The sequence below is a fragment of the Pontibacter mangrovi genome, assembly GCF_006385705.1.
GTDB classification, from domain to species: Bacteria; Bacteroidota; Bacteroidia; order Cytophagales; family Hymenobacteraceae; genus Pontibacter; species Pontibacter mangrovi.
Window position 1 is genome coordinate 288358 of the sequence record NZ_VFRQ01000007.1, and the last position, 54019, is coordinate 342376.

Consider the following 54019-nt stretch of genomic DNA (forward strand, 5'->3'; position numbering starts at 1 on the left):
GGCATGCCTTTGGCCACGGTGTCGGCCAACACTTGTTTCTTGCGTGTTTTGGTGTTCCAGTAGTTCAGGCCAAAGTAGCGGATGTCGGCCTCTGCGGTATCAGCGGTAGCCACATAAGCCAGTTGGTTGCCGCTTTTATCCGCGCTGATGCCTTTGTAGGTTACCAGACCGGTGTCGATGGGCATTTCCTTCAAATCCGAGGTGCTGAAAGCGAACACACCGGCGTGGTGCAGCGAGTCCAGCTCATCCTTCACAAAGTATAGCATGTTGCCCTGCTCCGAGAAGATGTAATCCACCACGCGCGAAAAGCGGTGCTCCTGCCCCGTGTTCAGGTTGCGCAGCACCAGTTCCGTGCCTTTGGCGTCTTTGTTTTTCTTAGGAGTAGATTTTTTGGACTCGGCCTTTTGCTCTCCTACTGCAGCTGTGTCCTTTGGGGCCTCTTTCTTCTCCGGCAGCGGCTTCTCCAGTTGGTAGGCCAGCCAGTCGCTTCCCTCTTTCGGCAGCTTATACGACTGCACACGCGGAACCTTCACCACGCTCATATCCGCCAGCTTCACAATGGCCAGCGAATCTTTCGGCAGGTCGTCGCCTTTCTTCTTCTTTAGCTTCAGGGCGCGTACCTTCTGGTGCTCCGGTTTTATCTGGAAAACGGCAAACTTGCTGTCGTTGCTGAAGCTGGCTTTGGCGCCGCGGCTATACTTGGCCGTAGCATTGCGCACCATGCTGCGGATATACAGCTCGCCGTCGCCTTCCTGCGGATCGATGTTGTAGAGTACGTACTGGCCGTTGTTCGAAATTCTGTCTCCGCTCAGGCCTTTCCAGCTGTCGTACACTTCATGGGAAAGCGGTTTCTTGGCTGTTTGCTGCTGCGCCTGCGCCTGAAGAAGGCCGGTGCCGCACAGGGCAGCCACGAGTAAAAGTTTTTTCATTACGGGTGAAAAAGATTGGTTAGAAGGAATTGTATTGCGACTAAAGTTAAGCATAAACCGCCACACTGCAGCCACTGTTGATTTAGACGCCTAGGGCAATGGGAGGTTTAAATAGACAGAATGGCGGGCAGGTGTTTTTTCCAGTTGGACAGTCGGGCTCAATTATCAGCTGCCCCTCTCCCGAAGCAAGTCCGGGATTATGGACTTGGCGAAGGAGGGAGTTTTACCTCACCCCCGCCCTGTCCAACCACCCCTAGCCTCTCCGAGGAGGGGAATCATACTTACTGCTCTCACTGTCATCTCGAGCAGCGCGAGAGATCTATCGAGAACCTTAAAAAGATCTCTCCCAAAGGTCGAGATGACAGATAAGCCAAAGCTATCGAAAGCTGATCCCAATCTTTCCGTTGAGCGCCTTTGCTACCCTCCGGTGCCCTGCAAGGGCATTGCGACCGGAGGGTAGCAAAGGAAGGGAACACAGCGCGATGCGGGAAGATGAGGCCTCCCGGCCTCGGAGGGCACCAAAGCCAGAGGTGAAACGATAGGTTCGTAAGGCTGAGGAGCAGCAGCAGCTAGTGAGGATAGCTTGCCTCAAGCTGCAGAAAGCGGCGGCTAAATGAGGCACAGAAAGGCAGAAGCTAAAGCGAGGCACAAGCCAACGCCCCGAAATGCTCCGGGATCCTCGACTTGCGCCAGAGAAGAAACAGCAGCGGCATCACCTAACATCAACACAACCTACCTAGGCTAACGCTCGTTTGGTTTTGAGCGTAAATCCCTGTAACTTCACAACGAAACCCAATAACTAACATCAAAACTATGCAAGTCAAAGAAGTATATATTGTTTCAGCGGTACGTACCCCTATTGGTTCTTTCGGCGGCTCCCTGGCCAGCCTTTCGGCCACACAGTTGGGCGCGGCTGCCATAGAGGGTGCCCTGGAAAAAGCGGGCGTAGATAAAAAAGAAGTGCAGGAAGTGATCATGGGCAATGTACTGTCTGCTAATCTGGGTCAGGCACCTGCGCGCCAAGCGGCCATTTTTGCCGGTCTGGGCCACGAGGTGGAATGCACGACCATCAACAAAGTATGCGCTTCGGGCTCTAAGGCCATTATGTTTGCCGCCCAAACCATTATGCTGGGCCACAAGGATGTAATTGTGGCGGGCGGCATGGAAAGTATGAGCAATGTGCCGTACTACCTCGACAAAGCCCGTTTCGGCGCCAAACTGGGCCACGGCCAGATGACGGACGGCCTGCTAAAAGATGGCCTGTGGGACGTGTACAACGACTTCCACATGGGCAACGCTGCCGAAAACACTGCCCGTGAGATGAAGATCACGCGCGAGATGCAGGACGAGTACGCCATCAACTCCTATAAAAAAGTAGCGGAGGCCTCTAAAGCTGGCCTTCTGAAAGACGAGATTGTGCCGGTGGAAATTCCGCAGCGCGGCAAAGACCCGATCACGGTTTCAGAGGATGAGGAGTTCAGTAAGGTGAATTTTGAGAAGATCCCGGGCCTGCGCCCTGTTTTTGATAAAGCAGGAACGGTAACGGCCGCCAACGCCTCTACCCTGAACGACGGTGCCGCAGCCCTGGTGCTGATGAGCAAAGAAAAGGCTGAGGAGCTGGGCGTGAAGCCGATCGCGAAGATACGTGGCTTTGCTGATGCGGAGCAGGACCCGATCTGGTTTACCACTACTCCATCGCTGGCTATCCCTAAGGCACTGAAAAACGCGGGTGTTTCTCCGGAGGAAGTGGATTTCTACGAGATCAACGAGGCCTTCTCGGTCGTGTCTATTGCCAATAACCAGAAGCTGGGTTTGGAAGGCGGCAACGTGAACGTGTTCGGCGGCGCTGTTTCGCTGGGTCACCCGCTGGGAGCCTCCGGTGCCCGTATCGTGACTACGCTTTGCAACGTGCTGGATAAGAAAGGCGGCAAGATCGGCGTATCCGGCATCTGTAACGGCGGCGGCGGCGCCTCTGCCATCGTGATCGAGAAAGTATAACTTGCCCTTGGGCATATAATTTGCAGGAAGCCTTACGTTTAGCGCGTAAGGCTTCCTTTTTTAGATCAGGATTTACCGGCTCTTAGAGAACCAGAGTGGATAAAGTATGCTTAGGGAAGTATAAAGTATAGTCTTTTAGGAAACGACAGCCATATTTGATTACCTCCTTAAAACCTGATAGTGAGCAGGATTGGAATGATTGAAGCATAAATCCTGTTTTTCCTTACGTATCCCGTAAACCCTGATTCTGACAACGTATACATTCACGTTATTAATATGCGAAAACTCCTGGCACTCCTGCTTCCGTTAGGCCTGATGCAAACTATGGCCCTGGCACAGCAGCAAGTGGTTACCTACCACGACGAAGCATTCACACAAGTGAAGGAAGAATACCACATCACTCCCGACTCAGCCATTGTAGGGTACTACCACCGCTACTACCCCACCGGCGAGCCTGAGGCGCTGGTAAAGTTTGTGGAGGGCAAAAAAGACAGCGTCTATACTGAGTTTTATCAGAACGGACAGCCCAAACTACAGGTAACTTACCAGCTCGATGTAAAGCAAGGCCCTTTTAAGGCATACCGGCCCGACGGAAAGCTGCTGCAGGAAGGCTTCTTTGAAAATGACCAGCAGAGCAGGCTTTTCAAAATCTATTACCCGGACGGCACCCTGCAAAAGGAAACGGAGTTCGTGAACGGCTCTCCTGAAGGCGTCATGCGGGCGTATTACCAATCGGGCAAGCTGAAGTCTGAGATCACCTACCATGACAGCAAGCAGAACGGACCGGCCAAAACATACTACCCCAACGGCCAACCCGAAACTGAGGCGAGCTATAGCAACGGCATGCTTCAGGGCTCCTACAAAACATTTTACGATAACGGGCAGGTAGAGACGGAAGTGCAGAACGAAGCCGGTGAGAAGCAGGGCACGTTTAAGAGCTACTACCGCAGCGGGCAACTCAGCACCCAAGGGCAGTTCGTTGCCGGTAAGATGCACGGACCGGCCAAATCATACTTTGAGAGCGGCAAGCCTCGCAGCGTTGTCACCTATAAAAACGGGGAAATAAGCGCTGGCCAGTATTTCTACGAAAACGGCAAGCTGAAAGAAGAAACCAACTCCAGCGGCTCCGGCACCAAAACCCTACGGTATTACCCCAGCGGAAACCTGGAGGCCGAGGAGCAGCTGAAGGACAAGCAAAAGCACGGCACCTGGAACGTATACTACGACGCACCCGGAAAAGCACTGAAGCTGCGCGAGGAGTATAAAGACGGAAAGCTCACCAGAGAGCAACTGAGCTACTATGAAAACGGACAGGTGCAGGAGAAACTTTCCTATGAAAACGGCAAGATCGTGGGCATGAGCTATACCTACTATCCATCCGGCAAGCTCAAATCAGAAACCAACCATAAGGACGGGCTGCGCTTCGGGCCTTACAAGGCATACTTTGAGGATGGCAAAACCCAGGTGCAGGGGCAGTTCCGAAATAACCGCGAAACCGGGACCTGGAAGTACTATAGCCCGGAAGGCAAAGTGATAAAAACGCGCGCCTACCGCAACGGGCAGGTGCTGGAGGAAAAAGAGAATTGATGTGAAACAGAGCGGGCAGCCACCTTAGGCTGCCCGCTCTGTTTCACATCAGTTTATACTTACTGCGTGACAGGCACTTTTTTCAGCTCCTCCTGAAACGCTTGCAGCTGCTTGTCAATCTGCTTTTTATCGCCTACCACTACCAACGTCATGTCTTGCGGGCGCAAATACTTTTTAGCGGTTTGCTGCACCTGCTCCGGTGTAATGGCGTGTATGTTCTCCACCTGGTTTTCCAGAAAGGAGTCCGGCAGGTCGTGCAGCTCCAGAAAGTTCAGCTGCCCAATAATGCCTCCCGGCGTGGAGTTGCGCAGCACAAAAAGCCCGGCCTCATAGTTCTGGATGCCCTTCAGCTCCTCCTCCGTCGGTGGCTCCTTGCGCAGCCGCTCTATCTCATACACGATCTCCTTCAACGAGTTGCCGGTGTGCTCGGTCGTCACATCCGCCTGCTCCGACCAATCGCCCACTTTATACCTGGCCACCAGTGCGCTGGACGGCGAGTAAGTATAGCCTTTGTCTTCGCGGATGTTGCGGGTGATGCGCGATCCGAAAGAGCCGCCCAAGAGGGAGTTGGTCACGCGCAAAGCCATGTAATCCGGGTGCGAGGGCGGCACAACGGGCAAGCCGAAAATGATGGTTGACTGCGGCGCCCCCGGGCGGTCCACCACGATCATCTCGCCTTTGGTAATAGGTTTGGCCACCGGAATAGCAGGTTCCGGCCCTTCTGCCCAATCTGCTAAAGCCGATGTGATGGCCTCTTTCATTGCGCCTGCGTTAAATTCTCCGGCCACATACACGTTGGTGCGCTTTGCCCCAAACTGCCGCTGGTAAAAATCCTTTACCTCCTCCAGGCTGTAGCCATCAATCTCCTCATCTGTGGGGATGCCGCTGCCATAAGGATGGTCGCCGTAAAGGGCCTTATTGAATTTAGTTTGGGCTTGCATGCCGGGCTGCGCGCGCGCCAGATTCATACTTCGCTTAAAGTCCTTTTTCACGCGGTCCAGCTCCTCCTCCGGAAAAGAAGGCTCCTCGAGCACCTCCGCCATCAGGTTAACCAGGTCAGGGCCGTACTCCGACAGCACAGAGCCGCTCAAGGTCGTCTGGTCGCGCCCCACGTTGATGTAGAGTTGCCCGCCCATGCGCGCCACATCTTCCGCAATCTGTTTGGCCGTGCGGTTAGCGGTGCCCTCCATCAACAGCTGCCCGGTAATGTCGGCCAATCCGTTTTCCTGAGGGCTCTCATGCACGTTCCCCACCTGCGCCACCATCACCACCGTTACCTTGGGCACCTGCCCAAAAGGCACCATGGTGGCCTCCAGTCCGTTTGGCAGTTCAAACTCCTGCTTTGCCGGCAGGTTAAAGTTCTTGGGCTGCCCCCCCTCCGGCGGTGTTTGTTTCTGTGCCTGGGCAGTGCCAGCGCCTAAAGCCAGCACCATTGCCCATACGATATAGAGTTTCTTTTTCATAATTGATGTCTTAAATCTGTGCCTGAGGGTTGATGATGAGGATGGTGCGGTTGGTTGGCCGCAGGTATTTCTCCACGGTCTGCTGCATGAGCGCAGGCGTTACCTTGGAGAACTCCTCCTCCAGCCGGTTAATGCGCTCGGGGTCGTTGTCGAAGAGGGCAAACGTAGCCAGCAGGTCCGCCTTGCCGAAGCCATACATCTGGCTTACCTGGTCGTAAAGCGAGGAGCGCATCTTCACCATTGCCAAATCAAGCTGCTCCTGCGACACGCCGTTTTGCCGCAGCTTCTCAATTTCACCGTCTATCACACTGAGAATGGAGTCTGCTGAAACGGTTTTGTCATACACCAGATCGCCCATCCAAAGCATGGGGCCGTTGTAGTTAAACATGTTGCCCAGGTAGTTGATGCCGCCGCTCACCGAGCCGGTATAGCCTTTGTCCTGCACCAGTGCCTGGTACAGGCGGCTGTCATCGCCCTCCAGCAAAATCTGGTTCAGCAGGCCCATGGCATAGTATTCTGGGGTGTTCCGCTCCGGCATGTGGTAGGCAAAGGCCAGGGCCGGCTTGTTTGCCAGCTTGTCATCTTTTGTAAAGCGCTGCTCCTTTTCTTGGGGCGGCTCCGTCAGGTTCACCTTCTCGGGAATGGTGGCCGAAGGGATATCGCTGAAATACTGCTTTACCCACGCTTTGGCCTGGTCAGGCTCAAAATCGCCTACCACCACCAGCGCCGCGTTGTTAGGCGCATAGTATGTCTTAAAGAACGACTGCACATCCTCCAGCGTGGCAGCGTCCAGGTCATCCAGGTCGCCGTAGAAGTTATGGGCGTTGTACCAGTTCTTGTTCGCATACTGCGGCATGTCGAGCCACGGGAAACCGCCGTAGGGCTGGTTCAGCACGTTCACCTTCACCTCATTCTTTACCACCCCCTGCTGGTTTGTCAGGTTATCCTGTGTAATGTTCAGGCCCTTCATGCGGTCGGCTTCCGCCCACAGCATGGTTTGCAGCTTGTGCGCCGGCACTATCTCAAAGTAGTTCGTAAAGTCGAAGCGCGTGCTCCCGTTCAGGATGCCGCCGTTTTTCTGCACCAGCTGGATAAACTCCATTTTGCCCAGGTTGTCAGATCCCTGGAACATCATGTGCTCAAACAGGTGGGCAAAGCCAGTGCGGTCTTTGGGCTCTATACGGAAGCCGATGTTGTAGTAAGCCGCCACTGTAACAATGGGAGCGGTTTTATCCGGCGACAGGATGACTTTTAGGCCGTTATCGAGGGTAAAGTACTCCACGGGCACCTTAAAGGCCGGGGCAGCGCCGATGGCCGCCACTGCGGTATCGGGTGTGGCTGCCGAAGTGTTCGAGGCGGTTGGCGCCGTCGCTTTCTGGCTGCAGGAAGCCAGCATCACCCCAACACCGAGCACGGCCAGGAGCCTCCGCAAGCTGTTCTGCGGTTTCTTTGTTTTAACAAGCATAGGAACAATGGATTAGGTGAAAAACGTATACTTTACAAAATATTAAGAAGATACGATTTTTAAACACTTTAATCCAATAATATACCAGAATATTTGTAGAACCTAGACCAACAGCGCATTTGCCTCTACCAAACGAACTCCATAAAAAGCTCCATAGCTCCCCCTGTAAAGCAAAAGGCCTCCCCTTTTAAGAGGGAGGCCCGAATACACAAAGCAGTTTCATTTATCGTACCCAGTTTTTACGCTCGCTAAAGTGATTGCAGCCAAAGCCTGCCCCTGTTATCATTTCAAAGCGCTTGGGTTTAGTGTCCTGAGGCCCTTCGTGCACGAGGGGCAAAACATAAGACGGTTCCAGGGCATGCTGGCCTGTAAGTTCGTCGCATACGCCGAACTCCTTACTTTGTAGTTGTACCTTGCCTGGGTCCTGTGCCCAGTGGGTGCAGTGGTTACATGTTGCTTCCATAACTTTTTGGTTTTGATGGTATCTTGTATACCTGCAAGGGTAAAGGAAGGGTTGCTTCAGGCATAGGTTTTCTGGTAAACAGCCAACGCTTCAAGCATACTTTTAGCAAAAGGCATTTAGACAAACCGGTTTTGCTGCAAGCATTTTAGGCCATACCTTTGCCAACTAAGCATGTACCCTGTAACTATACTTAACTATACACTTCAAACCTATGACACCTTACGAACAGCTTTTTGAAAATAACCGCAAGTGGATAGAGCAGAAGACCGGCTCTAATAAGGACTTCTTTAAGCAGCTTGCGCTGGACCAAAACCCGGAGTTCCTGTACATCGGGTGCAGCGACAGCCGCGTGACTGCCGAGGAAATGATGGGTGTTGGGCCCGGCGAACTGTTTGTGCACCGCAACATCGCCAACCTGGTTACCAGCATTGACCTGAACGTGATGTCGGTCATAAACTATGCTATCCGGGCGCTAAAGGTAAAGCACATTATCGTGTGCGGCCACTACGACTGCGGCGGCATTAAAGCGGCCATGACCCCGCAAGACCTGGGCCTGCTCAACCCATGGCTGCGCAACATCCGGGATGTATACAGGTACCACAAAGACGAATTGAAAGCCATCACCGACGAGCGCCAGCGCTACGACCGGCTGGTGGAACTGAACGTGATTGAGCAGTGCACCAACGTGATCAAAACGGCGGCTCTGCAGCTCAGCTACCAGGCCGAAGGCTTTCCGCAGGTGCACGGTTGGGTGTTCGATATCAAGACCGGCCGCATCAAAGACCTGAACATCGATTTCGAGCATATCCTGCACGACATCAAAGACATTTACGACCTCACAAAAGGGGCGTAAGTACGTTAGACAGCCAGTCCTTTTAGGTAAAAAATAAAGCTGCTGTTCTCCGCTTCATATTAAAAAAGGACCTGCGCGTGATGGCGTTCAGGTCCTTTTTTAATGTGCGGCAAGTATAAATGAGTTTAAAAGTCGAACTTAAACGTGGCCCTTACCCCTAGGTCCGACACGTTTGGGTGGTTCAGGTAGGTCAGGCGCTTTACCAGGTCCACCCGGAAGAAGTTAAGAATATTGCCTACGCCTACACTCGTTTCGATGTAAGGCTTGCGCGCCAAGGTATAGGTTGCCTGCTGACCGTCGGCAAAAACCGGGAAGTGCAGCACGTTCGGGTTTGCCGACGGCTGGTTCTCCTCCCGTACTTTCCCGTAAAGAGCCTTTAGCGTGATAAATTCCCGGAACTTGGTTTTCTTCAGCAAAGGTATTTTATTGAATATAAACCCGTTGAACGTGTGGTCGATGTGCAGGCTGGCATACTGGTCGCTCACAAACTCCAGGAAGTTCATCAGGTTATAAGCCTGCAGTTGATAGGCATAAGACTGGTTGGCGCGATGGATCGTGAGGAGCGGGAACGGCACCTGCCCGAAAATATAACCGCCCTCTGCTACCACATCAGAGTACCCTAGTTGCGACAGGTAAAAGCGCTTGTACATGTTCAAAGCCACCTTCTGGTAGGCATACTGGCTGTCCATGGCTCCTTTCAGGCCGGCAGCGGCGCGCAAGGTAACCACCGGGTTGCGGCCGGAAACCGGGGTGCGGTAAAGCTTGCCCTGCAGAAACTGCTCGTTCGGCGCCCAGCGCAGCTCCAGCGTTGCCTCCGAAGTTGTCAGGTTACTCAGCATGGCCGGTTCCTGGTCGTCACCTGCCTCCCCTGCCCTCACGAACTGCAAGGAACCCGCCGGGCTTTGCTGCCAATTCCTGAAGCCCAGCTTATACGAAAAGTGGTTCTCGAATTCGTGCAGGTACTCCAGGTTGTATGTCTCGTTGTACAGCAGCTTATCGTTCTCCCCACGCTTAAAGGACAGTAGAATGTTATCTTCCTGCACAAACTGCAGGTCCTGCCCCGGAATTCTGGTGTCTTTCAGGTAGCTGACCCGCAGGGCCTTTACCGGGAAAGACCACACGGAGCGGCCCGTCAGGGAGTAGCTGCCCCCTACATAGTATTTCCATTTCTCGTCTTTAAACCCGTAGGCAGTATAAGCATCCAGCATCACTTTCTTGCTGAAATTATCCGTGGTGCGCCCACCGAGCCGCAACCTGAAGCCCTCTACCGGGTTAAAGCTGTAGAAAGCGTTTATCGGGCCAATCTCCACGTCCGGCCCCAGCCGCTTATAGCCGGCAATCAGGGCAGTGGCCCAGTCCATGGTGCGGTTGTATGACTTCATCTGCACCAGGCTATCCAAAGTAGTATAAGTATTCGCCTCCGCGGCAGAGAGCGAATCCTGGCGTACGCTTTCCCAGTATGCCTCGCTTTGCTGCTCCGTGTGCTGGGATAGCACCAGCGCCGGCCCATCATAAAACGCATCAGGCTGCGGCTCATGCAGCTTATAATCCTGGTAAGAAACCACGCGCTCCCCGTAAAAGCCCATGTCGCTGTGCTGGCTCATCCCGAAGTCCACCTTTAGCTGGCTCTTGCTTAACTGGTAGCGCCCATCCTGGCCACGCTCAAAATCCTGGCTCACTTTCAGGTCCCGCACCCAGTTAATACTTACCCCTTTGCTCACGGCCATGTCCACGCGCTGCACGGCATAGGCGCCATCCAGGGTAACATACAGCTCTCCGGTAAACATAAAAGCAGTGGGGTTGCGCGGCTCAAAGAGGAGCTTTGCCAGCTTCTGCCCCGTTTCGGCAGTAACCGTGTCCTTCAGGTAAAACTTATAGAATGCAGGGGCCATGTCGGCGATAGGGCTCAGGAACTGGTTGGTGAGAATGGGGATGTTGTTCTCATAAATATCGATGTCCTGGTACATGTGCTTCATGTAGGCCATCACGCCTTTATTGTCGATGTACTCACCGAAATTGACTTTCTTCTCTGCCTCCACCAGCTTTTTCCTGCTCTCCGGCTCTTTGCGGAAGAAGTGTTGCGCTACCTCCTCCTGCACATAAAACGGAAGTATGGCTTTGCCGGGCAGCACGGTGGTATCCAGGTTCTCAAGTATAAAATCATACTTGCGCAGGAAGATGTTCCGTCGCAGCTTTGCGGGCGTATTCACCAGCGACATCTGCGTTTTCTCATACTGCACGTACTGCAGGTAATCGTAGCGTTCGGGCCTGTTTTTATACTTATTATCCACGATGAGGCGGATCAGGTCTACGGCCGGATTGTCCTTGTTGCTATACTTTACCTTCCGCTTCTTGCCCACCACTTGCACTTCGCTCAGCTGCCTGGCGTCCGGCTGCAGGCGCACATCCAGGGTCTGGTCTTTGCCGGGGCTAACGGGCAGCGCAACCGGGCCATAGCCCAGGTAAGAAAACTGCACCTTGCTGACGGCCTGGTTGGTGCGCAGCTGGTAATTTCCTTCATAGTCGGTGCTGGTGCCCAGGCTGGTGCCAGGCACAAAAACCGAAACCCCGATCAGGCGCTCGTTGGTAACGGCATCCGTAACATTTCCTTTGATAGTGGTAATGCTTGGCTGTGCTGCCGCAGGGCCAGCTGCTAAGCCGGTAAAAACAAGCAGCAACAGGCAGAAAAGGCGTACGCAGGGCCTTCTGTTTAAAAAGCTGATGAAGCACATAGCTTATTGGATTATCATAATGAATGTATAGCAGGCAGATGAGGGCAGATAGGAGGCGACACTTCCTTTCTCCTCCTATCGGCCCCGTCACCGAAGTTTTTGATTTGGGAAATCAAGCCCGGCAGTACGTTTTGCTGAAGTAGAATATTGCCGTGATTGCAAAGAAAAAAGGGAGCGTCTCCTGAGATGAGCACCTGCGTGATTGTCCTACAGGGATCTTCCTTCCTCAACGCCCGGCCTTTTTCGGGCGCAAAAGTAACAGGTTAAAGTTTTAACTTGTATGCAGTGGCTCTGAAATTTTATAGTGCCGCAGGTTCCACAAGCCCTGCCACCGCCGAACCTAAAAGGATTTAAGCGCATCCCGGCTGCACTTTGTCCGGTAAAAACGGCCCTTCGTCTTATAAACCCGAGCCGAGGTCGCTTCCGAGATATATAATCCCTACTTTTGCCCACCATTGTCGCTACAAATGATGTAGCTACTATCACCATTAACCCTAGCGTTTAACTTTGAGCACAAAAAATCAGCTGTTGGCCCTTGCGCTTTACCAAATCATTGGCGGCCTGCTCGGTATAGCCCTTACGGTGTGGGTAATGTTTGGCCAGGATACTACCGTTACCCTGCCGGCCCTGCGCCTGAGCTTGGTGGCCGGGGGGCTTTACCTGTTCTCCATACTTTGCGGGCGCCTTCTGCTCCGGCAGCCGGGGCGCGGCCTGCGCTTTTCGCTGCTCAACCAGGTACTGCAGGTGCTCCTCTTCTCCTTCGGCACTTACGGGTATCAGTATGTGGCGGGCCTGCGCCTGAGTGTAGGCGTGGACATGGTTGGCGGCTGGGTTTTCAAATTCAGGATGGCCCTCTCCTCCTTCCACTTCAGCCTGGACAGTGATTTAGGCCAGAAGTATATCGGGCTCAACCTGGTGGCGCTTTTCCTGATTTTCTGGATGGAACGCCTGCTGGAAAAGGTGCGGACATAGTATTGTTTAGCACCGGGTGTTCGTCACGCAAAGTATAACTTTATACAGTGCTTTAGCAGAAACAGCAAAAGGAGCCTAAACAATTTAGCCTCACAGCGCTTTATTAAACATTCCAGCCAGAAAAAGGAAACATCTTCGCCCTTGGCTATTCATAAGATGGTTTTATCTTTGCAGCCGAATGAACATTCAATAGACAGAAGGTATGGAGCCGATAGCTGATAAAAAGAAAGCCATTTTTGAGAGTACACTGGAGCTGGTGAAGGAAAAAGGCTTCCATGGTACACCCATGAGCCTGGTAGCCAAACGGGCTGGCGTGGCGGCAGGCACCATTTACCATTACTTTGAGAGCAAGGAAGAGCTAATTCAGGAGCTTTACCAGTACATCAAGAGGCAGGTTATTGAGGTGGTGCAGCGGGAGGACGCAACTGATAAGCCCTATCGCCAATGTTTCTTTAACCTTTGGTATGGGCTTTACCATTACTATCGGCATAACGCCAATGTGCTGATGTTCTTTGAGCAGTTCGTTACCTCGCCTTACAATATTTACAAAGACGAGTTGGGCAAAGATGAGTTCTTCCGGTTGTTGTTCGGCTTCTTTGAGCGGGGCATCGCAGAAGGCCATCTAAAGCAGGTAAGCCCCAAAATAATGGGCACGCTGGCACACAGCAACGTGATCGCTACCGTCAAAATTCAGGCCTCTGGCCGGCTCGACCTGCAGGAGGGCGACCTGGAGGAGATACCCCGCATTTTGTGGGATGGCATGCGCAAACAATAGCATAAAGTATACTTTAACTGAAGCATTACCCGAAACACATATTATACAACTATGAGAAAAAAATGAATAACACCGTACGCCGCAACTTCAGAACCCATTATCAGAAAATTTACAACACCTAGTATACAGAACAACTACATGAAAGTAATGAGACGTTTAAGGCAAATGCTCCTTTGCGTGTTGATTTGCCCTGCGCTGGCACTGGCGCAAGAGGGCACGCCGCAGGCAGCCAAAAGCCTTACACTGGAACAGTGCGTGGACTATGCGCTGGAGAACAGGGCGGCTGTGGAGCAGGTCCTGCTCGACCAGGCCATCGGGGAGCGCGAGATAAAAGCCGACCTCTCAGGCTGGTTTCCCCAGATTAACGCCAGTTTTAACGGAAGCAACAACATTAAGCTGCAGCAGACTGTCTTCGGCGACCAAGTGGTAACGCTTGGCCAGAAGTATAACTCTAACCTGTTGCTGGAGGCCAACCAGACCATCTACAGCAGCGAGTTGCTATTGGCTTCCAAAGCCGCGCGCTTTACCCGCCAGCAGCTCGACCAGCAGATCATCGACACAAAAATCAATACCGTGGTGGCGGTGAGCAAGGCATTTTATGATGTGCTGCTTACGCAGGAGCAATTCCGCATCCTGCAAGTAAACCTGGCCCGCCAGGAGAAGCAGTACAACGATGCCCGCAGCAGGTATGAGGTAGGCCTGGTAGACAAAACCGACTATCAGCGGGCCGCCATAACGCTGGCCAATATCCGCAGCGACATCAAGCGCGCACAGGAAGGCATCAAAGCAAAAGTAGCTTACCTCAAGCAGCTGATGGGCTACCCGATCGAGTCGGACCTGGACCTGGTGTATGATTATAGCCAAATGGAGCAGGCCGTGCTGGTGGATACGACCGAAATAGTGGACTTTGCCAGAAGGATTGAGCTGCAGCGGCTGCAGACACAGCGCCAACTGGTAGGGTTGAACACCGCCTACCGCAAGTGGAGCTTTTTGCCTACTGTGTCGGCTTTCGGCAACTACAACTGGCTATACTTTAACGACCGCTTTTCTGAGCTCTACAACACGGCCTACCCCACTTCCGCTGTGGGGCTGCGCGTTTCCGTGCCTATTTTCCAGGGTACCAGAAGATGGCAGAATGTGCGTATCGCCCAATTGCAGGAAGACCGCCTGGACCTGGAGATCGAAGATACCCGCAAGGCCATCAATACCGAATACCAGACAGCGCTTGCCAACTACAAAGGCGACTACACCGAATGGCGCACACTGCAGCAGAACCTGGAGCTGGCCCAGGAGGTGTACGACATCATTAAACTACAGTACGACGAAGGCGTGAAAGCCTACGTGGACCTGGTGGTGGCCGAGAGCGAGCTGCGCGCCACCCAGATAAACTATTACAACGCCCTTTACAACCTGCTGGCCAGCAAACTGGACTACCAGCGTGCCTTGGGTAACATAGACATCAACCAATAATCATTGAAAAAGAGCATGAAGAGCAGATATATGTGGCTGGCAGCAGCCATCGTTAGCCCCACTATACTTATGTCCTGCGGTGGTGATGAGGCCGGGCAACAGCAGATGAACCCGGCAGCCATGGCCGTTCCGGTTACCACTTATAAGGTATCGGAGCAAAGCGTAACTGGAAAAGACTCCTACCCCGGCACCGTGGTAGCGCTACAAGAGGTAGAGCTGCGCCCGCAAGTGGCAGGTTACATTACCAATATTTATGTGCAGGACGGCCAGCGCGTGACCATGGGGCAGAAACTCTACGAAATAGACCGCAGCAAGTACCAGGCCTCCTACCAGCAGGCGCAGGCCAACCTGGCTAGCGCAAAAGCCAACCTGGCAAAGGTGCAGAAGGACATGGAGCGCTATGAAAGACTGGCCGAAAAGGATGCTATAGCCAGCCAGCAGGTGGATTATGCCCGCACCGCCGTGCAAACGGCCCAGGCGCAGGTAGCCGCCGCACAGGCGCAGGTGCAGAGCGCCTCCACTGATTTGGGCTACGCTGTCATCAACGCGCCTTTCTCCGGCATCATCGGCATCTCACAGGTACGCGTGGGCGCGCAGGTTTCGCCGGGCCAGCCCTTGCTGAACACCATCTCTACGACAGACCCGATGGCCGTAGACTTTGCCATAAATGAGCAGGAGATCAGCCGTTTCGGCAGAATGCAGCAGGGCAACCAACCCGACTCGCTTTTTACGCTTACGCTGAACAATGAAGAGCAGTACCCGCAAACAGGCAAACTGGTGGCCATAGACAGGGCCATCGGCCGCCAGTCGGGCACCACCACCGTTCGGGTACAGTTCCCGAACCCGAATGGTGCGCTCATACCGGGCATGACCGTTGGCGTGAACGTGCTGAACCAGGACATCGGCGAGCAGCTGGTAATCCCTTACAAGGCCGTATCGGAGCAGTTGGGTGAGTTTTACGTGTATGTGGTGCAGGGCGACTCGGCTGTGCAGCAGAACGTGCAACTAGGCACTCGCTTTGGCGGCAACATCGTGATACGGGAGGGGCTGAAAGACGGCCAGCAGGTAGTGACGGAAGGCATTCAGCGGCTACGCCAGGGAGCGAAAGTACAAGTTGGCGCGCCGCAGCAGCAATCAGAAGCTAAAAAGTAATTTCTACACTCTTTGCATAAAGAACTTATACTACCTATAGAAAGATGATTTCAGATGTTTTTATAAGAAGGCCCGTCACCTCCATCGTGATCTCCATTGTGATCGTGCTGGTGGGGGTGCTGGCTATGATGAACCTGCCCGTAACGCAGTACCCGGACATCTCCCCTCCTACGGTTTCTGTTTCTGCCAACTATACCGGCGCTGACGCGCAGACGGTGGAGCAGACGGTGGCTACGCCTGTGGAAACGCAGATCAACGGAACGCCGGGCATGGCCTATATCACCTCTACCAACACCAGTACCGGGCAGATGAACATGTCGGTTACCTTTGAGATCGGCACCGACATCGATATTGCCACGCTGGACGTGCAGAACAGGGCCAGTATTGCTGAGCCAAGCCTGCCCGAGGAAGTAAGGCGCCTGGGCGTGACCGTGCGGAAGCGTAACCCAAGCATCATGATGGTGGTGGGTATTTTCTCGCCTAAGGGCACGCATGACATCCAGTACCTGGATAACTTCACCAACATTTTTGTGCGCGACGCCTTGCTTCGTGTGCCGGGGGTGGGTGATATCAATGCCCTGGGGCAGGACTTTAGTATGCGCGTGTGGCTGAAGCCGGACAAACTGGCCCAGTACAATATCAGCACCAGCGAGATAACTGCCGCCATACAGGAGCAGAACCTGCAGGTGGCTGCGGGAACCGTGGGCGCCAAGCCGCAGCACGACTCTCAGGCTTTCCAGTACCCGATCACCGTAAAAGGACGCCTGCAGACCCAGGAGGAGTTCGGCAACATCATCGTGCGCACCAATCCGCAGGATGGTAGCCTGGTATACTTACGCGATGTGGCACGGCTGGAGTTTGGCCGCTTCGACTATGGCCGCGCCGCTACCATCAATGGCAAGCCTTCCACCATTCTGCTCATGTACCAGGCACCCGGCAGTAACGCCCTGGAGACAGCAGATGGCATATATGCCGCCCTGGAGGACCTGAAAGCCACTTTCCCGGCTGACGTAGACTATGTGGTGTCGTTTGAGACGGTATCGGTAGTGCAGGTGTCCATCAACGAGGTGGTGCACACGCTGGTAGAGGCGCTGATTCTGGTAATCATAGTGGTGTTCCTCTTCCTGCAAAGCTGGCGCGCCACGCTGGTGCCCATCCTGGCTATCCCGGTGTCCATCATCGGTACCTTTATTTTCTTTATTCCGCTAGGCTTTACCATCAACACGCTGACGCTTTTTGGCTTCGTGCTGGCCATAGGTATTGTGGTAGACGACGCCATTGTAGTGGTGGAGGCTGTGCAGCATTACATAGACCATGAACGGCTGTCGGCCAGGGAGGCCACGCGCAAAGCCATGAAGGATATTACCGCACCGGTAATCGCCATTGCCCTGATTCTGGCGGCGGTGTTTATACCGGTGGGCTTTATACCAGGCATCGTAGGTAGATTGTACCAACAGTTTGCCATCACCATAGCCATCTCGGTGCTGATCTCTGCCTTCGTGGCCCTTACTCTGACGCCTGCCCTGTGCTCGCTGATGCTCAAGCCGATGAACGTGAACAGGGACTCCAAAGGCCTGAACAAGTTCTTCTACCTGTTTAACAACTGGTTTGCCCGCACAACCGAGTCCTACTCGCATGGGGTGCGTAAAAGTATAAAAGCTACGCCACTGGTGCTTATCCTGCTGGTTTGCCTTTATGTGGGTACCGTGGGGCTGTTTGCCACCAAGCCTACCGGCTTTATACCTACCGAGGACGAAGGGCGCCTTTTCGTAGCGATAGAGTTGCCGGAAGGCTCCTCTGCCACCAGAACAGAGGCGACGCTGGCTGAAATAGGGACGATCATGGCAGACATTCCGGCCATCCGCAACTATACGGCTATCGGGGGACTGAATGCCATTAACTTCTCCTTCAAATCGAACAGCGGTACCATCTTCCTGCAACTGCAGCCCTGGGACCAGCGGGAGGATGAGGCGGACCAGTTGCAGGGCGTTATGAACACGCTAAACCAGCGCTTTGCCGCCATTAAAGAAGCCAACATCCGGGTGGTAGCGCCGCCTGCCATTCCTGGTTTGGGCCAGTCCGGCGGCTTTAGCTTTATGCTGGAGCAAAGAGCCGGCGGCGACATCAAGGCTTTTGAGGCAACGCTTGGGCAGTTTGTGGCTGCTGCCAATGCCCGGCCTGAGATTGCCATGGCCTATAGTTTCTTTAACACCCGCACCCCAGGCTATGAAGTAACGGTAGACCGCGAAAAAACAAAGCAGCTGGGAGTGAACATTGCGGATGTATATGCCACCATGTCCTCGCTGATGGGTAGCCGCTACATTAATGACTTTACGCGCTACGGCCGTAACTTCAGGGTAGTGGCCCAGGCCGACACGGCTTACCGCATGGATATTGAAAGCCTGAACCAGTATTACGTGATGAACCGCCAGGGAGGATCGGTGCCGCTGAGCGCGCTGATTACTTCCAAGCTGGTGGAGAACCCTGCCGTAATCTCGCACTACAACCTGTTTAGGGCTGCCGAGGTGATGGGTAGCGCCGCGCCGGGCTACAGTAGCGGCCAGGCACTGCAGGCGCTGCAGGAGGTGGCGGCACAGGTGCTGCCGGCCGGCTACGGTTACGACTTCTCGGGCCTGAGCCGGGAGGAACTGGCGGCCGGAAACAGCACGGTCTATATCTTCACGCTTTCTATCCTGCTGGTGCTGTTGCTGCTGGCGGCGCTGTATGAAAGCTGGTCTGTGCCGTTCTCCATACTTTTCGCCATTCCTCTAGGGATGTTCGGTGCCATTCTGGCGCTGACGCTGCTGCCTAAGCTGGACAACAACGTGTACGCGCAGATCGGTATGATTACGCTGATTGGTTTGGCCGCCAAGAACGCCATTCTGATTGTGGAGTTTGCCAAAGAGCGCGTGGACCGGGGCATGGAGCTGATAGAGGCGACGATAGAAGCTGTAAAACTGCGTCTGCGCCCGATCCTGATGACCTCCATGGCCTTTATTCTGGGCGTGGTTCCATTGGCGCTGGCATCTGGTGCCGGAGCCGTATCGCGTCAAACTATCGGTTGGGTAGTGATTGGCGGTATGCTGGCCGCCACGTTCCTGGCGATCTTTATTGTGCCGGTGCTCTATGTGGTCATCACCCGTTTGGCCTATGGCAAGAAAGGACTGGCTGAGCTGCGTGCCCAAGCCGACAACCGAGAAGATGAGGGGGGCGACCCTGCTTACGTTAACTAAACTCAACAACAAGAACCGAGTAACCTAAATACTACCGTTCAGACAGCCCCGCCTCATTGAGACGGGGCTGTTTTTTTTTGGCATCTCCCCTATCCACTGCCTTATTTAACTACTTGCTGTCCGATAACCCATAGGAGCGAAGGAGACTACAGGCCCTCCCCTGCTTAGAAGGTCAGGCAGCAGGTAAAAGCTTAAATTTTTCCTGCGCATCTTTAATCTGGCAATGGGGCAACCTCTTAAAATACTTCACAATCAATCATTTATACTTTAAGTGATAAAAATCACTTAAGTGTATGACTACTGTCATAAGTGGCGTGGCGGCCGTGCTGTTATTTAGCATCAGAAAACCACTAAACATCTGCTTATGAAAAGGTCTACCATCCAAAAATCAGTCGTGCTGGCCGCTCTTGGCTTATATAGTATAGGCATCCTGAGTTCCTGCAGCACACAAACCTCCCAGGCTGAAACAACGGCAAATACAGAGGAAGCCACTCCTAAAGAGCTGCCTGTGATTCAGGCCGAGCTGACGGATGCGCCGCTGGTGCCGGCTCCCATTGCACGTAAACATGCCGCCAAGGTGGTGGTAAACCTGGAGGTGAAGGAAGTAGTGAAGCGCCTGGCCGATGGTGTGGACTATACTTTCTGGACCTTTGGCGGCTCCGTGCCGGGCAAGTTTATCCGTATCCGCCAGCATGATGAGGTGGAGTTTCACCTGATGAACCACCCGGACAGCAAGAACCCGCACAACATCGACCTGCACGCCGTAACCGGTCCGGGTGGTGGCGCGGCCTCCACCTTTACTGCGCCGGGCCACGAAACGGTTTTCAACTTTAAGGCCCTGAACCCTGGCCTGTATGTGTACCACTGCGCCACAGCGCCGGTAGGTATGCACATAGCCAACGGCATGTATGGCCTTATTTTGGTGGAGCCGGAGGAAGGCTTGCCAGCAGTAGACAAGGAGTACTACGTGATGCAGGGCGACTTCTACACCAAAGGCGACTTTGGCGATCCCGGCCTGCAGCCCTTCGACATGCAGAAGGCCCTGAACGAGAATCCGTCTTATGTCGTGTTCAACGGCTCTGTAGGTGCCCTCACCGGCGACAAGGCGCTGACTGCCAAGGTAGGTGAGAAAGTGCGCCTGTTTGTAGGCAACGGCGGTCCGAACATGATCTCCTCTTTCCACGTCATCGGCGAGATCTTCGACAAAGTATACACCGAGGGCGGCTCTAAGGCAAACGAGAACATTCAGACCACGCTGGTACCTGCCGGCGGCGCAGCCATCACGGAGTTCAAAACCGATGTGCCGGGCAACTATGTGCTGGTCGACCACTCAATCTTCCGGGCCTTCAACAAAGGCGCTTTGGGTATGCTGAAAGTAGAGGGAGGCGACGAAAAGAACATCTACTCCGGCCAAATACTGGATAAGATCTACCAGCCAGAGGGCAGCACGCTGCAGGAAATGCCAACAGCCAGCGCGCCTAAGGCAGCCGTGGCCACCAACAAGGAGATGCGTCTGGAGCTGGGTAAAACGCTGTATGCCCAAAACTGCCAGGCCTGCCACCAGGCTGAGGGCCAGGGCATTAAAGGCGCCTTCCCTCCTCTTGCCAAATCCGACTTCCTGAACACCGACGTGAACCGAGCCATTGGGGTGGTAGCGCACGGCCTGGAAGGACAGATCAAGGTGAACGGCGAGCTCTACAACAGCACTATGCCGAAGCTGAAGCTCTCTGATGAGGAAATTGCCAACGTACTGACCTTTGTGATGAACAACTGGGGCAACAAGGGTGGCGAGGTAACCCCTGCTCAGGTAGATAAAGCGAAGAAATCCTTTAAGCACTAATTTACCAGCAATGCACCACAGACTAACGCTTATCGTTCTGCTGGCTGTTTTCTGCTGGAAAGCACAGGCACAAAAGTCTCTCCCGCAAGCCATGGTTTTGGTAAAGGGAGGCACTTTTGTGCCCCTTTACGGAGGTGACTCCACTGCCGTGAAAGTACAGAGCTTTCTGCTCGACGTTTACCCGGTGACAAACCAGCAATACCTGGACTTCCTGCAGAAGAACCCCGCTTGGCGCAAATCGGCGGTAAAGAAAATATTTGCCGACCAGAACTACCTGCGTGGCTGGGAAACGGACTTAAGCTATGGCCCTAACCCGGAAAAGATCAGTAACAGCCCGGTGGTGAGCGTGTCGTGGTTTGCGGCGAAGGCTTACTGCGAGTGCCAGGGCAAGCGCCTGGCCACGGTGGAGGAGTGGGAATATGCCGCCATGGCCAGCGAAACCAAAGCCAATGCGGCCAACGATGAAAAGTTTTACCAGCGCAGTATCGAGTGGTACAGCCAGCCCAACCCTACTTACCTGCCGCCTGTGCAGCAAAGCTTTAAAAACTACTATGGCCTGTACGGCATGATCGGGCTGGTGTGGGAATGGACGCAGGACTTTAACTCCGCCCTTCTCATCGGCGAATCCAGGGCCAACGCCAGCCTGGACAGGCAACTGTTCTGCGGCTCCGGCTCCAGCGGTGCCAAAGACACCAAGAACTACGTGGCTTTTATGCGCTATGCCTTCCGCTCCAGCCTAAAGGCCAACTACACGGTCTCCAACCTGGGCTTCCGCTGTGCCCAAAGCCTGCAGCCATAGCCTTTATACTTATTGATTCCCGCACAAACTATTTAAAGAAGTTACCATGAAAAGCCTTTTCTGCCTCAGTTTTATACTTGCCCTGGCCCTGAGTGGCTGCAAACAGCCGCAACCCGCCGATGCGCATGCTTCGCACCAGGCTATGGCACCAACAGCAACGGCTGTGGCGACAAATCAGCCGCTCAGTGATATGTCGCTGTACAACCTCTCCTCGGAGTGGCAAAACCAGAACGGGGAGCCGCTTACGCTGCCGCAGCTGCAGGGCAAAGTGCAGCTGATGGCCATGATCTATACCAGCTGCACCTACGCCTGTCCCCGTATCGTGGCCGACCTCAGGCGCATTGAGGAGTCGCTGGACAAGTATGAGACAGGCGATGTGGGCATTGTGCTGGTCACCATGGACCCGGAAAACGACACGCCCGAAAAGCTGAAAGCCTTTGCCCAGGAAAATAAGCTGAACCCCGACCGCTGGACGCTGCTGACCAGCTCGGAGGCAAACATACAGGAGCTGGCGGTGCTGCTGAACATGAAGTATAAAAACAGCGGCAACGGTCAGATCGCGCACTCCAACATCATCTCGGTGCTGAATGCGCAGGGAGAGATCATGCACCAGCAGCAGGGATTGGGCACCGACCCGGACGAGACGGTGAAAAGCATTGAGGCGCTGCTGCAGGCACTATAGAATATTTTAATTACAAATGAACGCTTCAAACCACCTTGCCATGAAAAAACGTGTACTTCAGCTTCTGCTTCTTTCCGGGGCAGGATTTATACTTTCCGCGCAAACAGCAACAGCGCAAGTCTCTTTCACGGGGCAGATCAGGACGAGAACAGAACTGCGCCACGGGCAAGGTTCTTTGCCTGCCAAAGATGCCAAGCCCAACTTTTTTACCAACCAGCGCACCCGCCTGAACCTAGGTTACACGACCGACAGGCTCCGGTTTTTGATCTCGGCGCAAGAAGTACGGGTGTGGGGCTCGGATCAGTCCACGATCAGCAACCTGGAAGGCAGCAAGCTGTTCCTGCACCAGGCCTGGGGCGAGCTCATCCTCAGCGATTCTTCTAGCATCAAAGTTGACAACCTAAGTATAAAAGCTGGCCGGCAGGAGATCATGTACGACGACTCGCGGCTGCTGGGCAACCTGGACTGGCTGCAGCAGGCCCGCCGCCATGACGCTGTCATCCTCAAGTTCAGCAACAAAGGCTGGCAGGCTGATCTAGGCTTTGCCTTCAACCAGAACCACGGCCAGGACACGCCGGGCAAGAGCGGCAACATTTACCAAAGTATACCGGCTGCCCCGGTGGCGCCCGGCACCAACGGCATCGGTATGATGTATAAAAGTATGCAGTACGGCTATTTTGCCCGAAACGCAACGTTCGGCAGGCTGAGTCTGCTGCTGTTTAAGGATGACTTTCAGAAAACCCAGGTGCAGGACGGGGTGCTGCAGTATACCGAAGGCGTGAACAGCCGGGTAACCCTGGGAGGCGCGCTTTTCTCCAAGCTGTCGGATAACTTGCGGGTAAACGCTGCTGCCTACTACCAGGGTAACGACGACCGGCTTGGCAATACGCTGGAGGCCTATAACCTGACACTGGACGCCGCCTATACCTATGGCAAGCTCACCACCAACCCCGGCTTCGACTGGCTATCCGGTAACGGCAAAGACACCTCGGGCAACGTGAACCACCGCTTCGACCCGCTCTACGGCACGCCGCACAAGTTCTGGGGCTTTATGGATTATTTTTATGTAGCCGATGCCTTTGGCACCGACGGCAACCCCACCCGCTCGCCAGGCTTGGTGGACTATTTCATCCGGAACAGGTATGTTGCCAGTGACAAGCTTTCAGCCTCGGTAGACCTGCATGCGTTTTATGCGGCCAACAGCTTTGCAGAGGGCGAGGTAAGCCCTCTGCGTGCTGGCGGAGCGGGCAGGCGACTGGCCACCGAAGCGGACCTGGTTCTCCAGTACGGCCTTTTCAAGAATGTAAGTATGGAGGCGGGTTACGCCATCATTTTTGCCACCGATAAGCTGGACATTTTAAAAGCCCCCGCCACCGACAAGCAGAACCACGGCCAATGGGCTTACCTCATGCTCAATTTGACTCCTGATTTTCTGGCAAAAACGGAGAAGGGAAAACAATAGCATACTTTTATAGGCTGTAAGTAAACTTAACCTTGTGAGTCTTAGACAAATCTCATAATTTTGACATTCTCAATTTTATGAAAACAAGCTTATGAGAAAAGTTTTACTTACAGTTATTTCCGTACTTACCTTGCTGCCCTGCCTGCAGGCACAGGACCTGATTACCAAACGCACCGGCGAGAAAGTTGAGGCAAAGGTTTTGGAGATTAATTCTTCCGAGATCAAGTATAAGCGCTTCAGCCACCCGGAAGGGCCTACGTATGTTGTTCCCAAGTCAGAGGTTCTGCTGATAACCTACGAAGACAAGACATCCGAGGTGTTTGAACTGGAAGAGCACACGGCCACTGTTTCTTCGGAGAACGTGCCAAGCCCCGTTGAGGTGTATAAACCGACCGCTAGTGTAGGCGGCCTTAATATGTATGTGAAGGGGCAGGCAGACGGAAGGCGTTTCTATGATGGCCATAAAGCCGCAGGAACAACCACGCTTATTGTAAGCCTCTTATCGCCTGTGGTCGGACTTATACCTGCCGGCATCACCTCGGCCGTGCCTCCCAAAGAGCATAACTGGGATGCTCCTAATAATCAGCTACTCCAGAACCCAGACTATAAAAGCGGGTACCTAAAATCAGCCCGAAGAAAAAAGGTGGGCAAAGTATTTACGAACTGGGGTATCGGACTTGGAGCGAATCTAATATTGGCGCTGATCATCATAAAATAAATAGAGATCAACTTCTATAAAAAGGAAAGCCTCTGCCAAACCAGCAGAGGCTTTCCTTTTTAAGATATGTACTACTGTCCTTTGCCGCGCATCTGCTTTTCCATGGCATCCCACATCTCCTGCGGAATCTGGTCGAAAGCGTTAAACTCGCCGGCACCGTAAAGCCATTCGCCGCCGTCTATGGTCACCACCTCTCCGTTCACAAAAGAAGCGTAATCGGACACAAGGTAGGCCGCCAGGTTCGCCAGCTCCTGGTGCTCGCCAAAACGCCCTACCGGGATGCGCTTCACAGGGTCCAGCTTATCGGCCAGCTGCTTGGGGAACAGGCGCGTCCAGGCTCCTTCCGTGGGGAAAGGCCCCGGTGCGATGGCATTGGAGCGGATGCCATACTTGGCCCACTCAGACGCCAGCGAGCGCGTTAGCGCCAGCACCCCCGCCTTGGCGCAGGCAGAGGGCACCACATAGCCCGAGCCGGTCCAGGCGTAGGTGGTCACGATGTTCAGCACCGCCGCCTCCTGCTTCTCACTGATCCAGAACTTTCCAAAGGCCAGCGTGCAGTTGTAGGTGCCTTTCAGCACGATGTCCGTGATCACATCGAAAGCTTTGTTGCTCAACCGCTCGGTGGGGCTCACAAAGTTCCCGGCAGCGTTGTTTACCAGCACATCCACCCGGCCAAACGCATCTGTGGCCGATTTCAGCATAGCCTCTACCTCGTTATACTTGCGCACGTCGCAGGCAACGGGCAGCACCCGCCCTCCCGTTTCCTGCTCCAGCTCTTTGGCCGTCTGCTCCAGCACCTCCAGCTTGCGGCTGCAGATAACGGCGTTGGCGCCCAGTTCCAGAAAATACTTTACCATGGAGCGGCCAAGCCCCGTGCCGCCGCCGGTTACCACAATGGTTTTATCTTTCAGGGAGCCTTCTTTCAGCATTGGTTCAGCTTTCATCATAGGTCTATCGTTAAAGGTTATGCGGCTGTACGTATCCGCAACAGTTTTAGTATAAAGATAAGTATAGGCTTTGAAGTATACTTAAAGAACAACCGTTTCAGCAAAATTTAACGCACATGAACAAAGAACAGTTAAAGCAGGAACTGATGCAGGCCGTGGACGGGCTGCTGGTGCACACAGAAATAGATGCCCCTTTTGAGTTTGTATACCTGCCGCTGGAGGAAAACAGGGAGCTGAAGCCAGATGATGTGGCCGAGCATGCCGGCAAGCCTTCCGGAATGAAAGTGCAGGTACAGGAGCTGGAAAGCTTTCTGCAAAGTATAAAGTGCATCGACTCGGATGTGCGCAAGAGCACCCCGGAGGGAGAAAGGGTAGACAAACGCCTTACCAGCGCCCTGCAAAGGCACCTGCAGCACATAAAGGTATACAGCATGACGCAGATCGGCACCGAAGTATACATTTTGGGCAAAGCCGATGACGGAAATTACGCCGGCCTGCGCACCATGATGATTCAGGACGAAGCCACGATAAAAGAACAGGAAGAGTAGCCTTGGGTCTCTCAAAAATGATCCTGCAGCAGCTTATTGGCCGCAATAATCCCGCTCAGGCATACCCCCGGAATGCCCTGCCCCGGATAAACGGTGTCGCCGCAGAGGTAAGCCCCGCGATGATCGAGGCGGGCGTCCTTCATCTGCCAGGGCTTTGTATGGCGGTACTGCGGATATCCTCCCACGGCGCCGTAGGCGCGCCTGGTCCAGAACTCCCAGGCCCCGGGCGTGGCCGACTGCACGGACAGTATGTGCTCGCGCCGGAATAGCCCTCGCTGCAGCAGCACCTCCAGGATGGCCTGCTCTATGGCCCCCTTGTGTTGGATGAGGTGCTGCTGCGGGTGATGGATGTGCGTGCTGACGCTGGCCACTACCTCCCCCGCCGGTGCCCGCTGCGTGTCCTGCGGGTGGCTGAAGCTTATGAAAACGCTTTTGCTGCCTATTTCGGGCAAGCCCTGCGGCACATGCACCTGGTGGTGCAGCACCTGCCTGGCCTCCTGCGCCCGCAGCACCAGCGACATGGTGAAGGCGCCGTTCAGGCGCTCTGAGCCCAGCAAGTAAGGTTGTAGCCGCTGCCGCACCTTTTCCTCGCTAAACAGCTGCACGGTGTTGTTCAACGGTATTCCGGAAATAACGAACCTGCTCTGCACCTCTCCTTTGCTGGTGCGTAACTGGTAGCCGGTTGCCAGCTTCTTTACCTCCTGCACCGCACAGCCATACTTTATTTCACCTCCCTGCCGGCCTAGGTAGGCTAGCACCGGCTTTACCAGGTTTATCAGCCCGCCCGGCACGTAGTAGTTGCTGTATAGGGTGTAGCAAAGAGCCGTTGCCCCGAACAGCTCATTTACTTCCGGCAGGTAGTTCTGCGCCGTTATCAGGAGCTGCTCGTTCACAAAATCCACAAAGGGCTCATGTTGCAGCAAATCATACTTGCGAAGCACATCCTCCATCGTCCGGAAAGCCCCCGGCAACAGCGTTAGCTGGCTTGGCCTTACGCGCAGCCCCGAGAGCAGCAGATCCTTTGCGTTGGAGATCGGGAAGCTGGTCTGCTGCAGCGAAGTGCGCCATACCTGCCGGCTCACCTGGTAACAATGCTCCCAGAAAGCGCGCTGTCCACGCTGCCCGAACACCCGCTCCGCCTCCCCTATCCATTCCTCCAGATGACCATAACGTGTAACGGCTTTACCATCAGGCAGGTGCACCTGCATGGGCAGCTCTAGTTGCTGCACAGGCAGCTGTATACCCGTATGGTCCAGGAGGTAACGCAGGGGCATGTGCTCATCCAGGCCTACCAGCGTAGTGGCACCCGTTTCGAACCAGTAGCCTTTGCGCCTGTAAGACGTGGCGCAGCCACCCGGATACTTTGCCTGCTCCAGCACGCCCACCTTCAGCCCACGCCTGGCCAGCAGGGCCGCTGCCGTCAGTGCCCCGAAGCCGGAGCCGATAATTGCCACGTCGTATTTCATTTATACTTTTATTTGTACCACTTTTACCTTTCAGGCTGCCATTCTAAACCAGGCGGCGCGCGTATTGTTGTAAACTTATACTTACCAGATAAACTATGGAGGACGTTAGAACTGTCAGTATCATGGGCTGCGGGTGGCTGGGCTTTCCCCTGGCAGAAAGGCTCCTGCAGCAGGGCTATAATGTAAAAGGCTCTACCACCTCGCCAGAAAAGGTAGAGGTGCTGCTGGAAAAAAACATACAGCCCTACCTGCTGAACCTCTCGGAAGAGATGCTGGACAAGGACGCGCTATTGGATTTTCTGGACACCGACGTGCTGGTGCTCAACATCCCGCCGCGCCTGCGGTCGGATGGCGGGGAGGTTTACCTGCAGCAGATGCGCCTCCTGCTGCAGTACATGCTCGGCTCCGAAGTGAACAGGCTGCTGTTCGTTTCCTCCACTTCGGTGTACCAGGACCTTAACCGCGTGGTAACAGAGGAGGACATCTCATATACCGAAGAGGCGGCGCCCAATAACATGCTGCTGCAGGCGGAGAAGCTCTTTCAGGAGCGGGAGGAGTGGATGACGACAGTCGTGCGCTTTGGCGGACTGGTGGGCGGCTCGCGCCACCCCGGCAGGTTTCTGGCGGGCAAGTCGAATGTGCCCAACGGCGATGCGCCGGTAAACATCATTCACCTGGAAGACTGCCTGGCCATACTAATGCGTATTCTGGAAGAGAACCGGTGGGGGAAAGTCTACAATGCCTGTGCAGACGGACACCCGCTGCGCCACGCGTTTTACGCCGCCGCCGCCCAGGACCTGGCCCTTCCGGCCCCGCAGTTCTCCGACATGGATGCCACCAGCTTCAAACTCATCAGCAGCCAGAAACTCAAAGAGGAGCTATCCTATACTTTCCTGCACCCCGACCCTATGGCATTCTTTTCGTAGCTTTGCGGTTGATTGTTCCTGTCGTCCTTTCTCACCGGAGTGTCCCAAACCGCACCATGGTGCAGGACTGCCCTCATTTGCAACAGCAGGTAACAATCCGCAAACAAGAGCTTAGGTCATGAATATAGTTGTAATAGGAGGCGGCGCGGCCGGTTTTTTCGGAGCGATAGCCTGTGCCGAGGCAAACCCAAGCGCCAAGGTCGTGCTGCTGGAGAAGACCGGGAAGCTGCTCTCCAAGGTGCGCGTTTCGGGCGGCGGGCGCTGCAACGTGACCCACCACTGCTTCGCCCCGGCTATTCTCTCGCAGTTTTACCCGCGAGGCGGAAAGCAGCTGAAAGAGGCCTTCAAAAGTTTCGGTGCCCGCGAAACGGTAGCGTGGTTTGCGCAACGGGGCGTGCAGCTAAAAGCCGAACCAGACGGGCGCATGTTCCCGGTAACAGACAGCTCCGAAACGATTGTAAAGTGCCTGCTGCAGGAAGCCCAGAAAGCTGGCGTAGAGATCCGGACCGGCGCAGGCGTGGAGCGCATAGAATCTGTGCAGACAGGTGCGCAGCCATACTTTATACTTACCCTCAGCAGCGGCGACTCCATGAAAGCGGATAAAGTGTTGGTGAGCACCGGCGGCAGCCCCAAAAGCCAGAGCTATGATTGGCTGCGCCAACTGGGCCATACGATACAGGCGCCTGTTCCCTCGCTGTTTACCTTCAATGTCCCTTCCTCGCCGTTAAAAGAGCTGCAAGGCGTTTCGGTGCCGCACGCGCGGGTGCGCATTGCCGGGCAAAAGCTGGAGTATGAGGGGCCGCTGCTCATCACCCACTGGGGCTACTCCGGCCCTGCGGTCTTAAAACTATCAGCCTGGGGTGCCCGCCTTTTTTACGAGCAGAAGTATACGTTCACGGCCCTCATCCAGTGGGTGCCCGACCAAACCGAAGAAACCCTGCGGGAACACCTGCAGCAGTACCGCCAGGCCCACCCCAAGAAAACCGTGGCCTCTAACCCTTTGTTTGGCTTGCCGCAGCGCCTCTGGCAGGGACTAACACAGCTGGCACAAGTCCCGGAGTTGGTGCGCTGGGCCGAGCTTCCGGCCAAAAACACAAACAAGCTGGTGGAAGCCCTGCTGCGCATGCCTGTGCAGGTAAACGGCAAAACCACTTTTAAAGAGGAGTTTGTTACCTGCGGTGGCGTGGATTTGCGCCAGGTAAACATGAAGACCATGGAAAGCCGCCTGCTGCCGGGCTTATACTTTGCCGGTGAGGTGCTGGACATAGACGGTATCACCGGCGGCTTCAATTTCCAGGCCGCCTGGACCACCGGCCACCTGGCTGGCACAGCCATGGCCACCGAGCTTTAGAATTTCCTTTTTGGCAACCAAAATACAGCCATATCAGTATTACTGCATATTAGAACAAAACTGATAAAACTATGGAAATTAATAAAGAAGTACATTCTACTGTACACCACCTGATCGAAAGGTGTAAAGACGGCGCCAAAGGCTATAAAACTGCATCTGAAGACGTGGAAGACCAGGACCTGAAAGACCTCTTCCGCAAGTATGCCGTGCAGCGCGACAGCATGATCACTGAGCTGCAGGACCAGTTGCACAAAATGGGCCACACCGACGAGGAGTCAAGCTCTATTGAGGGCACCATGCACCGCGCCTGGATCGACCTGAAGTCTGCCTTGACCGCCCGTGACAGAGTGCGTGTGCTGGAGGAGTGCGAGCGCGGCGAGGATTACGCGGTGAAGGCTTATAAAGAGGCCCTGGAAAAAGACCTGCCTGCCCAGCTAAAGCAGATCGTGGAGCAGCAGTACCAGGACGTTAAAAACGCACACGACCACATCCGCACGCTGCGCGATACAGCCCGAGAGAACAAGTAATTTATACTTTATAGCATAAAAAAAGGAGCCTGAACCGGCTCCTTTTTTATGCCTACCTCGCTGCTGCACCTGCGGGTACTTTATACTTTTGTTTTGCCGGTGATTGACTTTGCCTCGATAAAGATGCGCTTTACTTCGGGGTGCTGCTCAAAAACCGATTTTTCCAGCCGGGCCACGGCCATCTCTACCTCCGAGGCTGTGAGCTCATCCCGAAACTGCACTTCAATAGCCAATAGTATTTCGTAAGGCCCCATGTGCATGGTCAGCGGCGGCGCAATCCGCTCCACGGCCGGGTCATCGGTGGCTATGCGGCTGATGCTTTCCACCGTCATCCGGTTGGCTCCCTCGCCTATCAGCAGCCCTTTGCTTTCTATCACCAGCAACACCGACACGCTGGCCAGGATAAGCCCGATGATCACTGAAGCCAGCCCGTCGTACAGTGGATCTCCGGTGTGCGTGCTTAGGAAAACACCCGCCAGCGCCACCACAAGCCCTGTAAGGGCGGCAGAGTCTTCGAACAGCACGGTAAAGGTAGCCGGGTCTTTGCTGGCCCGCAGCGCCTTAAGGAAATTCTTTTCTATGCGCCCTTTTTGAAAGTTTTTATACGCCACTATCCAGGCAGCCCCTTCAAACACCATGGCTCCTATCAGCACAATATAGCTCAGGGTGGGATCTTCTATCTGCTCGGGGTGCCGCAAGTGCGCAATTCCTTCGTACATCGACATGCCACCGCCTACCGCAAAGATGAGAATAGCCACGATCAGCGACCAGAAGTATAACTCTTTGCCGTGGCCAAAAGGATGAGAGGCATCGGCTGGTTTCTGGCTTTTTTTGAGGCCGAAGAGCAGTAGCAGGGAGTTGCCCGTGTCTACCATAGAGTGGATTCCCTCTGATAGCATGGCAGAACTGCCGCTGATGGCAGCCGCGATGAACTTCATCACGGCAATGGCCAGGTTAGCAACCAGTGCACCGTACAGCGGCAGCTTCGAGGTCTTTACATTCATAGTATATGGTATAGGTTTTGGTACTTTTCCTACGGCACCACCTACCTGAGGTTGCTGCTACCACAGAAGCAGGGTGTTGCGGCAGGAAGGATCTGAACAGCAACAATGAGGCCTGGCAAGGGCTTAGCTAACAAGCCTGCAAAGCGCTGAAAGCGTAACAATCAGCTCGATAGCACCTGCATTTATCCATAGATTTCGCTCAACAGCAAAGACTTTCGTATATTTACAGACAAAGCTACCAACGCCACATCCATGTAATCATTATTTTCTTTCAGTCAAAACAGATAGGGAATCCGGAAGCGGCTCTCTAAATTTTTCACCTTTTGAAGAAAGAAATTATGCTTACGCTACAGAACGTCTCCTACACACATCCCAATAAAGAGTTATTATTCGACAACATTAACCTCTCCCTCAGCCGCCCAGGCAAGGCTGCCTTGGTTGGCAATAACGGAGCTGGGAAATCCACACTCCTTAAGATTATAGCGGGTGCCCTACACCCTTCTTCCGGGCAAGTAAGGGCTGACGCGAAGCCATACTTTGTCCCTCAGGTTTTTGGGCAGTTCAACGGCCTTACCGTAGCCCAGGCCCTTCAGATAGAGGATAAACTCCGGTCGTTGAGAGAAATCCTGGAGGGAAATGTAACGGAGGAGAACCTGGCCCTGCTAAATGATGATTGGACCATAGAAGAGCGTTGCCAGCAAGCCTTGTCTCACTGGCAACTGGAAGGCCTGGACCTGGCGCAGCAGATGCAAAGCCTCAGCGGCGGACAAAAAACCCGGGTTTTCCTTGCCGGTATCGCTATCCATCAGCCCAACCTGGTATTACTCGATGAGCCCAGTAACCACCTCGACACAGCCGGCAGGCAGCTGTTGTATGGGTATATGCAATCAACTTCAAACACGCTGCTGGTCGTGAGCCACGACAGGAAGTTGCTTAACCTGCTGGATATGGTATTTGAGTTGAGCAAACGCGGCATCACCGGGTATGGCGGCAACTACGACTTCTACCGGGAGCAGAAACAGATTGAAGGCCAGGCCTTGCAGGAGGATGTAAAAAGCAAGGAAAAAGCGCTTCGGAAAGCCAGGGAAGTGGAGCGAGACGCGCTGGAAAGGCAGCACAAGCTGGACGCGCGCGGGAAGAAAAAACAGGCAAAAGCGGGAGTTCCTAAAATAGTGATGAACACCCTCCGGAACAGCGCTGAGAACAGCACATCCAAGCTAAAGGGTGTCCACGCCGAGAAAACAGGAGCTATAACACAGGAGCTGCAAGCGCTGCGAAATGAGCTGCCCGATCAGGACAAAATGAAGTTTGGTTTCGACCACGCTGCCCTACACAAAGGAAAGATACTGGTGAAGGCCACCGAGATCAACTATGGGTATGAAGGGCTGCCGCTATGGAGGTCTCCGTTGAGTTTTCAGATAACCAGCGGCGAACGAATCGCACTCAAGGGCCTGAACGGTTCAGGAAAAACCACCCTGATTAAAATCATACTTGGTGAGCATGCGCCAAAGGCAGGATCAATCTATAGAGCAGACCTGGCCGCTGTGTACATTGACCAAGACTACTCTTTAATCGACAACCGGCTTACCGTTTACGCGCAGGCGCAGCAATTTAACTACTCAGCCTTGCAGGAACACGAGGTAAAAATCAGGTTGGACAGGTTCCTGTTTTCAAAGGATGACTGGGACAAACCTTGCAGCGCCCTGAGCGGAGGTGAGAAGATGCGCCTCTCGCTTTGCTGCCTCACCATCCGTAACCATGCCCCGGACGTGATTATACTTGACGAGCCAACAAACAACCTGGACATCCAAAACATAGAGATCCTGACCGCTGCTGTCAACGCGTATCAGGGCACACTTCTGGTTGTGTCCCACGACCAGTATTTTCTGGAGCAGATCAACATCGAACGAACAATTGAGCTAAGCCAGCCGCTGTAAGCTAGGTTATCAAGATATAGTTGCCGCTTCTACGCACAGCTCCTAAAACTCGACAATAAACCCCAGCGTTGGCACCAGGTTGCCGTCCGTGTTTTTCAGCACCACCGGAACGGCGTTGCTGCCGTCAGCGCGCAGCGGGTTTCCATCGGTGGTGGCAAAGCCGGAATTATCCTCAGTGCGCTGGAAAGTATAACGGTCGAAGCCCGGGGTGCTGCTGGCCAGCACGTTGGCCATGTCCAGAAACAGGTCCAGCGTGATGCGGTTGAAGTTCCATTTCTTGTCGATACGCACGTCTAACTGGCTGAAAGGCTGCAGGCGCTCAGAGTTCAGCCTGGTGTAATCCAGTATACCCACCCCCAGCGAGGCGTAGTTTCTTCGGGATGCCTCCAGGTCGAAGGGAGTGGCAGGCGCACCGCCGGCAAACCTATACTTGGCACCCAGCTCCCAGTTGCGCGGCAGCTTCTTGCCCAGCAAGCCCGACACCAGGTGGCGGTAATCCCAGGCGCTGGAGACGTAAGGGCCATCCAGTCCGGCAAACTCGCTCACCACATAAGTATAGGAGAACACTGAGAACAGGCTACCCGTCAGCTTTTTCTGCAGGTAGAACTCCGCCCCGTAGGCTCTGCCCTTCCCGCTTGTCACGACTGCCTCGTTGCCAATGGCGCCAAAGTCGCCGCCCTGGTTCGCCAAGGAGATGCCATCCCGAAGGGATACCGGGTAATTGCCGTAGTCTTTGTAGAAGGCTTCCAGGGTAAAGCGCAAGTCCGGGCGCGGCAGAAACTCAGTGCCCAGCACGTAATGGATGGCCCGGATGTAGTCCGCTTTTTGATTCAGGTACTTCCCCTCCTCCTGGTACCCCAGCACCGTGTAGGTCGGCAGTTTATAGTACACCCCGGAAGAGGCGTTCAGCGTCCACTTATCGTTCAGCAAGTAGGAGATGGCAAGGCGCGGCGAGAGCGTTTTCAGGGGGTTGTTACCGTCCTCGGTAAAGGAGTTCATATCCGAGCGGATACCCAGCGACAGCCCCAGTTTGCTGTCCAGCACCGACCTTGACACCTGCCCAAAGGCGCCGTAGCGGAAGAAGTCCAGGTCAGTGTTGTAGTCCAGCGTCACGCCCGGCTGCACCAGGTTGTTCTGCTCGTCGCGCAGTTCTTTCCTAATCACGCTGAAGATATCGTTGGTGAACTGCACATACTGCCCCGATACGCCATAGGCATAGCGCCAGCCGTTTTTATACTTGTTCACGTCGAGGCGCAGCTTGTTTTCCGTTTCGCGGGAGCTGGTGTTTAGCGTGAGCGCCTGGTTTTGCCCTTCTTCGGCGGCCTCATACTTTTTCAGGGCATTGTCGAAGGCGTTGCGGCTTAGGGCCAGGTTCACGTAACCGTCGTTCACCAGCCTTTTCACAGCCACACCGGTGGTATAGTTCCATTGGTTGATGTAGGGCGTGGAACGCAGAATGTACTCATTTTCCGGCGTGCTCTCGCGCGGCACCCCAAACGAGAAATCGTCTATCGCCCCCACACCGATAAAGGAAAGGGAGGTCTTGTCACTCAGCTTATGCTCCACTTTATACTGAAAGTCCCAGTAACTGGGCCGGATGGGCAGGTCTAAGAGCTTGAAGAGGAACTCTAAGTATGATTTTCTGGCTGATACCAGGTAAGTTGTTTTGGCTCCTACAGGCCCCTCTAAGGTAGTGGCAAATTCTGAGCCGCTCAAGCGCACGTTGCCCGAGAAACGCTCCGGGTTGCCGTAGCGCTGCCTGAACTCAAACACCGCCGCCAGTGCATTGTCGTAACGCGCGTCAAAAGCGGAGGAGCTTAGTTTCAGGTCCTCGATAAATGAAACGTTTAGTATACCGGTGGCTCCTCCGGCGCTGCCCTGCGTGGTGAAGTGGTTGATGAGCGGGATTTCGATGCCGTCGAGGTAGTACACGTTTTCGCTCGGGGCGCCACCGCGTATGATCAGGTCGTTGCGGCCGCCGCCCCCGCCGCCGTTGGTGGCCACACCCGGCAACACCTGCACCACCTTCGAGATATCGAAGTTGCCGCCGGGGTTGCTGCGGATCTCCTCTGTGGTCAGGCGCTGCACCGATAGCGGTGTGATCAGGTCGGCCACAGCGGCACTTTGCCTGCGGTTGGCCACCACCTCCACCTGCTGCAGCTGGCTGGCTGTCGGTGCCAGCTCAAAGTTAAGGATCTGCACGTTGCCTACCGTCACGTTCACGTTGAAGCGGGACTGCGGCTGATACCCGACATAGGAACTCTGCACAGTGTAGCTGCCCACCGGTATACTTTCTATCCTAAAAGCGCCCTCTTCGTTGCTCACCGTTCCGAGCTGCGTTCCCGCCACCTGCACCGACACGCCGATCAGCGGCTCCTGCGTGTTCCGGTCGCGCACCGTGCCGGTAATAATGCCAGTTTGCGCCAGGGCAAGTGTTGGCAAAAGAAGAAGGAGTAGAAGTATTTGTTTCATGGGCACCTTTGCATAGGATGATGCTCGTACTACAGGCTTCCGGCAAAATTGTTTTAAGCATCTTTTCTTTCTTTTTTAAAGATTAAAAGCATGATAAAAAGGAGCGGGCGCAGTGTATAAGCATGGAGTAAACAGGCAGGTGCTAAGGGAACTCGTAGATCGCGGCTTTCACAAACCAGGTAGCAATATCGCCTCGGCTAAGCTTCAAGAGAAGTCGAGGCAACATCATTACTTTAATGCAGAGAAACAATACCAGGTTCAGTTTTGAGCCAGGCTGCCCATATTTAGGCTGAAGACTTTTATATTGCCTTTGAAAAAAATCTTCCCTTCCTGTAGTTTTTCCTCATCGGATGCAACTAACCCTAAAACCGAATGTAAACCGAGAGCATGAGCGCAGCCATAGACGATACCTTTCTTCAGCGGATAAACCAGCACCTGGGCATTGCGCATAAGGTGTGCGGCCTCTACCTCGCCGACAAGGACGAGCGGCAGGACCTGGTGCAGGAAATGCTCTACCAGCTGTGGCGCTCCTACCCCTGCTTCGACGGCCGCTCCAAATTCTCGACCTGGATGTACCGGGTCTGCCTGAACACGGCCCTGACCTACCGGCGGAAGAACAGCAAGGACAAAACCCAGTCGCTCTCACCCAGCCACCACCAGATACCCGACCCGCCTCCCGAGGACGGGGAGGAAAGCATGCTCCTGCTGCGCGAGGCCATCGCCGCCTTGCCGCCACTCAATAAGGCAATCGTGCTGCTTTACCTCGAGGATCTGCGCTACGAGGAGATCGCCCAAATCACGGGGCTTTCCAAATCAAACGTGAGCGTACGCCTGGTCCGGATCAAGAAACAACTGGAGTCCTTTATGAAGAAACCACCTAAACCCTGCAGCCATGTCAGCTCTTGATGACCTGAAGCGGCAGTGGGACAAAGGCCCGCAGGCCTTCCCCGCCGCCTCCCCCTACGACAAAGCGTCTTTCGGCACCTTAATCCAATTACGTATGAAAAAGCAGCACAACATGATCTTTCGCTACTTCTGGGCCTCGTTCACGTTTCACCTGATCGTTTACGCCCTGCTGACCCACGTGATGATCCGGCATTGGAACGACACGGGCACCCTGGTGCTTGGCCTGACGGGCTTGCTGGCCACCGTGCCCTTTACGGCCATGATGCTCAGGCGCTACAAGCAGATGGCCCTGTCCAAGGTCAACCGGGAAAGTATGGCTTCTATCCATGCCTCCGTCACCCGGCAGCGAAACCGGCTGGCAAGCTTTTACGCCTTCAAAAGAAGGTATGAGCTCGCTTGGATCCCGCTCCTGTCAGCCATCGGGGTGGTGCTGGTGTTCAACTTGTTCTTCCCCGGAGGGGTCATGGCCTTCCCCCTAGGGGCCGCTGTTACCTACGCGCTCACGTTGCTGAGCTGCCTGCTGGCTATCCGGAGTGAGAACAGAAAGTACTTTAACCGGCCCCTGCAGGAGCTGCAGTCCATTTTGGACGACTACAAAAGCTGATTTCACTTTCCGGCAGGTCCGTTCAGCCTGCGTACACCGCCCTTAATCAAATAAAATGCGTCTTGAAAATAAAGGTCCATCCATTTGTAGCTGCCGCCATACTTTATCGTTCTGACGCATTTCTGTCGCGGCGTTTACACTTATACCAAGTTGGCCACACAGGAGCATGGGCGCTTTCACAGTTGAGTAGAGAGGGTTGACGGAATAACGGCTTCTGCCACAACTTACCCTATCAAGATATGTATAATTGTAATATAATTTTAAACAATTTATACAAAGATGAAAATGCTCACTATCTTTTTAGTTGCCTTGCTTCTGATAGGGTTAGCGTTTGCGCAGCCGCAGCAGCAAAGCCAGACACTGGATAACCTGCAGAAAGCCTACCAGGCAGAGGCGAATGCGGCACGGCGCTATGAGCTGTTTGCCAGCAAAGCCGCCGAGGAGAACCATGAGCAGGTCGCCAAGCTCTTCCGGGCAGTCTCCCAATCGGAGACCGTGCACATGCAAAACCACAGGCAAGCGATTGAGGCCATGGGCGGTACGCCGGCAGAGATCGCGTATGAAGAGGTAGAGGTAGAAACTACCCATGACAACCTGGAGGAGCCGATAGAGGGAGAAAAGCAGGAAACAGAGTCGTTATACCCTGAGTTCGTGAAAATCGCCAAACAGGAGAAGGCGGCGCAGGCCGAAAAATCCTTTACCTATGCCATGCAGGCCGAGGCGCAGCACGAGAAACTGTTTAAAGATGCCTTAAAGCACCTGGGCCAGAACAAAGCCAAGGACTACTACGTCAGCTCCGTGACAGGCTCCACCATAGCCATTGACCCCGGAGAGCAGGCTCCGAAGCCAGAGCACGAGGGTGAGGAGTTCAGGAAGATCGAGTAAAAGGACCTCTACACGGTTCAGATTAAAGCAGAGGCAACACGCCATCACTCACGGCGCAGCAGCTTCCTTTATACTCGGTTCGGCGCTAAGGCGATGGGAAAGACTGCGGCGGGAAAAGTATGAAAGCCGGAGGACAGGGCAAAGTATAAACTGAAGCGAACCCGCCCTTTCTGTATGCAAAACCCTAAATCGTTTGGAACATCCGGGAGCAACCTAAATTGAAAACGCTACCACGCCTTAAGTATGCGGCGCGCGCGCTGCTGCATGCACTGGCACTGCTTTCCGTAAAGTTCCTTACCCTGACGTTTCTCTTTCTCCTCTGTCTCTATGCGCTTTTCCAACTGGTCCATGAAGTGTTCTCGGAGGGTGACACGGGCTTTGACACCAGGATGTTTGACATCGCGCAAAGCCTATCCTCCCCCGGCATGACGCACTTCATGCGCCACGTTTCCTTTTTCGGCTCGGATGAATACCTGATCGTGGCCATGGCGCTGTCTGTGCTGGTGCTGTCCTTTTACAGGAGCATGCAGTGGAACAGCCTGCGCATGCTGTTGATTTCCTTCACCGTCTCCGTCCTGAACACCTTCCTGAAACATTACTTTGTGCGCCCAAGGCCCGAGCTCGGCCTCCTGGTCGTGCCCGGGCTTAGTTTCCCGAGCGGCCACGCCATGATTGGCGGCGTCTTCTATGGTGTGCTGGGCTACATCATCTGGACAACTGTTTCGCGTAAAGTATGGCGCTGGGTGCTGATTTCACTCCTGACGCTTTTTGTCCTGCTCATCGGGTTTAGCCGCGTTTACCTGCGTGTGCACTACGCCACCGATGTAGCGGCGGGCTACCTCTTCGGCATACTCTGGCTGATGCTGTCCCTGTACCTGATGAGCCGGCTGGAGCGGTTCTATGTGAAAAGGTACAAGAAGTATCTTGGCAGCTACAGGCTTAAACCAATCCAAAAGTAAAGGTATCGCTCACGCCAGCTAACCACCGTCCCTACAAATATTATTGCTTGCACGTACACTATATTATCTGAAAGATAGCCAGTTACCCGCTCAACAATTGTGAACCTTGCCTCCGACAGCATCGATCAGCTCTTCCATCAGCTCCACTCCGGTGCTGCCGGGCTTCACACGCATACGGCCAGGCGACGGGTGGCTGCCCAGAAAAGAAAAACCAGAACCCCGTCGCGGTTCAGGTGGGAGGCGAAGCTGCTGATCAACCAGTTCAGGAGCCCGCTCATGCTGCTGCTCATACTTGTCGTTATACTTTCCGCCTTTCTGGGCGACACATCCGATGCCTTTATTGTACTGGTGATCCTGCTCATCTCTGCTTTGCTAAGCTTTTTGCAGGAGCTGCACGCAGGCAGGGCGGTAGAGAAGCTCCTGAAGATGATCGAGGTAAGGCATCAGGTGATAAGGGAAGGCAGGGAGAAGCACGTGCCGGCGCAGGAGGTAGTGCCAGGCGATGTGGTGGTGCTCCATGCCGGTGACCTGCTCCCGGCGGACTGCCGCATTATCGAGAGCAATGAGCTGCACGTTAACGAGAGCGCCCTGACAGGCGAAAGCTTCCCGGTGGCCAAACAAGCGGGTGTACTGCCGGAGAGCACGCCGCTGCACCAGAAAAGCAACTGCCTGTGGCGGGGCACCAGCGTGGTGAGCGGCACGGCCAGGGCTCTGGCCGTGCATACCGGCAGCGCCACCATTTTCGGGCAAATGGCCCACAGCCTCACCCAGGTTACCCCCACCGCCTTTGAGGCCGGGCTCAGATCCTTCGGCTATTTCCTGCTCCGGATCACGGTGCTGCTTTCCGTTATCATACTTGGTACTAGCCTGTACTTCGACAAGCCTTTCTTCAACTCACTGCTCTTTGCACTGGCGTTGGCCGTGGGCATGGCCCCGGAGCTGCTCCCGGCAATCATGACCTTCGCCATGTCGGCAGGCGCCAAGCGCATGGTCGCTCGGAAGGTCATCGTCAAGCGCCTTTCCTCCATCTTCAACTTCGGCGAGGTCAACGTGCTGTGCACCGATAAGACCGGCACCATCACCGAAGGCTCTGCCAAAGTATACGATGTTGTGAATACGGCAGGAAAACCGGATCCCAAAGCGCGGCTCTATGCCTTCCTCAACGCCTCCTTTCAGCAGGGCTTTTCAAACCCGATCGATGAAGTGATCCGGGCACTGCCCCTGAAAACGGAGGGCTATGAAAAGCTCGATGAGATCCCCTATGATTTTATCCGCAAGCGCCTGAGCATTGCTGTCCGGGGCGAGGCCGGCAACATCATTATCACTAAAGGAGCACTGCCCAACGTGCTGGCGGTATGCGGGCTTTACCTGGATGAGGCGGGTACGGAGCAGACGCTGAAAGAAACACAACGCCAGCAGATACAGGCAAAGCTGGAAACCTATAGCCGGGAGGGACTGCGTGTGCTGGGAATCGCCTTTAAGTATACTTCCAGTTCCGATATTACCCACCAGGACGAGCAGGAAATGGTGTTCCAGGGATTTATACTGCTGGAGGACAAACTGAAGGAAAGCGCCCGGGACTCTATCGGGCGGCTGGAGAAAATGGGGATTGCGGTAAAGATCGTCACCGGCGACAACCGCTTTGCGGCCCGGCATGCAGCCAAAGCCCTCGGCATGGGCAGCGACAGCATCCTGACGGGGCAGGAACTGAACAGCATGGCCCCGGAGGCGCTCACGGTGAGGACGGCCGCTGTGGATATTTTCGCGGAGATAGAGCCCCACCAGAAAGAGCGCATCGTGCGGGCCCTGCAGAAGTCCAGGTTTCGGGTGGCTTACCTGGGCGACGGCATCAACGACGTGGCGGCCATTCACGCGGCCGACACCGGCATCTCCACCAACAACGCCGTGGACGTGGCCCGGGAGGCCGCCGACTTCGTGCTGCTGGAGAACGACCTGGAAGTACTGGCCGACGGGGTGCACGAGGGACGCAAGTCCTTTTCCAATTCCATGAAGTACATTTTCGCCACCACGGGCGCCACCTTCGGCAACATGTTCAGCGTGGCCGGCGCCTCTCTGGCCCTCCCCTTCCTGCCCATGCTGCCCAAGCAGATCCTGCTCACCAACCTGATCTCCGATTTCCCCTACCTGGCCATAGCCGCCGACCGGGTGGATGAGGAACAGCTCCTCAGGCCACTGAAGTGGGACATCCGCCTCATCCGCAGGTTTATGGTGGTTTTTGGCCTGCACAGCTCCGTTTTCGACTTTGCCACCTTCTATACCCTGTTCTTTTACTTCGGCCTCCGCGACGCCCCTTTCCAGACCGGCTGGTTCCTGGAGTCGGTTGCTACAGAGTTGGTCATCATCTTCGTTATCCGGACCCGCAAGCCGCTGCTCCGAAGCAAGCCAGCCAGGCCGCTTTTGCTGATCGCCCTGCTAGCCCTAGCCGTTACGGCATGGCTGCCGCTCTCTCCGCTGGCCCCTGCCCTGAGCCTGACCATTGCCCACCAGGCACAGGCTTTCGCCCTTGTGGGTATTGTGCTGGCCTATGTCGTCACGGCCGAGCTGCTCAAGCTGTGGTTCTTCCGTTCGGTTACCACAAACGCCCAGCCCCGCGCCTGATGTAAAGCAAAGTATACTATCCTGGCAGTAATTATTACGTAAACCCTTTCATCAGTTAAGATAAGCTCCTGATCATACTTATGTAGGTCCCAAACCTCCTCTTATGGCATCATGGCACACTATTGAAGGATCGCCTAACCCGCTGGGAGTAAGCTTCATCCCGGAGGAAGACGCCTTTAACTTTACCCTGTACTCCAGGAACGCCACCAAGGTGAAGCTCCTGCTGTTTCGGGAGGGGGTGTACGAAACGCCAACCAGCACGTTTGACTTTAACCCGCTGGTGCACAAATCGCAGCGGGTCTGGCATTGCCGGCTTAAGCGTTCCGACATGGGCGGTGCCACGTACTATGGCTTCCAGGTGCACGGCTGCGCCGATGAGCTGAGCCTGCTCTGCAACGTGGACCCGCAGAAACTCCTGCTCGACCCTTATGCCCGGGAGGTGTTTTTCCCGCCAAACTTCAGCCGCAGCGCCGCCAGCCGGCCGGGCACTAACATTGGCAAGGCCCCGTTGGGCTACATCATGCTGCCGCCCTACGAGTTCGATTGGCAGGGTGACCGTATGGCGCCGCACGAGCATGATTTGGTTATTTACGAAATGCACGTGCGGGGATTCACCCGCAGCCCCAGCGCAGGCATAGCCAACGAAAAGGCAGGCACGTTTGCAGGTGTAGTAGAAAAAATTCCCTTCCTGAAGGAGTTGGGCATAACGGCCGTAGAGCTAATGCCCATACAACAGTTCGACCCGCACGCCGGCGACTATTGGGGCTATCTGCCGCTCAACTTCTTCTCGCCGCACAAAAGCTATGCGGCCGACCAGAGCCCATCAGGGGCGGTGGTGGAGTTTAAGACCATGGTGCGGGAGCTGCACAAGGCAGGTATAGAGGTGCTTCTGGACGTTGCCTTCAGCCACACGACAGAGGAAGGCATGATCGGCCCTACTTACCACCTGAAAGGAATAGACCCATCCACGTATTACCTGATCCAGAACGACCCGGAAGACCCCTACCTGAATTTCAGTGGCACCGGCAACACGCTCCGTACCGACCACCCCGCGGTGCAGCGCATGATCATGGACAGCCTAAGGTATTGGGTGAAGGAGATGCACGTGGACGGCTTCCGTTTTGACCTGGCCTCTATCTTTACCCGCCGCTCCGACGGCTCGGTGGGCGAGGCGCCTATCTTCTCCGACATAGCCACCGACCCTGACCTGGCACAGGTACGGCTGATCGCGGAGCCTTGGGACGCACAGGGGCTCTACCAACTGGGGCGCAGTTTTCCGGGCAGCACCTGGCTACAATGGAACAGCGGCTTCCGGGACGATGTACGGCGCTTTGTGCGGGGCGATGAAGGCCAGGTGGCGGCGTTGATGCAGCGCCTCTACGGCAGCGACAACCTCTTTCCGGACGATTTGCTCCATGCCTACCATCCCTACCAAAGTATAAACTACGTTACCTCCCATGACGGCTTTACGCTCTACGACCTGGTTAGCTACAACAAAAAGCACAACATGGCCAACGGCCACCAGAACCAGGACGGCTTTACGGTAAACTACAGCTGGAACTGCGGCTGGGAAGGCGATGAGGCGGTGCCGGAGGCGGTGCTCAGGCTGCGCCGGCAACAGGCCAAGAACCTCTTTCTGCTGCTCATGCTGGCAAACGGCACGCCCATGTTTGTGGCAGGCGATGAGTTCCTGCAAACGCAGGGCGGCAACAACAACCCCTACAACCAGGACAACCCCACCACCTGGCTCAACTGGGACAGGATGGGGCTGATGCAGGAGCATTTTGCGTTTGCAAAGAGAGCCATTGCCTTCCGGAAGCGCCACCCCAGCCTGGGCCGGAGCCGCTTCTGGCGCGACGACGTGAAATGGTATGGCCCCAACGGGCCGGTGGACTTCTCCGCTGCCTCCCATACCCTGGCCTACTTCCTATCCGGTGCAGCTTTGGGAGACAAGGACCTGTATGTGCTGGTAAACGCCTTTTGGGAAAGTATAGAATTTAAGCTGATGGAGCCCGGCCCCTGGTATCGGGTGGCAGACACCAGCCTGCCCTCCCCGCACGATTTCCTGGACGAGCAGGAGAAGGAGGAAGTAAAAACCGCCAGCTATACCCTTCAGGCGCGTGCTGTTGCCGTTTTGGTGCGGGATACTGCTCAACCTGCCAGTTCCTATAGTATATGAAGCCCAGGCTCCTGAGCCGTATACTACCGGCACTGGTCTGTTTGCATACCGCCATGGCCAGCGAAATGCCGAAACCGACTTTACCGCGCACGAACTGCTTTGTACCGCTCCTAAGTATGCTGGATGAAGTAGCGCAGGCTGTCTCAGTGCGAAAGCTGAAAAGGCCCCTCGCCCGGCGCAGGTGAAGCGATCTTTCGTAGCCGGAAGGAATATACCAGGCTCATGATACCTATCAAAAGCGCTTCCACGCCCAGCAGGTATGTGACGGCCACTGCCCCGCTAAGCGGGCTCCAGATCAGGAACATGCCCAGCACAATCGCCAGTACCCCCGTCAGTAACATGAACCCCCAGGTAGCAGAATGGGCTTTACGTACAGAGAAAAAAGCCACAATCTGCAGCATACCCGTGAAAATAGCCCAAAAGCCGGTCAGGATAGCAAAAGCCATAACTGACTGTAGCGGGAAAACCACCAGAACCGCCCCCAGCACCACATCAAAAAGCCCAACGGCCAGAATCCAGCCCCACTGGCTCTTCTCGCGGTTGGCAAAGGCCGCGACTATGGTTAAAACCCCCATTAAGGCTAGCACCAGTCCGATGTACAGAGCTAAACCGATTACAAGGCTAAGTGGGTATATAAAGGCTAAAATGCCCAGGATGATCAACGCGGCACCTTTCAGGCTCAACAGCCACCAGTGCCTGTAAAATACCAGTTCCATCTATAATTTGATTTAGGGTTGCTATACTACAGGAAAGCAGCATGCGGCCTGGCGCTGGCGCAGGCACCGGGGAAGAAGCAGGGCTGTTATACCAGCTGCTCAAGTATTTTTACTAAAACAATACTGTTTTGTTTAAATTATACCGTATAAAATACAAAAAAACTACCACCGCTGTCCTGCAGCATCCGCTTTAATCTAATGCATGTTCCTAAAGGAAAGATCGTCGCCATTGGCGGGAATGTGGATAGGGGCTCCTACCCCTTGCCTACCAGGCCAAGCCTGAGAAGAAAGATCAACTTCTTTCAGCAGGGAATACTCGAGCGCATACACCTGGAACTGTACGGCACAGAATCCAGGCTGGAAATAGTGACCACGGCCTCTCTTATACCGGAAGAGATGGCGGCGGCCTACGTACATGCTTTTCACCTACTCGACAGCCACAACGTCGGCACCCTGCACATCCGCTCGCCGGAGGAGGCAGACAGGCCGGAAAACCTGGAGCGCCTGCGGAAGGCGCACGGCATCCTGTTTACGGGCGGCGACCAAAGCAGGATAGCGGCTGCCTTTCTGCACACGCAGGCGCTAAGTATACTGCAGGAGCGCTACCAGCAGGAAGAAAAATTCCTGATCTCCGGCACCAGCGCAGGTGCCATGGCGCTCTGCAACATCATGATCAAAAGCGCGGAGCACAGGCGCATACTGGCAAAAGGGACTGTTCGCCTGGGAGAAGGGCTGTCCCTACTGCCAGCCATGCTCATCGACACGCACTTTATAAACCGGCGCCGCATGCCACGCCTCATGGAGGCGATCGCAGCTTACCCGGACCGCATCGGCATTGGGCTGGGCGAAGACACCGGCGTGCTGATCCGGAACGGGAATGTGATCGAAACCATTGGCTCCGGCCTGGTGATCCTGATAGATGGACGGCAGCTGTATGAAAACAATTTTCCTGATATACCCAACGGCGAGGCGCTCTGCCTGGAGCACTTGCTCCTGCACGTGTTGCCCAAAGGCAAGTGCTACCTGGTACAACATGGCAGGTTTTTGAAAGAAGGAGAGGCATGTGTAAAGTAAAAGACCGGTTCTCCTCAGGCTGTGGCAATTGAGGAGGATGAGAAGAGGCAACTGAGGGATTCTATACCATAACTTCCCCTGCCATGGAAAACAACGCGCTACCGGCACAGAAGCGAACCACCATACTTCCCCACCTGCTGCACAACCTATACTTCTGGCAGGGGTCGTTGGCTTTGTTCCTGCTGGCCATGGCTGTATATTTCATGCAGCATCAGCAAATCGAGCTGGCGGCCATACAGCGCCAGTTGCGCCAGGCAAAGGTGTCCTTTCTGCTGCTGGGAGCGCTGCTGACCGCCTGCCATATCCTACTGCAGGGCGAGATGTATGTGCGCTGCTTCAGGTCGCTGGGAAAAACGGTAGCCCTAACCCAAACGGTGCTGCTGTTCCTGAAGCGCAACCTGGTCAGCGTGCTGTTGCCTGCCGGAGGCTTCTCCTCGCTGGTGTTCTTTTCCCGCCAGGTAGCGTCGGACCAGGTAAACAAAACGCATGTATACCTGGCCTCCTCGCTCTACAGTATCTGCGGCATGCTCTCTGTCATCATCATTGCGGTGCCGGTGCTGGGCTTTGCGCTACTGCGGGGGCAGCTACAGACGCCTGCGCTACTAGGCTTTATTTTCCTGGTGCTGCTGACAGCGGCCATGATCGCGGCGCTGGTTTCTGTCCTGAAGCGTGGCTGGGCCTACCGTTTGCTTCACAAGCGGCTGCCGCCATGGGCTGCCCTGCTCGACGAGATCACCTCAAAGCCCCTGGACCGCCGTCAGCTTGGGGCTGCCTTAGCGGCCTCTGTGGTCATTGAGTGCATCGGGGTTTCTCATTTGTTCATTTCCATGCTGGCCCTGGGGTACGAGGCGAGCTGGCCGGCGGCCTTCATCGGCTACATGGTCATGATGATCCTGCTGATCGCGTCACCGGTGCTGCGGGGCCTGGGAGCCATTGAGGTAGCCATGACCTTTATACTTACCCAGTACGGACTGCCGGTCGTGGCCGCAGCCTCTGTCACGCTGCTATTTCGGCTGTTCGATTTTTGGTTGCCGCTCCTGGCCGGGGTGGGCAGCTTTTTCATCCGAAAGGATAGTTTCCTGCTGCGGGTATTTCCGGCGCTGCTGCTCTTTTTCACGGGCATCGTTAACGTGCTTTCCGTTATTGCGCCGGCCGTTCCTACCCGCCTGGAGTTTGTCCGGGAGGTTTTTCCGGAGGAGGTTATCTCCGCCTCGAATGGGTTGGTGATGGTGGTAGGCATGGTGCTGATGCTGCTGGCGGTGTTCCTGCTGCAAGGCTCCCGGCGCGCCTGGCTGCTGGCGGTGGTACTGGTGTCCCTTTCCATTATCGGGCACCTTACCAAAGCCATCGACTACGAAGAGGCGCTGTTTGCAGCCTTTACGCTCATCAGCCTGCTCTATACCCGCTCGGCTTATAGTTTAGTGCCGCACCCGCGCTACACCAGGCTGAGCATCCTGGTGCTGGTCTACGGGCTGCTCCTGGTCATGCTCTACGGCGTGCTGGGCTTCTTCTTCATGGATAAGGTGCATTTCGGGCAGGAGTTCAGCCTCGACCAGGCGCTCCGGCAGGTGCTGCGGCTCTTTTTCACTTTCGATAACGCCGGAATAGAGCCCCTTACTCCCTTTGCCCGCTGGTTTATTTTTTCGCTCTACACGGCGGGGGCCGCCTACCTGGTGTTTGTGCTGTACGGCCTGCTGCGCCCTTACTTCGCGCAGCCGTTTAACTCTGCCGAAGAGAAAGCGCTGGCCTCCGAACTCACCGGCAAGTATGGCCACTCCTCGCTCGACTACTTTAAAACCTACCCCGACAAGCTTTTCTTCTTCACACCGGACAAACAGGCTTTTGTCTCTTTTAAAGTATGGCGGCACCTGGCCATTGCCCTGGAAGACCCCGTAGCCGCAGATCCGGAGGCGATGAAGGCAGCTATAGAGGCCTTTGACGAGTATTGTGCTGAAAACGGGTTTACCGCTGCTTATTACCGCGTGCCCGAAGCAAGTTTGCCTCTTTATACTTCGCTGGGCAAGAAAAGCTTTACGGTAGGCGAAGAAGCCATTGTGGACCTGCCGTCGTTTACGCTGGAAGGTAGCAAAATGCACGCGAACCGGAACGCTGTGCGCAAACTCACGGCCGATGGCTATGTTTTTAAAGTATACGATCCTCCTATTAAAGCTGGCCTGCTGCAAAAGCTCGAGCTGGTATCGGCCGAGTGGCTGCAGGACAAGGAACAGGCGGAGCTGACGTTTACCGAAGGCGTTTTTGATCCGGCCATCCTGAAGAACCACCCGATCATGACGATTGAGAATGCGGATGAAAAAGTATACGCTTTTCTGGACGTGGTGCCTTGCGGTGTGCCGGGCATGGCCGTGTACGACCTGATCCGCCAACTGCCCGACGCCCCTAACGGCACTTTGGATATGCTGCTATGCCAGGCGTTTCTATACTTTAAATCCAAGGGCTTTCAGCAGGTGAACATGGGGCTTGCGCCGATGTCGGGGATAGACGGCAGGAACGTTCCGCAAAAGACGGTCCGCTTTGCCTATGAGCACCTGCGGGCTTTCGGGCATTTTAAAGGGCTGCGGAAGTATAAAGAGAAGTTCTCCCCCGCCTGGGAGAAGAAATACCTGGCGTATGAAGATGATTACCAGCTGCTGCAGGTGCCGGTGGCTCTCAAAAAAGTATCGGAGGCTGCTGTTTAGGTACTTGCCCGAACCTGCGATTTCCCCGCCTGCCTGTAGGTCAGCCAGGCCAGATACATGAGGTACAGAAAGTATACGCCCATAAAAAGCCGCTGCCACAGCCCCCGGTAACCGATCAGGTGCAGCTTTGCGGCACCGAAGAGCAACAGGAAAACACCACCTGCCACCATGACCAGCACAGACAGCACTTTTATACCCGGGTGTTCGCCGTGCAGGGCGTACCAGGCAACCGCCGGCACAAAGTATAAACCCGCCTGCCCTGCTATACCTCCCACCGCATGAATCTGCCCAGCAACGGTAAGCCTGCCATGGACGAAATCATAAGGGAACAGCCCCGAGATCAGGCCCTCTCCTATGCCGTAGATCGCGACCAGCCAGCACAGCAAGGTAATGCCCCGGTGCGTTTTCCCGAAAGCAACCTGTAGCCCCAGGGCGAAAAGGACCAACAAGCCGGTAAAGACAACACTCCAGGCGGCGACCCAATGGGCTACCGGGCTGCCGGAAACGCTCAGTAAGCTCTCGGACTGCTCAATGAAGTTATACCCGGGGTATAGCATGGATAACAGAGAGGTCACCACAAAATCGCCGATGCAAGCCGTAAAGCAACTGACGGCTCCGGCCCTCATCAGACCTCTGCTGAAACGGCTTCTCGCATGTATGGCTTCTCTCACTTGTGCTTCCTTGCTAAACACAAACTAGTTTATGCTTCCTTCTAGGCTTACTAAATCGTATACGTTAGTATATGGCACTACTGGTATTGATACGGCACGGGCAGTCACAGTGGAACCTGGAAAACCGCTTCACAGGCACGGTGGACGTGGCCCTCACCCCCCACGGCCGGCAGGAGGCACGGTTGGCAGGGCACCACCTGAAAGGCATCAGATTTTCGGTGGCCTACACCTCAGACCTGCGGCGTGCACAGGAAAGCCTGCAGATCATCCTGAAAGAAATTGGGCAGGAGCACATACCCGTTTACCGAAATAGCGCGCTGAACGAGCGCAACTATGGCGACCTGCAGGGGCTCAACAAGCTGGAAACCGCCGAGAAGTATGGCGCACAACAGGTAATGCTTTGGCGCCGCAGCTTTGATGTGGCTCCTCCCCACGGAGAAAGCCTGAAAGATACGCAGCAACGCGTGCTCCGGTATTACCACAGCCAGATTGAGCCGCACCTGCGGCAGGGGGAGAACGTGCTGGTGGTGGCGCACGGCAACAGCCTGAGAGCCCTGGTTATGTACCTGGACCAGCTCAGTCAGGACGCTATCTCGCACTATGACCTACCCACCGCCACGCCTTTAGTGTATACTTTTGATGCAGACCTGAAGAAATGTATAGCCCCAGCTACAATCAAAACCAACGACAGCACTCTAGTCACCAGACCACCTGCTGTAAATAAAAAGCTTGACCCAGTCATTCACCACAAAAGAGAAGAAGGCCGAGACACCAAGTATGCTAAGGGTTTGGGTAAACGGAACAGGAGTAAAACCAATTAAGCCAAAGGTAGTTAGCAGGATTCCCAGTACTAAATCGGCAGAGATGGCCAACAGGAGAATCTTACCGGGCATTGATTTCCAGAAATGCCTCTTCTCCCGGATAATAAAGATGGAGAAAAGCGCAAAGAACAGCAGAATCTCAAAACTGGTAGTGTTCAACTCTCCCGCTGTGCTGATATTAAAATAGCGCAGACAAATCTACGGCCTGTGCGGGGGATTCGTTGGCGGCTTTACAAAATAGCATGAGCGGAGAACGTCATGGCCCACTTCCTGCCTTTGGGCTGTCTGCCCTGGCAATCCCTTGCGGTTGCCGTGTCACAGGTGTGTCTTTGCAGGGACAGGCATCCCTCCAAAAGCAGCTTCTTAAGGCTTTACACGGGTATCATGAGGCGATCCGTTGATAGTGACCGCTTTCCTGTCCTGCAGCTGGTATAGCTCCGAATAAAGCTTCCCGGCCTGCAGCAGCTCCTCATGTGTGCCCTCTTCCGCTACCACACCTTCCCTAATCACAAAAATCTTATCGGCATGGCAGATGGTGCGAAGGCGGTGGGTAATGGTAATCACGGTTCGGCCCCGCATCAAATTCTCCAAGGCCTCCAGCACACTTCTCTCCGCTTCCGTATCGAGCGAGGCGGTGGGTTCATCGAGTATAAGTATTGGCGAGTTGCGCACAATAGCCCGGGCTATACCGATGCGCTGGCGCTCGCCGCCCGAGAGGGTCATGCCCCGCTCCCCTACCAAAGTATGATACCCTTTGGGAAACCTGCAGATGAAGTCATGGGCGTTAGCCCGTTTGGCAGCCTCTATGATTTCTGCCGCCGTAGCCTCCGGCCTTCCGTAGGCGATGTTTTCCTGTATAGAGCCGTAAATCAGCACCGTCTCCTGTAGCACGAAGCCGATCTGCATGCGCAGCCCCTCCAGCGTAAAGTCCCGGACGTCGGTGCCGTCAATCAGGATTCTGCCGGCATCGGGGTCGTAAAAGCGTGGGATGAGGCTGGCAATGGTGGACTTGCCGCTACCTGTTGGGCCACAAATGCCAACGTGCTGGCCTGCCTGAATTAAAAGGCTGATGTTATGCAGCACCGGCAGGTTATCTGCATAAGAAAATGTAACGTTCTCAAACACGATATTCCCCTTGAGTTTTCCTGGGTTGCGGGCATTGGGTTTCTGGTGGATTATGATATCCGTTTCCAGGATCTGCTGGATGCGCTCCAGGGCAACCATAGCCTGGGCTATGTTGGTAGTCATTTTAGCCAAGTCCTTTATCGGACTAAAAAACTTGCTCAGGTACGACAGGAAAACCGTCAGCGCCCCGATCGTCATGACGCCTGCCAGCACCAGGCTGGCGCCACGCCAAAGCACAAAGGCGGTGCAGAACGAGACAAGTATGGTTACGACCGGCGAGACAATGGACTTAATTTTACGCGCCCTCAGGGCGGCCTCCACCGTCTCAAGGCTCACCTGCTTCAGCCGGTCCTCCTCCAGGTCCTGCCGCCCGTAGGCGTTGATGGCGCGTATGGACTCCAGCCCCTGCTGCAGCACGGCCACCATCTCCGCCTGATCCTTCCGTACCTCATGCGTAGCGGCTTTTACCGCCTTTTTAAACCGTATGATAAACAAAAGTATAAACGGAGACACACTCACCGCCATCAGCGTAAAGTCCCAGTTTAGGTAGAACATCAGCGAGAGGATACCGATTATAGTCAGGGCATCGATGAGGATATTTAAAAGCGTTTCAGAAGCAAAATCCTGTATGGTGGACACATCCGAGGTGATGGTACTGAGCAGTTTGCCGACCTGGTGGGTATCGTAGTAGGAAAGCGAGAGCCGCAGCAAGTGGTGGTACATGCGCCGTCTTAGGTCGTTGGCCACGTATTGCGCCACGCTCTCGGTGAAATAGTTGTTGGTGTAGCTGGCTAGTCCGCCGAGGGCGTTGAACAAAACCATGGCAGAGGCAGCCACAGCGGCCAGCTCCATGTTATGCCTTCCCAGCGGCAGGTCTTCTACCCAGAGCAGCCAATGCGGCAAGGGCTCGTTGCCGATCACGTTGTCGATGATCACTTTAAGCGGCCAGGGCGTAGCCAGGCTCATACCTGTTTCGGCCAGCATGGCCAGGAAAATAATGGCCAGCCAGGTCCAGTACGGCTTTACAAGGCCCAGCACCAGGCTTGACAGGCTCGTGGCGGGTGGCGCCACAGGTGGGTCAGCCAGAGCCTGGGCGTAACGTTCTTTAAGGTCAGCTCCCATAGCTACCCGTTTATTTATCTCATCGACTATCTATACTACATACGTATGCTGCCTTTAGCGTGAAGTATAAACGCTGACTTATGCTATCTTGATTTTTTTTTCTGCCTATAATTTGGCTGGGGATAGCGGTTTAGTGCCCACGTTTGGGCCATGGCGCATTTCAATGCGCTATAACTTTTGTTAGCTAATGTTATTCCTATCCTCTGGAGCTAAAGCAAGTGGAGAAGACGTTATTTAATATTTTCAGCCAACTGAGCTACCAAGTCTTTTTACCGCTCTTCATCTTTTCCAGTATCTCCGCTAAAAACTGACCGTTTGCTCCTGCAAGCTCGACTGCCTCACCCATGGTTTTCATAGCTTCTTCTGTTTTACCTGTCTTATACAATAGGTTAGCGTAGGTGTACAGGAACCTCGGGTTGTTCTTGTCCTTGTGCAAGGCTAACTCCTTAGACCATTTCAAGGCAGCTTTCAGACTTTCGGTGTCCTCACAGAAAAGGAACAAGTTGTTGGCGTAGCTGTCAAGCTGTTGGTTATCCAGTTGCCTTTCCATCGAAGTAATGTAGGAAGCGTAGGCGGGCCAGTTCTTAGTCCATTGGTAGTACATCGGCTTGGAGTTCATCAGTATCGCGTCGGCTAAATCAGGAAACTTCACGTCCAGCGTTTGCTTTAACTCGTCCCAGTTCACGTGCTCGTTCACCTTACCTGAATACGAGACCATCCCGCCACCGTAGTCTTTCTTTACTCCATTGATCCTTAAGTAAGGCAGCACAAGCTCATCGAAAACTACGGTCTTGACTATCAGCTCGCTTCTCCCTTTCCCTAATATTAGATCAGCTTTGTCTGCATGACTTCTTAAAACTGGAAAACCTGGGTCAGCTACTTTCCTGGTGGACACAGCGATGAGTTTGATGTTCTCTTCGGTCAGCAGATTTTCCTGAGTAGCCAAATAGGAGTTGGCAACTACAGGGATAAATTCCCTGTCATTCATTAGCTGGGCTGACTTTAGAAGCTTTAAAAGGAAGTCTTGATCTTTTTTCCCTTTTAAAAACTGCCATTTCTCACTCGGATACCCGCTCAGGGCCAACTCTGCCTTCGCGATGAAATCCGCTGCAGTTGGTGAGGCCCCGTTCAGCCTGTGCACAAGCTCACCCTTCGGACTGAAGAAGAGGTACACGGGATATGTGTCGACATTATAGGTGGTTACGATGGCCTGTGCGTCTTTATACCAGTTCTTTACTTCTTCACTATCTCTGTCAGTAAGGTCCGCCTGAACTTTTACATTAATAAAATTGGTGTTGAAAAAGTCACCTACCTGTGCTTGAGGGAAAATATCCCTTTCCATCAGTTTGCAGGGACCGCACCAGGTGGTAAACACATCTACGAAAATGTACTTGTTCTCTTTTTTTGCCTTCTCCTGAATTTGTGCCCAACTGAGCCCTTTCTCGAATTTTACGCCTGCTGAGGGCTGGGCCTTTGCAATGCCTATGGTAAGGAACAGAATAACTAAAAGTTTGATCTTCATGTTTGCTTTGCTTTATAGTGAACGAAATTGATTATGTATTGGAGGGTTATGCTTCTGCTGCGATGCCGCTCCAACTCTACAGGAGGTCATTATACTCAATTAAGGGAATGAAAGCCTTAAGGTTTACGAACTATTCGTAATTATACGAAAAAATCGTTTATACCCAAATCTTTTATGGTTTTAATAAAGCTTAGCCTTAAGCATTAAAGATTTAGCCAACGGACGGGGCTATGGTGCGTTCTCAATGCACTATAGGTTTTCCTATGTTTGAGTTTATATTCTAACTTGAGTTAAAAGAGAAGAAAGGAAGGAATAAGATTAATTAGGTTTTGTGGCCTTAAGAGCCAGT

Annotated in this window: 40 protein-coding genes (1 of these 40 cut by a window edge); 27 read left to right on the forward strand and 13 right to left on the reverse strand. The window is 54.4% G+C overall.

Annotation, left to right across the window (positions count from 1 at the left end):
• Positions 1-929, reverse strand: partial view of an alpha/beta hydrolase family protein gene (locus FJM65_RS14720; RefSeq protein WP_140622305.1) — the 5' portion only. 1945 nt of this gene lie to the left of the window's left edge; the window shows 929 of its 2874 coding nt (coding positions 1-929); its start codon is at positions 927-929; the stop codon falls past the left edge of the window.
• An 813-nt stretch (positions 930-1742) separates the two neighbouring features.
• Here FJM65_RS14720 and FJM65_RS14725 point away from each other — a divergent pair.
• Together FJM65_RS14725 and FJM65_RS14730 are read left to right on the forward strand one after the other, a co-directional pair.
• Positions 1743-2927, forward strand: a complete 1185-nt coding sequence (locus tag FJM65_RS14725) for an acetyl-CoA C-acyltransferase (RefSeq protein ID WP_140622306.1) — start codon at positions 1743-1745, stop codon at positions 2925-2927.
• Between the two features lie 276 nt (positions 2928-3203).
• Positions 3204-4514 carry a toxin-antitoxin system YwqK family antitoxin gene (locus FJM65_RS14730; RefSeq protein ID WP_140622307.1) on the forward strand — a complete coding sequence of 437 codons (1311 nt, stop codon included), beginning with the start codon at positions 3204-3206 and terminating at the stop codon, positions 4512-4514.
• A 59-nt stretch (positions 4515-4573) separates the two neighbouring features.
• Here the strand turns inward: FJM65_RS14730 and FJM65_RS14735 are convergent, their stop codons facing one another.
• The 3 genes from FJM65_RS14735 to FJM65_RS14745 form a co-directional block, all read right to left on the reverse strand.
• Positions 4574-5977: a M16 family metallopeptidase gene (locus FJM65_RS14735; RefSeq protein WP_140622308.1), complete on the reverse strand. Its 1404-nt coding sequence runs from the start codon at positions 5975-5977 to the stop codon at positions 4574-4576.
• Positions 5978-5987: 10 nt separating this feature from the next.
• Positions 5988-7442: a M16 family metallopeptidase gene (locus FJM65_RS14740; protein ID WP_239022971.1), complete on the reverse strand. Its 1455-nt coding sequence runs from the start codon at positions 7440-7442 to the stop codon at positions 5988-5990.
• Positions 7443-7665: 223 nt separating this feature from the next.
• Positions 7666-7905: a hypothetical protein gene (locus FJM65_RS14745; RefSeq protein ID WP_140622309.1), complete on the reverse strand. Its 240-nt coding sequence runs from the start codon at positions 7903-7905 to the stop codon at positions 7666-7668.
• Positions 7906-8116: 211 nt separating this feature from the next.
• On the opposite strand from FJM65_RS14745, the gene FJM65_RS14750 reads away from it, so the two are divergent.
• Entirely contained in the window at positions 8117-8758 is a 642-nt protein-coding gene (locus FJM65_RS14750) for a carbonic anhydrase (RefSeq protein ID WP_140622310.1), read from the forward strand.
• 125 nt (positions 8759-8883) lie between these two features.
• Here the strand turns inward: FJM65_RS14750 and FJM65_RS14755 are convergent, their stop codons facing one another.
• Positions 8884-11490, reverse strand: a complete 2607-nt coding sequence (locus tag FJM65_RS14755) for a DUF5686 and carboxypeptidase-like regulatory domain-containing protein (RefSeq protein WP_140622311.1) — start codon at positions 11488-11490, stop codon at positions 8884-8886.
• 507 nt (positions 11491-11997) lie between these two features.
• Between FJM65_RS14755 and FJM65_RS14760 the strand changes: the two genes are divergently transcribed.
• The 10 genes from FJM65_RS14760 (at position 11998) to FJM65_RS14805 (ending at position 24593) form a co-directional block, all read left to right on the forward strand.
• Positions 11998-12462: a hypothetical protein gene (locus FJM65_RS14760; RefSeq protein WP_140622312.1), complete on the forward strand. Its 465-nt coding sequence runs from the start codon at positions 11998-12000 to the stop codon at positions 12460-12462.
• A gap of 202 nt (positions 12463-12664) precedes the next feature.
• Positions 12665-13237 carry a TetR/AcrR family transcriptional regulator gene (locus FJM65_RS14765; RefSeq protein ID WP_140622313.1) on the forward strand — a complete coding sequence of 191 codons (573 nt, stop codon included), beginning with the start codon at positions 12665-12667 and terminating at the stop codon, positions 13235-13237.
• A 138-nt stretch (positions 13238-13375) separates the two neighbouring features.
• Positions 13376-14707 carry a TolC family protein gene (locus FJM65_RS14770; RefSeq protein ID WP_140622314.1) on the forward strand — a complete coding sequence of 444 codons (1332 nt, stop codon included), beginning with the start codon at positions 13376-13378 and terminating at the stop codon, positions 14705-14707.
• A gap of 15 nt (positions 14708-14722) precedes the next feature.
• Positions 14723-15859: an efflux RND transporter periplasmic adaptor subunit gene (locus tag FJM65_RS14775; RefSeq protein ID WP_140622315.1), complete on the forward strand. Its 1137-nt coding sequence runs from the start codon at positions 14723-14725 to the stop codon at positions 15857-15859.
• Positions 15860-15903: 44 nt separating this feature from the next.
• Positions 15904-19092, forward strand: coding sequence for an efflux RND transporter permease subunit (locus tag FJM65_RS14780; protein WP_140622316.1), 3189 nt, complete (start codon positions 15904-15906; stop codon positions 19090-19092).
• A gap of 364 nt (positions 19093-19456) precedes the next feature.
• Positions 19457-20932, forward strand: coding sequence for a copper-containing nitrite reductase (gene nirK, locus FJM65_RS14785; RefSeq protein ID WP_140622317.1), 1476 nt, complete (start codon positions 19457-19459; stop codon positions 20930-20932).
• A gap of 10 nt (positions 20933-20942) precedes the next feature.
• Positions 20943-21731: a formylglycine-generating enzyme family protein gene (locus tag FJM65_RS14790; RefSeq protein ID WP_239022972.1), complete on the forward strand. Its 789-nt coding sequence runs from the start codon at positions 20943-20945 to the stop codon at positions 21729-21731.
• Positions 21732-21777: 46 nt separating this feature from the next.
• Complete coding sequence (locus FJM65_RS14795) at positions 21778-22413, forward strand: SCO family protein (protein ID WP_140622318.1); 636 nt, start codon at positions 21778-21780, stop codon at positions 22411-22413.
• A gap of 40 nt (positions 22414-22453) precedes the next feature.
• The gene (locus FJM65_RS14800; protein WP_181163732.1) at positions 22454-23875 is read left to right on the forward strand and encodes an alginate export family protein; all 1422 of its coding nucleotides are present in this window, start codon (positions 22454-22456) and stop codon (positions 23873-23875) included.
• A gap of 91 nt (positions 23876-23966) precedes the next feature.
• Positions 23967-24593, forward strand: coding sequence for a hypothetical protein (locus tag FJM65_RS14805; RefSeq protein ID WP_140622320.1), 627 nt, complete (start codon positions 23967-23969; stop codon positions 24591-24593).
• A gap of 71 nt (positions 24594-24664) precedes the next feature.
• On the opposite strand, the gene FJM65_RS14810 is transcribed toward FJM65_RS14805, so the two are convergent.
• The gene (locus tag FJM65_RS14810) at positions 24665-25540 is read right to left on the reverse strand and encodes an SDR family oxidoreductase (protein WP_140622321.1); all 876 of its coding nucleotides are present in this window, start codon (positions 25538-25540) and stop codon (positions 24665-24667) included.
• Between the two features lie 116 nt (positions 25541-25656).
• Between FJM65_RS14810 and FJM65_RS14815 the strand changes: the two genes are divergently transcribed.
• Complete coding sequence (locus FJM65_RS14815) at positions 25657-26088, forward strand: nuclease A inhibitor family protein (RefSeq protein WP_140622322.1); 432 nt, start codon at positions 25657-25659, stop codon at positions 26086-26088.
• An 11-nt stretch (positions 26089-26099) separates the two neighbouring features.
• On the opposite strand, the gene FJM65_RS14820 is transcribed toward FJM65_RS14815, so the two are convergent.
• Entirely contained in the window at positions 26100-27554 is a 1455-nt protein-coding gene (locus tag FJM65_RS14820) for a phytoene desaturase family protein (RefSeq protein ID WP_140622323.1), read from the reverse strand.
• Positions 27555-27649: 95 nt separating this feature from the next.
• Here FJM65_RS14820 and FJM65_RS14825 point away from each other — a divergent pair, with 95 nt between their 5' ends.
• From FJM65_RS14825 to FJM65_RS14835, 3 genes are all read left to right on the forward strand, one after another.
• Complete coding sequence (locus tag FJM65_RS14825; protein WP_140622324.1) at positions 27650-28480, forward strand: SDR family oxidoreductase; 831 nt, start codon at positions 27650-27652, stop codon at positions 28478-28480.
• A 118-nt stretch (positions 28481-28598) separates the two neighbouring features.
• Complete coding sequence (locus FJM65_RS14830; protein ID WP_140622325.1) at positions 28599-29831, forward strand: BaiN/RdsA family NAD(P)/FAD-dependent oxidoreductase; 1233 nt, start codon at positions 28599-28601, stop codon at positions 29829-29831.
• 71 nt (positions 29832-29902) lie between these two features.
• Positions 29903-30358: a ferritin-like domain-containing protein gene (locus FJM65_RS14835; RefSeq protein ID WP_140622326.1), complete on the forward strand. Its 456-nt coding sequence runs from the start codon at positions 29903-29905 to the stop codon at positions 30356-30358.
• 80 nt (positions 30359-30438) lie between these two features.
• Here FJM65_RS14835 and FJM65_RS14840 read toward each other — a convergent pair whose 3' ends face one another.
• On the reverse strand, positions 30439-31362 hold the full coding sequence (locus tag FJM65_RS14840; protein ID WP_140622327.1) for a cation diffusion facilitator family transporter: 924 nt from the start codon (positions 31360-31362) through the stop codon (positions 30439-30441).
• Between the two features lie 323 nt (positions 31363-31685).
• Between FJM65_RS14840 and abc-f the strand changes: the two genes are divergently transcribed.
• Entirely contained in the window at positions 31686-33299 is a 1614-nt protein-coding gene (gene abc-f, locus FJM65_RS14845; protein ID WP_317131345.1) for a ribosomal protection-like ABC-F family protein, read from the forward strand.
• A gap of 42 nt (positions 33300-33341) precedes the next feature.
• On the opposite strand, the gene FJM65_RS14850 is transcribed toward abc-f, so the two are convergent.
• A complete protein-coding gene (locus FJM65_RS14850; protein ID WP_140622328.1) occupies positions 33342-35771 on the reverse strand; it encodes a TonB-dependent receptor in 2430 nt (809 codons plus the stop codon).
• A 387-nt stretch (positions 35772-36158) separates the two neighbouring features.
• Here FJM65_RS14850 and FJM65_RS14855 point away from each other — a divergent pair, with 387 nt between their 5' ends.
• The 6 genes from FJM65_RS14855 (at position 36159) to FJM65_RS14880 (ending at position 43923) form a co-directional block, all read left to right on the forward strand.
• On the forward strand, positions 36159-36677 hold the full coding sequence (locus FJM65_RS14855; RefSeq protein ID WP_140622329.1) for an RNA polymerase sigma factor: 519 nt from the start codon (positions 36159-36161) through the stop codon (positions 36675-36677).
• Entirely contained in the window at positions 36664-37281 is a 618-nt protein-coding gene (locus tag FJM65_RS21315; RefSeq protein ID WP_181163733.1) for a hypothetical protein, read from the forward strand. Before FJM65_RS14855 ends, FJM65_RS21315 begins: the two co-directional genes overlap by 14 nt.
• A 279-nt stretch (positions 37282-37560) precedes the next feature.
• Entirely contained in the window at positions 37561-38166 is a 606-nt protein-coding gene (locus FJM65_RS14865; RefSeq protein WP_140622331.1) for a rubrerythrin family protein, read from the forward strand.
• A 218-nt stretch (positions 38167-38384) separates the two neighbouring features.
• A complete protein-coding gene (locus tag FJM65_RS14870) occupies positions 38385-39125 on the forward strand; it encodes a phosphatase PAP2 family protein (protein WP_140622332.1) in 741 nt (246 codons plus the stop codon).
• Between the two features lie 99 nt (positions 39126-39224).
• Entirely contained in the window at positions 39225-41744 is a 2520-nt protein-coding gene (mgtA, locus tag FJM65_RS14875; protein WP_181163734.1) for a magnesium-translocating P-type ATPase, read from the forward strand.
• Positions 41745-41847: 103 nt separating this feature from the next.
• Positions 41848-43923 (forward strand): glycogen debranching protein, encoded by a 2076-nt coding sequence (locus FJM65_RS14880; protein ID WP_140622334.1) that lies wholly within the window; start codon positions 41848-41850, stop codon positions 43921-43923.
• A 143-nt stretch (positions 43924-44066) separates the two neighbouring features.
• On the opposite strand, the gene FJM65_RS14885 is transcribed toward FJM65_RS14880, so the two are convergent.
• Complete coding sequence (locus FJM65_RS14885) at positions 44067-44639, reverse strand: HdeD family acid-resistance protein (RefSeq protein ID WP_140622335.1); 573 nt, start codon at positions 44637-44639, stop codon at positions 44067-44069.
• 198 nt (positions 44640-44837) lie between these two features.
• Between FJM65_RS14885 and FJM65_RS14890 the strand changes: the two genes are divergently transcribed.
• Both FJM65_RS14890 and FJM65_RS14895 read left to right on the forward strand, forming a co-directional pair.
• Positions 44838-45713 (forward strand): cyanophycinase, encoded by an 876-nt coding sequence (locus FJM65_RS14890; RefSeq protein ID WP_140622336.1) that lies wholly within the window; start codon positions 44838-44840, stop codon positions 45711-45713.
• A gap of 83 nt (positions 45714-45796) precedes the next feature.
• Positions 45797-48409 carry a phosphatidylglycerol lysyltransferase domain-containing protein gene (locus tag FJM65_RS14895; protein WP_140622337.1) on the forward strand — a complete coding sequence of 871 codons (2613 nt, stop codon included), beginning with the start codon at positions 45797-45799 and terminating at the stop codon, positions 48407-48409.
• Here FJM65_RS14895 and FJM65_RS14900 read toward each other — a convergent pair.
• Positions 48406-49101 (reverse strand): DUF998 domain-containing protein, encoded by a 696-nt coding sequence (locus tag FJM65_RS14900; RefSeq protein WP_181163735.1) that lies wholly within the window; start codon positions 49099-49101, stop codon positions 48406-48408. The two genes, FJM65_RS14895 and FJM65_RS14900, sit on opposite strands and share 4 nt — an antisense overlap.
• 50 nt (positions 49102-49151) lie before the next feature.
• Between FJM65_RS14900 and FJM65_RS14905 the strand changes: the two genes are divergently transcribed.
• Positions 49152-49901, forward strand: a complete 750-nt coding sequence (locus FJM65_RS14905; protein ID WP_140622339.1) for a 2,3-bisphosphoglycerate-dependent phosphoglycerate mutase — start codon at positions 49152-49154, stop codon at positions 49899-49901.
• 363 nt (positions 49902-50264) lie between these two features.
• On the opposite strand, the gene FJM65_RS14910 is transcribed toward FJM65_RS14905, so the two are convergent.
• Together FJM65_RS14910 and FJM65_RS14915 are read right to left on the reverse strand one after the other, a co-directional pair.
• Complete coding sequence (locus FJM65_RS14910; RefSeq protein ID WP_140622340.1) at positions 50265-52148, reverse strand: ABC transporter ATP-binding protein; 1884 nt, start codon at positions 52146-52148, stop codon at positions 50265-50267.
• Positions 52149-52404: 256 nt separating this feature from the next.
• Positions 52405-53670 (reverse strand): DUF255 domain-containing protein, encoded by a 1266-nt coding sequence (locus FJM65_RS14915; protein ID WP_140622341.1) that lies wholly within the window; start codon positions 53668-53670, stop codon positions 52405-52407.
• Positions 53671-54019 lie beyond the last annotated feature (349 nt).

Bases quoted from the DNA above. Each gene is read 5' to 3' on its own strand.
- FJM65_RS14725 (WP_140622306.1), top strand. From the start codon at position 1,743: ATGCAAGTCAAAGAAGTATATATTGTTTCAGCGGTACGTACCCCTATT.
- FJM65_RS14730 (WP_140622307.1), top strand. From the start codon at position 3,204: ATGCGAAAACTCCTGGCACTCCTGCTTCCGTTAGGCCTGATGCAAACT.
- FJM65_RS14735 (WP_140622308.1), bottom strand. From the start codon at position 5,977: ATGAAAAAGAAACTCTATATCGTATGGGCAATGGTGCTGGCTTTAGGC.
- FJM65_RS14740 (WP_239022971.1), bottom strand. From the start codon at position 7,442: ATGCTTGTTAAAACAAAGAAACCGCAGAACAGCTTGCGGAGGCTCCTG.
- FJM65_RS14745 (WP_140622309.1), bottom strand. From the start codon at position 7,905: ATGGAAGCAACATGTAACCACTGCACCCACTGGGCACAGGACCCAGGC.
- FJM65_RS14750 (WP_140622310.1), top strand. From the start codon at position 8,117: ATGACACCTTACGAACAGCTTTTTGAAAATAACCGCAAGTGGATAGAG.
- FJM65_RS14755 (WP_140622311.1), bottom strand. From the start codon at position 11,490: ATGTGCTTCATCAGCTTTTTAAACAGAAGGCCCTGCGTACGCCTTTTC.
- FJM65_RS14765 (WP_140622313.1), top strand. From the start codon at position 12,665: ATGGAGCCGATAGCTGATAAAAAGAAAGCCATTTTTGAGAGTACACTG.
- FJM65_RS14770 (WP_140622314.1), top strand. From the start codon at position 13,376: ATGAAAGTAATGAGACGTTTAAGGCAAATGCTCCTTTGCGTGTTGATT.
- FJM65_RS14775 (WP_140622315.1), top strand. From the start codon at position 14,723: ATGAAGAGCAGATATATGTGGCTGGCAGCAGCCATCGTTAGCCCCACT.
- FJM65_RS14780 (WP_140622316.1), top strand. From the start codon at position 15,904: ATGATTTCAGATGTTTTTATAAGAAGGCCCGTCACCTCCATCGTGATC.
- nirK (WP_140622317.1), top strand. From the start codon at position 19,457: ATGAAAAGGTCTACCATCCAAAAATCAGTCGTGCTGGCCGCTCTTGGC.
- FJM65_RS14790 (WP_239022972.1), top strand. From the start codon at position 20,943: ATGCACCACAGACTAACGCTTATCGTTCTGCTGGCTGTTTTCTGCTGG.
- FJM65_RS14795 (WP_140622318.1), top strand. From the start codon at position 21,778: ATGAAAAGCCTTTTCTGCCTCAGTTTTATACTTGCCCTGGCCCTGAGT.
- FJM65_RS14800 (WP_181163732.1), top strand. From the start codon at position 22,454: ATGAAAAAACGTGTACTTCAGCTTCTGCTTCTTTCCGGGGCAGGATTT.
- FJM65_RS14805 (WP_140622320.1), top strand. From the start codon at position 23,967: ATGAGAAAAGTTTTACTTACAGTTATTTCCGTACTTACCTTGCTGCCC.
- FJM65_RS14810 (WP_140622321.1), bottom strand. From the start codon at position 25,540: ATGATGAAAGCTGAACCAATGCTGAAAGAAGGCTCCCTGAAAGATAAA.
- FJM65_RS14815 (WP_140622322.1), top strand. From the start codon at position 25,657: ATGAACAAAGAACAGTTAAAGCAGGAACTGATGCAGGCCGTGGACGGG.
- FJM65_RS14820 (WP_140622323.1), bottom strand. From the start codon at position 27,554: ATGAAATACGACGTGGCAATTATCGGCTCCGGCTTCGGGGCACTGACG.
- FJM65_RS14825 (WP_140622324.1), top strand. From the start codon at position 27,650: ATGGAGGACGTTAGAACTGTCAGTATCATGGGCTGCGGGTGGCTGGGC.
- FJM65_RS14830 (WP_140622325.1), top strand. From the start codon at position 28,599: ATGAATATAGTTGTAATAGGAGGCGGCGCGGCCGGTTTTTTCGGAGCG.
- FJM65_RS14835 (WP_140622326.1), top strand. From the start codon at position 29,903: ATGGAAATTAATAAAGAAGTACATTCTACTGTACACCACCTGATCGAA.
- FJM65_RS14840 (WP_140622327.1), bottom strand. From the start codon at position 31,362: ATGAATGTAAAGACCTCGAAGCTGCCGCTGTACGGTGCACTGGTTGCT.
- FJM65_RS14850 (WP_140622328.1), bottom strand. From the start codon at position 35,771: ATGAAACAAATACTTCTACTCCTTCTTCTTTTGCCAACACTTGCCCTG.
- FJM65_RS14855 (WP_140622329.1), top strand. From the start codon at position 36,159: ATGAGCGCAGCCATAGACGATACCTTTCTTCAGCGGATAAACCAGCAC.
- FJM65_RS21315 (WP_181163733.1), top strand. From the start codon at position 36,664: ATGTCAGCTCTTGATGACCTGAAGCGGCAGTGGGACAAAGGCCCGCAG.
- FJM65_RS14865 (WP_140622331.1), top strand. From the start codon at position 37,561: ATGAAAATGCTCACTATCTTTTTAGTTGCCTTGCTTCTGATAGGGTTA.
- FJM65_RS14880 (WP_140622334.1), top strand. From the start codon at position 41,848: ATGGCATCATGGCACACTATTGAAGGATCGCCTAACCCGCTGGGAGTA.
- FJM65_RS14885 (WP_140622335.1), bottom strand. From the start codon at position 44,639: ATGGAACTGGTATTTTACAGGCACTGGTGGCTGTTGAGCCTGAAAGGT.
- FJM65_RS14890 (WP_140622336.1), top strand. From the start codon at position 44,838: ATGCATGTTCCTAAAGGAAAGATCGTCGCCATTGGCGGGAATGTGGAT.
- FJM65_RS14895 (WP_140622337.1), top strand. From the start codon at position 45,797: ATGGAAAACAACGCGCTACCGGCACAGAAGCGAACCACCATACTTCCC.
- FJM65_RS14905 (WP_140622339.1), top strand. From the start codon at position 49,152: ATGGCACTACTGGTATTGATACGGCACGGGCAGTCACAGTGGAACCTG.
- FJM65_RS14910 (WP_140622340.1), bottom strand. From the start codon at position 52,148: ATGGGAGCTGACCTTAAAGAACGTTACGCCCAGGCTCTGGCTGACCCA.
- FJM65_RS14915 (WP_140622341.1), bottom strand. From the start codon at position 53,670: ATGAAGATCAAACTTTTAGTTATTCTGTTCCTTACCATAGGCATTGCA.